This window comes from Desulfovibrionales bacterium (assembly GCA_028715605.1).
GTDB lineage: Bacteria > Desulfobacterota > QYQD01 > QYQD01 > QYQD01 > QYQD01.
Genome location: JAQURM010000013.1, coordinates 1 through 48,254, shown reverse-complemented (window position 1 = coordinate 48,254; position 48,254 = coordinate 1). Strand labels below are relative to the sequence as shown.

Genomic DNA, 48,254 nt, shown 5'->3' with positions numbered 1-48,254 from the left:
TTTCCCTGAATAAGAAACCTTTGGTATCTCTAAAGCCATTCCTTTCCCTCCTTACAGTAGCTGTCAGCGGTCAGCTGTCAGCTCAGGTCCAAAACAAGTCTCTTTTTGCCTTGTTGCTGAACGCTGATAGCTGAAAGCTGAATGCTTCTTTATAGTTCTGCTTCATCCAACACATGGGGAACCCTCTTCTCCCACCCGATGGCCATGATATGTACACCCTGGCATAGGTCCTTCATCCCCTTCACTAATCGTGCCGCTATCTCAATACTGGTCTTGGCTTTGTCCTTGGTCTCCGTCATCTCTTTGATCAGATATTCGGGAACAAAAACTCCGGCCACATTTTTGTTCATAAAGCGGGCCATACCCGCCGACTTAAGCAGGATCACACCCCCCAGGATTTTTGTCTTATACCCCTCCACCCGTCTCATGAACTTCGCAAACAGGTCCAGGTCATAAATGGCCTGGGTCTGAAAAAACCGGGCACCGGCTTCCATCTTTTTTTCCATCTTTATAATCTGTAAATCAAGCGCGGCCTCGGTATCCGCACCTGGGTTAACTACCGCACCGGGAAGAAAATCAGTAGCCCCTTTAAGCTCATTCCCAACCATGTCCGCGCCGCCGTTAAGTTTGCCGATCACCTCCAGCAGACTCACCGAGTCCAGATCAAACACCGGCTTGGCCTGGGGATGATCTCCAAGGGTCGGATGATCCCCGGTGAGCGCCAGGACGTTTCTGATCCCCAGTACCCAGGCGCTGAGGAGGTCGGCCTGGAGGGCCAACCGGTTTCGATCCCTGCAAGTCACCTGCAGGACAGGATCGATCCCCATATCCGTCAATAAGTGGCAGACGGCCAGGGAACCCAATCGCATGACAGAACTCTGCATATCGGTCACATTAATGGCATCAACACGGTCTTTTAAGATGGACGCATCTTCCAGAAGAACACCCGTATCAGTCCCCTTCCCAGGCCCGATTTCCGCCGTGACTAAGAATTTATCCGATTCTAAAGCCTGTCTGAAACTCATTTTGCCACCCTCTTTTCAATATCAGCCACAGAGCGCATAAAGTTTTTCATCTGCCGTTTATCTCTGTAGCTTGCAGTTTCAGCCTTCTTTCGCCTTCAGTTCTTCCCTAATTACCCTACCCGGGTGAACGGCCCAGCCCTTTATTTGCGTCTCGCCTCTTAAATAATCCAAAAGCCCCAGCCGCTTTAGTCCATGGTATATCTCCTGCCAGGCGCAGGGGCGATCTTTAGAAACCTCACACTTACCCTCCTGGGAGCCGCCACACGGCCCATTGAGCAGGCCCTTAGCACAGCGTGTCACCGGGCACACACCGGCCGTCCTCCCCAGGATACAATCGCCGCAAGCCATACACATTTCAGTCCAGACGCCCGGTTCTTGTTCAATGCCGATAAACTGTGTGTTGAGCGCCGGCAGAACACGTTTGTCCGGAAACCGTCTGGCCACAGCCTGCACGCCGTTGCCGCAGGCCATAGAAAGGATGGCTTCATAATCCTGAATTTTCTCCTCCAGGCGATCGATGAATTTATCCGAACACTGCCGGGGAATCATGCCCTTTTCTACGGTCAGTCCCTCTCTGTCCGTCGCCAGATTTTCGGCCAGCCTTGCCACCTCATCCGGCCCGCCTGCGGAACAGAACGTCATGCACATACCACACCCTACTATCAGAACCTTTTTATAGGGAGCGATCATGTGTTTTATTTCCGCCAGGTCTTTTTGTGTAGCAATAATCATATCCCGCCTCCCCGTAACTGCCGGCCACTAAGACACAACATCACCAAGATTTTTACATTCTTTGTGTATCGGCGGCCTTGCGGCAAAAACAGACCCCCTCTTGCCGGACCTAGCTGGCAATGGGCAGTGAAACTATAAACGTGGTACCCTTGTTTTCCTCGCTCTCTACATGAATGGTACCTCTGTGGAGGTCGACTATCTTTTTGACAATAGAAAGGCCCAGCCCTGTGCCGGCTATATTTTTGGTTATTTCCGACCTGATACGATAAAACTTGTCAAAGATACGCTGCATATCGGACTGCGCGATGCCTATGCCGGTATCTACCACCTTGATGCGCAGATCTTGACCGCTTTCGTATATATCGACTGTTACCCGCCCACCGCCGGGTGTGTACTTGATCGCATTGCTGATCAAGTTGAGGAGAACCGCCTCTATTCCGTTACGGTCACCACTTATGAGCGGCAAATCTTCAGTTACGTGCGTCTCGAAAGTTATATCCTTATCCTCAGCCGACATGGCCGTCAATTCGACCGTCCGCTGCAGTATCTCCCGCAGATCTAAGCGTTCTATCTGTTGTAAGACCTTCCCTTCCTCAATACGGCGGAAGTCCAAAAGGTCGTTGACCAGGGTAATCATCCCTTTGGTTTTTTCCTTGGCCTTCGCAAGCAGGTCCTTCTGTTTCGCATTAAGCTCACCGGCCAGGCCGTCTACGACTACAGAGAGCTGCATCAGCATGGAACTCAAAGGCGATTTTAGTTGATGGGAAACCATAAATATAAAATCATCCTTTAATGCATTCATACCGCTGATGCGCGCAACATCGTGGATTAAGGCTACCGTCCCAATCGGCACCTCATCTCTATTGATCACGGGATTGACATGGATCCTTAGACGTTTATCGCCGGTCTCCAATAAACAGACTTCATGGTGACCTTTGGGGTGCTCGACAGGTTCTACTCTGGCGGCACATAGCAACTTCTCCAGTTCCTTATTTCTTATGAATTGTTGAACCGGGCGCCCCAACTCGTCACATGATATATCAAGCATATCGGACGCCTTTGAATTGCAAAATACAAGATTTCCATGTAGGTCGGTAACCATAATCCCGTCGGCAATACTGTCAAAAATGGCCCGCATGCTGTCCGATCCACAGCCCTGAAGGGATCGCCTCTCTCTTTGCAGAGCTTCCAACTCCCGCTTTAGGTGAAATCTTTCTATGGCCCGGTCCATCTTCGTCCAGAAGCGCTCTGTAGTAAACGTCTTTCGTATGCAGTCGTATGCCCCGGCGTGTATGGCCTCAATGGCCTCTTCACCGCAATCTGCAGACATGGCCAGGATCAGCATCTCGCTTCTCGCTTTCCGCAGAGTCTCCAGAAGCGGCATGGCTCCCAGGCGTGGGAGTTCAAGAGACAGCAGCATTATATCAACACCGCCCGGATTTTTCTGAATAAAATCCAATGCCTCTCTGGCGGTTTCAAGCACAACAACGTTATACCCCCGGCCGGTTAAAAGTTGATTTACTTTATTAAGGACGGCGATGTTGTTTTCCACTACTAATATGTTCGGTTTAGTCAGCATAAATCCGTCTTCATGTTTACGGGCTCAATAACCGTTCCACCCGCCTCGCCAACTCAGCAGAATCGACCGGCTTGGCAATATAGTCATCGGCCTCGGTCATTAGACCCATTTCTTTAGTGTAGGTCGTCTTGAATATGGATTGGTCCACCGCGGTGAGGAGAATGATTGGTATGTGACTCAACTTTGGATCGGACTTGAGAACGACGCACACATCATACCCATTCATTTCCGGCATCATTACGTCCAGGATAACCAGATCCGGCCCCGTGGTCCGGACCTTATCCAGACCTTCCTTCCCGTCGTGGGCTAAGACAACCTCGTAAGCCTTACTCTCAAGGAGAAGTTTGGCTGCCGCACAAAAATCAACGTCATCATCTACCATCAATATTTTCTTACTCACGGCCATACCTCGCTGTCGAAGTTTTAACCACGAATGAATCCGGATTAATCATCGGTTAATTGTCGGTTGTCTTTGTCACTTCGTGGTCAATTCGTGGCAGAACGCCTCTTATCCAAAATCCTCCCCACGCGTTCCAGCAAGACCTTGCTTTCCACAGGCTTTTCCACATAGTCGTCTACATCAAGCTGCACGCCCGTCTCCAGTTCGTAGCGGCGCTGGCTGACCCCCTCCCTTATGGAGCTGAGGATAATAATCGGCATATGGGCATATTTGGCACGCCTCGGATCTTTAAGGGCCTTACACACCTCAAAGCCATCCATTTTGGGCATAAGAAGATCAAGGATAAGTAAGTCCGGCTGCTCTTCCTTGAGGCGTGTCAGGCATTCTTCGCCGTTGCAGGCAGTAACTACTGTATAGCCGACGGATCCGAGTATCATCTCCAGGGTCTCACGCATATCCGGATCGTCATCCACTACCATAATCTTTGCATTCGTTCCCATGAGCCCTCCTTCATACGAGTTACGGGTTACGAGTTACGCGTTCTACTCCATGCGAAACGCAATCCCCGCAACGAGCAACAATCATTACACTATCGGCCTGGGCATCAACCCTGCCTCCTCAACAATGCGCGGCACGACATCCTCCCAGGCCACAGCCATGATATGAACGCCGTGAACTCCTTCAATCTCCTTGACCTGCTCAATGATCTCGATGGCTATCTTCAGGCCTTCTTCCTTGGCGTCCTTGGCCCCTTCCATCCGGCTGACCAGTTCCCTCGGTACGGAGATGCCGGCCACGTTCTTGGCCATGTACCGCGCCATGCCCACGGATTTGATGGGAATAACCCCGGCCAAAACATGCACCTTCTCATGCAGGCCCTCGTCTCTGGCCATGGCCATCCAGCGGGAGAACCTCTCCACATCAAATATCCCCTGAGTCTGGATGAAATCAACCCCTGCCTTTATCTTCTTGGCCAGTCTTCTGACCCTGAACTCAAAAGGATCCGCAAAGGGATTGGCCGCAGCGCCGATATAGAGCGGGATATCGCCCGAGATATCCTCTCCGTTCATGAACTTCTTCTCATCGCGCATCCTTTTGACCGTCTGTATGAGCTGAATGGAATCAATATCGTAGACCCCCTTCGCCTGCGGATGATTGCCGAATCTCTGGTGGTCACCGGATAGACAAAGCAGATTACGGACTCCCAGCGCCACGGCGCCCAGAATGTCGCTCTGAATGGCGATCCGGTTCCGGTCGCGCACCACCATCTGCATCACCGGCTCTATACCCAGTTCCCTCAGAAGAACGCACCCGCTGAGGCTGGACATCCTCACGATGGCCGTCTGGTTGTCCGTTATGTTCAAAGCGTCACAGCAGGTCTTCAGGAGTTCCCCTTTGCGCTTGACCACCTGGCCCGAAGTTCCCTTGGGTGGCCCGCACTCCGAGGTTACGGCGAACTGCCCGCTTTCCAGTATTCTCTCCAGACTGCTTCCCGATTTCATACTTTCAGATCCTCTCTCACAATCTTCCGCGGACCACCGTGGGGACTCGCCGACCAATCCTTTATGGGGAAAATCTCGTCAAGCTTGTCCAGTCGATTGAGACCCTTCAGGCGGTCATATATCAGCTGCCATACGCAGTCCACGTCCTTGCTTATCTCGCATTTCCCATTGACCGAGCCGCCGCAGGGGCCGTTGAAGAGGCCTTTGGAACACCGGGCTATGGGACACAGTCCGCCGGTCATGTCCAGAATGCACTGGCCGCAGCCGGCACAGCGCTCGGACCAGACGCCGTGTTCCTCCGTGACTCCCATGAATTTGGTGTTTAGTGCGGGGAGGAAAACGGTGTTCGCATAGGTATCTGCCAGGAAATTGACGCCTACGCCGCAGGCCATGGACAGCACCGCGTCATACTCGCCTATGGACCCGGAAAGCTCCTGAAGATACTCCGGATCACACTGCCGGACGAGGGTCTTCTCCACGATCTCAACGGGTTCCCCTTTTTTCTTGCGGTCCATGCGAATCAGCGACGAAAGGATCTCCACCTCTTTGGCGCCGCCGGCAAAACACACCGTTACGCAGGTGCCACACCCAAGAACCAGGATCTTTTGGAACCCCTTCAGCATCTCGACAATTTCAGCAAATGGCTTCTGTTCGCCAACAATCATACGTTATTCTCCTCGTAACGGACTGGGCCCTAGTTTTTTTATCCGATCTACCATTTCCCTGGCCACTTCCGCAAAGCGCCCGCCCTGGGACGCGGACATATTATACATCTCCACCCTTTCCGGCTCAATGCCCAGGTCGCGCAGGAGCCCTTTAACGTATTGAACCCGTTTTTTCGCCTTGAGATTTCCGGTCTGGAAATGGCATTCCCCTTCCAGGCAACCGGCCACATAGACACCATCCGCCCCATCCTCCAAGGCCCTGAGGATGTGGATAATATCCACCCGTCCGGTGCACGGAACGCGTACGATCCGGACATTGGATGGGTATTGCAGTCGCGCTGAGCCTGCCAGGTCAGCCGCAGAATAGGCTCAATACTTGCAACAGAAAGCTACGATAACTGGAGTAAAGTCTTTCAACCTGCCGCCTTTCTCAACAGAGCACTGCATCCGGCAATGACCTGTTTATCTGTGAGATACTTGAAACTGATGGCTTTGGCCGGACACTCGGCCACGCATATTCCGCAGCCCTGACAGCTGGCCGGATCGATCTCGGCTTTGCCCTCTGCGTTGATGGCCGGGACATGATAAGGACATAGTCTGACGCAGGTCAGACAGGACACACAAAGGTCCGGGTTGACGGAGGCCACCACACCCTCGATCTCGCGACACCCTTTGGACAGCAGGGCACCGGCCCGCCCCGCTGCTGCTTTGGCCTGAGAGATACTCTCCTCCATAGGCTTGGGATAGTGCGCCATGCCGCAGACAAAAACCCCTTCGGTCGTCAGATCGACCGGCCTCAGTTTCATGTGGGCTTCGATGAAGAACCCGTCATCGTTAACCGGCACCTTAAACATCTCCGCCAGCTTCTTCTGCCCCGTTGACTCGATCGCCGTGGCCAGAGAAACGAAATCAGGATAGATCTCCAGAGTCTCGCCAAGAAGCCTATCGGTCACCGCCACTTTCAGACGAGAGGCGCCGGCGGCGCCGGCCACCAACTCCACCCGGGGTTTGTCCGCCGGATCGTAGCGCAGGAAGATGACTCCCTGCTCCCTGGCCTGGCGGTAGAGGTCCTCCCGTTTGCCATAGGTGCGCAGGTCGCGGTAGAGGATGTAGACCTCTATTTTCGGATTCAGCCTCTTCAATTCCAGGGCGTTGGCTATGCTGTGCGTGCAACAGATCCGGCTGCAATACGGGTGGTGCTCGTCACGGGAGCCGACACACTGAATGAAGACAGCCGATTGCGCTTGCTTGATCCTCTCCGGTTCTCGCGCTATGACCTGATCCAGTTCGACCCCTTGATAGACATTTGGATCTTGTCCGGCCAGGTATTCTTCCGTCCTTGCCGGCCCGGCGCCGGTAGCCAGAATAGCCGCACCATGTTCAATCTTGCGTGTGCTGCCGTCCCCACTGGACACTACCATCGTCTCAAAATTTCCCACCGAACCGGTAACGCTCTTGAGCGTAGTCTGGAGATAAACCTGTACGCGTTCGTGGGCTGTGACGGCCTCAACCATGCCGGCTACGTAGGACTGGATATCTTCTCCCTGCCATGTCCACCGCAACGAGGTCGCCTGGCCGCCGAGGTATTGGTCCCTCTCTACCAGGTGCACGGTGTGGCCCTGGTCAGCCAGCTCCAGAGCGCTGACCATGCCCGCCACGCCGCCTCCCACTACAAGAACGTCCCTGCTGGCGGGCAGCTTCATGCCGGGCAGAGCCTCGGCCAGACGCATCTTGGCCACAGCCATACGGATCAGGTCTTTGGCCTTTTCTGTAGCTGCTTCCGGCTCATTGCGGTGAACCCACGATCCCTGATCCCGAATATTCACCAGCTCAAATAGAAACTTATTGAGTCCGGCTTCACGCAGCGTCTGCTGAAAGATAGGCTCATGCGTGCGCGGGCTGCAGGAGGCTACCACAACCCGGTTGAGCCCGTGCTCTTTGATGACGGCCTTCATCTTCTCCTGGGTGTCCTGAGAACACGTGAAGAGGTTGGACTCGACGTAGGCCACACCAGGAAGGCTGCCGGCGTAGGCCCTCACACCTTCAACATCAATCACGCCGCCGATGTTGATGCCGCAATGGCACACAAAGACGCCCACCCGCGGTTCTTCTCCGGTGACGTCCGATTCCGCAGGATAGCTCTTTTCCTGCGACATGGTATGTCTCACCTCGCTAAGGAGGGTAGATGCTCCGCAGGCGGCGGCGCTCGCTTCCATGACCGACTGGGGGATGTCCTTCGGCCCTTCGGACGCCCCGCAGACATAGATACCCGGACGCGAGGCGGCGACGGGAGAAAGGTCTCCGGTTGCCACAAAACCGTATTGATCCACATCCACATCCAGCCGTTCCGACAGATCAACCATGGCCGGCGCCGGCTTGAGGCCCACGGACAGGACCACCATATCAAAAGGCTCCGCGCTTATGCGACCGTCCTCGGTGGCATACCGGAGCAAGAGCCCCCCATCCTCAAGAGGACTGATATTCTGGATACGGGAACGGATGAAGCGGACGCCGGATTCCTCTTCCGCTCGTCTGTAGTACTTATCGAAATCCTTGCCTGAGGTGCGCATGTCCATGAAGAAGATAGCCGTGTCCAGCGGTTCCGCGCTGTGCTCCTTGGCAATGACCGCCTCCTTGATCGCGTACATGCAGCAGACCGCTGAACAGTAACGGTTGGTCCTGTCCCTCGATCCTACGCACTGTAGCCAGGCGATCTTCTTCGGGGGATTGCCGTCGGAGGGTCGCACCAAGTGACCGCGGTAGGGGCCGGTAGCGCTCAGGATCCGCTCAAACTCCACGCTCGTCACCACGTTGGGGGAATTGGCATACTGAAACACCGTACCCTGCGACAGACCGCAGCCCGTGGCCACGACAATAGAACCCACCTCAAGCGTTACTTCCCGGTCGGTCTGGGTCAGATCGACGGCCTGCGTGGGACAGTATTTGGCACAGGCCCCGCACCGTCCCGGCTTGTTGAGCCAGATGCAGTTTACAGGATCAATTGCGTATTTCAGGGGAACGGCCTGGGGATATTGAATATAGGCCGCTTTCCTCCGGGCAAGGCCGGCATTGAATTCGTCTTCGACCTTCTTTGGACACTTCTCGGCGCAAGTCCCGCAGGCAATGCACTTCGTCTCGTCTATGTACCGCGGGTGCCGCACAATCCTGACTTTGAAGCGGCCTGCCGCACCGGAGACCCCCTTCACCTCTGAAAGTGTCAGAATCTCGATGTTCAGGTGCCTTCCGCATTCCACCAGTTTTGGTGAGAGTATGCACATGGAGCAGTCATTCGTCGGAAAGGTCTTGTCCAGTTGGGCCATCACGCCGCCGATGGCCGCCGACCGCTCCACGAGATAGACAAAGAATCCGGACTCCGCCAGGTCAAGCGCCGCTTGAACGCCGGCGATTCCTCCGCCGATAACCAGTACCGCACCTATCTTGGAATCGACAACAGCCTTCACCTTATTTGCCACCTATACAATCCGCGCATGCCTTCCGAAGAAGTTCTTCGGGACTCAAAAGTTGCTCATGCCCTCTTTCTGCAAGAAAAGAATTCAACATCTCCGTTCGAAACTGTTGCCCAAGCCTCTCCAACTGTTGCCATCTGGCCAGGAACGACTTGGGGATGTAGCCGTTTTCGACGGCCATCTGCCGGAGAATGACCATGGCTTCGCTGAATCTCACGTCCTGCGGGCAGACAAAGGAGCAGGTATTACAGAGAGAGCAATACCATATGGTATCCGAAGACAAGACCTGATGCTTCTGCCCGAGAAGGATCATATGAATGATCTTCCGCGGATCAAAATCCTCCCTGACCCCGCTCACCGGGCAACTGGCCGTACATGTACCACAGGCAAAACAACGTTTAATGCTGTCCCCGCCCAACCTTCGGGCCAAGTCAAATTTGAATTGCGGATCAATCTCGTTCTTGGTCATAGCCGACATACTAGTCTCCAATCTATTACCCGTTATCCGTTGTCCGCCGGTGAACGGTGAACACTCATCTTAGCGGGTTCGCCCCCAGTTTTTCCGCCCGTTCGGTCATCTCTTTGACTGCCCGGACGAAACCATGAGGATCCGAGGCGCCGATATGAAACATCTCCAGGCGGTCACCGCCTAGGCCGATTTCCTCCAAAAGCGTCTTGGTATAAGCTACCCGCTCTGCGGCCCGCAAATTTCCTTCAACAAAGTGGCAACTGCCGATCTCGCAGCCCCCCACGAATACAGTATCCGCTCCAGCCTCAAAGGCCTTCAGAATGTGCTCGATGGATATTCTGCCCGTGCACGGATACTTCACGATCCGGACCGTCGGTGGATACTGTAACCGCTGGGATCCGGCCATGTCCGCGGCTGTATAAGTGCAGTACGTGCATACCAGTGCCTCGATCTTAGGCTGAAATTCCTTTGAGGTCTCGCCTGTCTCGCCCGTCACATTCGTGGCCGGGACCGCCGGTTGTGGTTCCATATTCTGTCTTTCCTTCCTTTCAGCTCGCCGCCCGGTCAAGCTCGTACAGCGCGCTTATCTTGGCAACGTACTGTTCATCCGTATTGTGCCCGACGGTGATCGCCCCGCGCGGACAAGCACTGGCGCAATTGCCGCAACCCTGGCAGGCGGCAGCATCGATAACAATCACTCCCTCGTCCTCATCGAACCGGGGCACTCCGTAGGGACAGGTGCGGACACAGGTCAGGCATGCGATACATTTCTCCGCATCAACGTGTGCCACATCCCCGCCGGCAAGCATCCTCTTCTTGGACAAAATGGTACACGCCCTGGAAACCGCGCCCTTGGCCTGCGCGATGGACTCGTCCACAAACTTGGGGCCGTGTGCCAGACCGCACAGGAAAAACCCGGCGATGGCAAAATCAAGCGGCCTCAGCTTGAGGTGCGCCTCCATGAAGAAGCCGTCCTGGTCCACGGGCAGTTTGAGAACCCCGGCCAGCTCGGCGCTGTCCCCCTGCGGCCTTACGGCCGCGCTCAATACCAGACGGTCCGCCCTGAGTGCCACGTCCGTCCTGAGGTTCTGGTCGTAGACATTCACCGTGAGATGCCCGTTCCCGTCCGTAATCTCAGGTTTCCTTCCCGGTTCGTAGCGGATGAATCTCACACCCTCTTCGCGGGCCTTCTTGTAGTACAGCTCCTTGAAGCCGAAGGTCCTCATGTCCCTGAACAGGACATAGACATTCACACCGGGATTCAGTTCTTTCAGTTTGCGGCTGTTCTTTACGGCGGCCGTGCAACAGATCCGGCTGCAGTAAGGGTGCTCCTCGTCCCTGGAGCCGACACACTGTATCATAACCACGTCCCGGATGCCCTTCAGATCACCCGCGTCACCGGCCAGTTGCTGTTCCATCTCTCTCTGTGTGAGAACGCGGCCGTCCTGACCATACAGGTACTCCTGAGGTTTGTACTCCTGTCCACCTGTGGCTATGATGGCCGCTCCATAGGAGATGCTGATCCTCTGACCGTCTGCGGCGATGGTACTCTTGAACTGACCCACATGACCACCATAGTCAACAACCCTGGCATTCGTATACACGGTAATGAGCGGGTTTTCCTTCACCTTCCGGACCAGCCGTCCCACGTACTCCGCCGGGTTCGTGCCGTCCTCCGTATAGTGGATCAACCTGGCGTTGCCGCCCAGCTCGGCCGTCTGCTCCACGAGGCATGTCTCGTAACCGTTTTCGGCCAGCCCCAGGGCCGCCGTGAGACCTGCCACGCCGCCTCCGACGACAAGTGCCTTCGGCGTCACCTCGAAAGGCATGTCCGCAAGCGGTTCCAGACGAGCGGCCCGGGCCGCGGACATCCGCACCAGATCCTTGGCCTTGCTGGTGGCTTCCTGGGCGTGACCGGCATGTACCCATGAAGCCTGATCGCGGATGTTGGCCATTTCGAAGAGATACTTGTTGAGGCCGGCTTCCCGCAGCGTATCCTGAAAGAGGGGCTCGTGAGTGCGCGGCGAGCAGGAGGCTACAACCACGCGGTTCAGTCCCTGCTCTTCGATGGCTTTTTTCATCTCCTGCTGGCTATCCGTGGAGCAGGTGAAAAGGTAATTCGTCGCATACACCACGCCGGGCAGGGACTTTGCGTATTCGGCCACCTCTTTGACATCGATCACACCCGCGATATTGATGCCGCAGTGACAGACGAAGACGCCGATACGCGGCTCCTGGCCTTGAACGTCCTTCTCCTCCGGGTGAGATTTTTCGCTGATCATGGTACCCCTGGCATCCGACAGAAGGGCTGCCGCTGCTCCCGCCGCGCTGCTGGCTTGGGCAACGGTATCCGGTATGTCCTTCGGACTCTGGAAAGCGCCGCTGACGAAAAAACCTTCCCGCGAGGTAGAAACAAGATCCAGCGGCTGCGTCCGGCAGAAACCGAACTCGTTCAGCGCGACGCCGAGCTTGCCGGCCAGTTTCTGAAAGCTCGAATGGGGACGAAGCCCCACGGACAGCACCACCAGGTCAAAAACCTCGGTCTGGATGCGTCCTGAGACGTCCAGGTAGCTGATCTCCAGTGTCTTGTCCTGCGGATTTTCCACTATTCTTGAAACCATGGACCGGATATAACGCACACCCTGCGACCGAGCTCGTTCATAGTACCGGTCGAATCCCTTGCCCTGGGCACGAATGTCGATGTAGAAGATGCTCGGTTCTATCCCCGGGTCATGGTCTCTCGAAATAAGGGCCTGTTTCGTGGCGTACATGCAGCAGACGTAGGAACAGTATTCACAACCCACCGTCGCGTCCCGTGAACCCACGCACTGAATCCAGGCGATTCTCTGCGGTTTCGTCCCGTCGGAAGGCCGCTGGATGTGCCCTTCGAAGGGGCCGCCGGCCGACAGAACACGCTCGTAGTCCAAGCTGGTCAATACGTTGGCATAGCGGCCGTACCCGTACTCGCCCTTGAGCCGCGCGTTGAACGTCTCAAACCCAGGCGAGAGAATCACGGCGCCGGCGGCAAGCTCTACGATCTCATCCTGTTGTTCGAAGTTGATGGCCTGGTTCGGACAGAACTTCTCGCAGGCACGGCACCGTCCCGTCTGGAAGTAGATGCACTTGTCCCTGTCGATGGTATAGACGAGAGGAATGGCCTGGGCAAAACTCAAGTAGATGGCTTTCCTGTATCCCAGCCCCTGGTTGAAGTCGTCCCGCACTTTCTTGGGACATTTGCTGGCGCACAGACCACAGCCGATACATTTTTGCGGGTCAACGTAGCGAGCCTTCTTCCTGACGCTCACGCGGAAGTCCCCCGGGTTCCCCAGAACGTCGACAACTTCGGCGTAGCTCAAGATCTCGATGTTCGGATTCTTCGCCACCTCGATGAGTTTCGGCGATATCATGCAGGTCGAACAGTCGTTCGTGGGAAAGGTCTTGTCCAACTGAGCCATAACCCCGCCGATGCTGGGCCGCTCTTCCACAAGATACACTTTGAATCCCGAGTTGGCAGCGTCGAGGGCCGACTGCATTCCGGAGATACCACCGCCGACAACCACTATGGCACCAGTCTTTCCGCTTGTGCCCGACTCTCCCTGCTTAACCATTGCTGACACTCTCCTGCCTTCGCTCATGTGACTGCGCAAAAATAATCACTTCTCCCGATTTGACTTAAGGCGCAAGCCCCGCCTGCGTCAAAAGGGCCGTAGGATCCACAAAGTGGCGGGAAAACCAGGTACTGACATCCCTATGTCCCATGGCCAGACCCATGAGTTCCGTAAAATACAGGACGGGCAAGTAGTAATCGGTTCTCATGGACTGGTTTATTTTGTCCTGATACATATCCAGATTGGCCTGGCACATCTGGCAGGACACGGCGATACAGTTGGCCCCGGCCGCCACGGCCCGCTGGTACAGTCTCCCGACCAGTTCGAAAACCAGGTACTGCCTGGGAATGGCGTGGCTCGCTCCACAGCAGTCCGTCTTGTACGACCAGGGAACTACCTCGGCGCCTAGGCACGCCAGAATACGGTCCATGCTCATCGGGTTTTCGCAGTCGTCGGCGTCCGTAATTTTAGGCGGACGGCTGGACATACACCCGTAGTAACAAACGGCTCTTATCCCGGCAAGCGGCCTCGTTACCTTTCCTTTGATTATATTCAGTACTTCTTCGCGCCCCATATAGTTGGCCAGGTCCCATATCCTGACGCGCCGTTCACCGGAAGCGGCATCCTTTTCGGCAGCCTTGAGCCGATTGTAGCAAAGGGGACAGGGCACCACCAGATCACGACCCGCGCGGCCGGCTATAACCAGGTTCCTGCGTGGAAGGCCGATAGAAGCCCTATGGTCGATGCTGTGGGCGGAGCTGGCGCCGCAACAGCTCCAGTCCGCCAGCTCATCCAGACCGATTCCCAATTCCTGGCAGACAGCGTGGATCGATTCGCTGTAGTCTCTGGCCGTTCCTTCCAACGAGCAACCGGGGTAATAACTGACTTTTTCCATAGGTGCCTACTATTTCAAGATTTCCCTGATCTCTGTCTTGCCCTTGATACCCTTGGGGAAGAGGCGCATGCGGCCCTTCTTGAACATGGCCCAACCGAGGGCGAGTTCTTCGCCGAGGGTTTTGTCTTCCAGTTTGGCCTTCAGCTCCCCGCTCTCCCTCAGGTAGGTTCCCACGAGACCGGCTTCGAATACCCGGCCCCGTCTCCTTATCTCGTTCAAAAACGCCCTGTGAAAGACGTATGTCTTGGGCTGCGGAATCTCCATTCCGCTCCGGATCGCCGTTTCCTTGAGGTAGTCCATTATTCCGGCCACATCTACCGCGTTCGGACAACGGGTGGTGCACGTCTCACAACCCGAACAGACCCAGACCGTGTTGCACGCGAGAACCCGCTCCCGCTGTCCCATCTGAACCAGACGAATCACCTGATCGGGGTAGATGTCCATAGCGAAAGTCAGGGGACAGCCGACCGTGCACTTTTTGCACTGGTAGCACGCGGAGACCTTGACCCCGCTCTCACTTTCCACCGTCGCCAGCCACGTGGGCTCTATGCGCATCGCGTTTTCCATGTGTCCATCCCGTGCGGTCAAATGCCCGCCGCCTTGATGATGTCGATGATCTTTTCCTCATGACCGGGGGCCGAAATGTGTACCCCGTCACATAAGTTCTTTTCCTTCATGCTCTTGATGAGCCGGACCGCAACTTCCACTCCCTTGTCTATACCTGACCCTTCAATCTCGGCAAGGATATTCTCCGGAACAAACAACCCCGGGCGACTGCCGTCCCGGTACGCCGGGACCTCGTCAGACACCAGGAGGCGAACACCCGCCAGCAACTTGACCTTTTTTTCTCTCGCCTCCTTCAAGAAGGGTTTGAGATTGTCAACATTGAACACCGGATGGGTCACCACAAAGTCAACTCCAGACTGGATCTTCTTTTGGAACTTGAAAAGCTGCGGCTGCAGAGGATCGGCTTCCGGATTGGCCACGGCCCCCACGCAAAATTCAGGCATGCCCTGGAGCGGATGTCCGGTCATATCCTGGCCCTGTACGAGACCGCGAATGGCCTCGACAAGTTGAACAGAGTCGATATCATGGACCGGCATGGCATCGGTATGGTCGCCAAAAGAAACGTGATCGCCGCTTATACAGAGAATATTTCTTATCTTTAAAAAAGCCGCCCCTAACAGGTCGGATTGTAAGGCCATACGGTTTCGGTCACGGCAACTGACGTGCATGATCGGTTCCCCGCCGCTCTCCGCGAGCACCCGGCAGAGGGCCCATGGGCTCATGGTCATGACCGCCCCCGGGTTGTCCGCCACACCAACTGCATCAACGACGTCCTTCACATCCTTGATGGCCGACATCACCATGCCTACGTCCGTACCTTTTGGAGGGGCGATTTCCACAGTCACCAAGAATCTTCCTGAATCGAGGGCTTCTCTAAACGATCGTGTCATCTTTCTTTAGTCTCCGTTTGTAGGCTTCGTGGATCAATACCGCAGGAAATGCCTGTCTGCTGTTCTTGCGGGGTGGAAGTGTCTCGCGTATCTGTGCCAGGCCCCCACGCACCGCCAGACGCTCATATATCTTGGCCCAGGCGCAATCCATCTCCGGGTTGATCTCACATTTTCCGTGCCGCGTCCCGCCACAGGGGCCGTTCAGGAGGCCCTTGGCACACATAGTTACCGGACAGATGCCCGCCGTCCTACCCAGCACGCAGTCCCCGCAGGACCGGCACCGTTCCGTCCATACGCCGGGTCCCTCGGCCACTCCGATAAAAACCGTGTCCAATCCCGGAGCTACCGTGCTGCGGTCATAGACATCGCTGAACAGTTGGACCCCCGCCCCACATGCCATGGAGATCACCATGTCATAGTCGGACACGTTGACTCTCTTACCAAGGTCAACCAGGAATTCCCGGTCACATTGTCTCTCGACAGTGGCTTCGTCCACCTGCACCCTCTGCCCGTCCAGCTTCAAGGCCATGCGAATCTGAGAAGCCAGGATGGAGACCTCTTTCTCGCCTCCGGCCAGGCATACGGCAACACACGTACCGCAACCCACAATCAAGACCTTCTTGTGTCCGGAAACAATTTGTTTGATAGCGTCAAACGGTTTTCTTGTCGCAACGATCACGGCTAATCACCCCACAATACCTTCGGTCTATACACATCAACTAAGTGCCCCGCGGGCTCCTCGCTCGTTCCTTGCCTGTTCGGGTGCCTGGAACTTGGGTCCCTCTGTATGAGAGGTCAGATGCCGGCTGCCCCGGCCTCGTCTCTTCCCATGGCATTGTTCGCATCTCCTCTGCCCACAACAATTGCCCCTCGCGGGCATTCCACCGTACAGAGCCCGCAAGCGCGACACTTCAGCGGATCAACCTGAACAAAGGCCCTCTTATTCTTTCCCCGGTAGATGGCCTCGAACAGACAGACGCGGGCGCAGGTCAAGCACCCCACGCAGCGTCCCGCTTTCACTCTGGCCACCTTGCCCCAGCCCTGCAGAGTCGGAAGATCAACGTATTCCCCTTGAACCGCCATCTGGCGCAGGGCACTGATTACGGTACTCATCCGCACTCCCTGCGGGCAGGCAAACCGGCAGGTGTCACACCGTGTGCAGTGCCAGATCATTTCTGAAGAAAGAAGCCTGTCTTTGAGACCCAGAATGACCATGTGTATGATCTTTCGCGGGTCGTACAGGGGGTTGTCCCTGCTCACGGGGCAGATGCCCGTGCACGTGCCGCAGGCAAAACAGCGCCTGATGTCTTCCGCACCCGGCATATCGGCCAGTACGAACTTGAAGTCCGGATCCAGATCTTCCCTACGTATAAGTGCCAAGCTTGTTCCCAATGTCATCACCTGTCACGTTTCTTTCCTTAGGCCAACGTCCAGCGTCCATCCTTCTCCGAGACTTGCCCTTTCTTCCCCAGTTTGCCCAGGTACTCCCCGATCTCCTCAGGCGACCACCCCACCCGGCCGGCGAGATCGGCCGTGCTCAGCGGACCCTGTCGCTCCAACCTGAGCAATATCTCCTGGCCCCCCACCTCGGACTTCACCATGAGACCGAGCTTTTCGTCGATCTTCCGTTTCACCACGTCAAGCCCATAGTCGCCTTCCTTCCGGAAGTCCTTGGCCAGATTGCCGAGGCCGGCCCGCACCTTCATGATCCCCGCAGCCTGTCTGGCGGCAGCGAGTTTCACCAAAAGTTCCTCCCGTTCCTTTCCCTCAACCTGGCCCATGGGTCCCAGGCCTTCTATCTTTCTAGTGAAGGCAGTAATGAGGTCCACGAATCGCGGGGCCTCGGCAGCCGAGACCCAGTCAAGGGCAAAACGCTCGGGCTTGACCCCCACCTCCTCAAGAATGGCATGAACCAATTCGGCTGTCAGTACGGCGTCGTAATTACCAACCTGGTAATGGCATTCACCCAGGTGTCAACCGCCGACGAATATCCCGTCCGCTCCGCAGGCAAAACCCTCCAGAACGAACGTGGGGTCAAGCCGGCCGGTGCACATGATCCTGATGGTACGCAGATTCGTTGGGTACTGATACCGCCCCACCCCGGCCGAATCGGCCGCAGCGTAGCAACACCAGTTGCAGAGAAAGCCGAGTATCTTTGGTTTAAATTTGTCATTGGTCATTTCGCTCACTCCGTTCGCTGTCATTAGTCACTTGTCATTAGCTATTAGTTATTTGTTGATTAGTTAATGGTTTCCCTTTTTCAAATTCCCAATAACCAATTGGACTCCAAAGCTGCCAACTGCCAGCCAAGGACAACCAATGACCAGTGACCAATGACTAATGACTACCGCCAAATGCCCGTATCTGGGCTACTATCTCTTCGTTTGTGAAGCCGCCCATGGAGATGGCCATGGTCGGACAATGGGAGGCACATATACCGCATCCCTTGCACGACGCGGCAATGGTCTCCGCCTTTTTCTTCTTGTCCGCCTTCACGAGCCGTATGGCTTTGAATGGACAGAGGCTCTCACATATGCCGCACCCGATGCACTTGTCTTTATCTACGCTGGACACGATCGGTTCTACGGCAACCACTCCCTTAGCCAGCGGAATACAGGCCTTTGCCGAGGCCGCCTTCGCCTGGCTGATGGACTCATCAACGGGCTTCGGTGAATGGGCCAACCCACAGACATATACCCCGGCTACTGCCAGTTCAACCGGACGCAGTTTGACGTGGGCCTCCAGAAAAAAGTTGTCCGCGGTCAAGGGAACCTTGAGCATTTTCGCCAACCCTTCCACATCCGAGGGAACAACACCCACGCTCAGAACGACCAGGCTCGGCTCTATCTTCACCTTTTCTCCCAGCAGGATGTCAGTAAATTCTACGGCGACTCTTCCCCCTTCCTCTGATACCACGGGTGGATTTGAGCTCTCGTATTCTACGAACACGACTCCCTTTTCCCTGGCCTGGCGATAGTAGTCCTCCATGAAGCCGTAGGTCCGGATGTCCCGATAGAGGACGTAAACATTGGCTTTGGGATTCAATTCCTTGAGCTTCAGGGAGTTTTTGACCGCCTGACCGCAACAGAGCTTACTGCAATAGGACAGGTCGTCACCCCTTGATCCGGCGCACTGAATCATGACCACGTCATGGATCTTTGTGGCCTCTTCAGGCGACGACAGAATTTTTTCCAGCTCCAGCTGAGTCAGTACCTGTTTTGACTGTCCATACAGGTACTTGCTGACCTGATGCTCCTTGCCACCCGTAGCCAGGACCACCACGCCATGCCCTATCTGCTCCGTGCCGTCCTCGACGTTGATCGTGGTGCTGAAGTTGCCGATGTATCCGGAGATGTCCTCAATACCGGCGCTCGTATAAACCCTGATCCGGGGATGACTTCGCACTTTGTCTTCGATTTCGCTCAGAAGCTGTTTCGGATCTTCACCGGTCAGAACGGTATTCAGCCGCCTCAGATTACCGCCCAACTGGGCCGACTTCTCCACCAGGAAACAGTCGAACCCTTGCTCGGCAATGCTGAGCGCCGCGGTCATACCTGCAATGCCCCCGCCGATTACCAGGGCCTTCGGGATCACGGGTACGGTCTGTTCCGGGAGCGGATACAGCAACCGCGCCTTGGCCACAGCCATCCGCATCAGATCCTTGGCCTTGGCCGTAGCCTCTGCCGGCTCATGGGCATGCACCCATGAGCACTGGTCCCTTATGTTGACCATCTCGAAGAGGCAACGGTTCAGTCCGGCGTCTCTCAACGCCTCCTGGAATGAAGGTTCATGGGTGCGCGGGGTACAGGCAGCCACCACCACCCGGTTAAGGTTGTGCTTTTCGATCATATCCTTAATGCCCTTCTGGCTGTCCTGGGAACAGGCGTAGAGGCTCCCGTCGGCCGATACCACGTTGTCGAGCGTAGCCGCATACTCAACCACTTCGGGAACGTTCACCACCCCGCCGATGTTGATTCCACAGTGACAGACGAGAACGCCGATCCGCGGCTCCGGCGCCACCTCCATTTCCGGAGGATACTCCTTTTTCACGATGGCCGTACCACGGACTTCGCGCAACACCTCCGCCGCGGCCGCAGCCGTGCCCATAGCCTGCATAACGCTTTCAGGAATATCCTTCGGTCCTTGAAAAGCACCGGCTACATATACTCCCGGCCGCGTCGTGCTAAGGGGCAGCAGCGTCTGGGTACGGCAAAAATCGTGTTCATTCAGCTTGATGCCGGCAACCTTGGCCAGCTTCTGCGCATCGTCGGGAGACTCGAGGCCAACCGACAGGACAACCATGTCGAAGTCCTCTTCATGGTGGTGTCCCCGGCGATCTACGTACGAAAGTCTGAGGCGGTCGTCTATCTCCGAAATACCAGCTACTCTGCTCCGTATGAATGTAAGGCCGTATTGTTCCCGTGCCCGTTGCCGACTGGCGTCGAAACCTTTGCCCGGGGTACGCATGTCCATGTAGAACAGGCAAATATCCGTATCGGGTGCGTGCTCCTTGACTATCGTGGCCTCCTTGATGGAGTACATACAGCAGACGGAAGAGCAATACCCGTTCCCGGAGGTAAGGTCTCTCGATCCGATGCACTGGAGGAAAGCGATCTTCTTGGGGTGCTTGCCATCGGACGGCCTTATTATCTCTCCTTTCGAAGGCCCGGAGGCACACATAATCCTCTCGAATTCAAGACTGGTCACGACATCCGGAAAGCGTCCGTAACCATACTTCGAAAGGACCTCGTCGGAGATCCGCCCAAACCCGGGAGCAAGTATCACTGCTCCCACATTAAGATCCAGCCATTCTTCTTTCTGACTGAAGTCGATGGCCTTGGCCTGACACGTCGGGACGCAAATCTGACACGTCTCATGATTCAAGAAGAGACATTTCTTCGGGTCAATGTAAAACGCTGCGGGCACCGCCTGCGCGTAGTCCTTGTGCGGAGCCTTTGTGATAGCCAGTCCCTCGTTGTACCCGTCCGTCACAAAGACCGGACAATACATAGTGCACTGACCGCAGGCCGTACACAGGTCCTCGTCGATAAACCGAGGCTCACGATGTATTCGGGCGGTAAAATTCCCCGCCTCTCCCTCCAACGACTCAAGACCGGCATTTGTAAGAATCTTTATGTTAGGAGACCGACCGGCCTCCACCAACTTCGGCGCCAGGATTCAAAGGGAACAGTCATTGGTTGGAAAGGTCTTGTCGAGACGGGCCATGGCCCCGCCGATCGAACCTGTCTTCTCCACCAGATAGACATAGAAACCCATGCCGGCAAGGTCAAGGGCAGACTGGACGCCAGTCACACCGCCCCCGATTACCACTACTGCACCCGACTTGGCACCTTGTTCTCTACCCATAACTCTTTACTCCCTGGAATATTTACTAACGAAAAGCGCACACAAAATATAAAAAACCATAGGCTATAATTCTCTGCGCATGGCCATGTCAAAGAGTACCCGTTCCTTCTTCTGGTGGATACCGAGGGCCTCGCGCCTGCTGTCGATGGCCTTTATCATCCATCGCGCCATTTCCTCCGGTGTGTCTTCGACCCCCCAACACCCGCCGTACAAATTGAGCATCTCTTTGAAAAGGTAATCCGTCATGACCTGACTCTTGGTAGTCGGGAAGGTGTGACCGAAGACAACGTTCGCACCGCTGGTTACGCAGTACTGGCCGATGGCTATGGCCTTTTCGCTCATCCATTCCGGAGCACAGCCTACGGCGGGAATCTGGCTGATATCGTCTCCCAAACCGCCTTCGTTTACAATCTCCGTAGCTGCGATAAGGATGCGGCTGTTGTCAACGCAGGATCCCATATGGAGTACGGGGGGCATACCGACCGCCTCGCAGACCTCTTTCAGCCCCGGTCCGCAAAGGCTGGCCGCCTCCGGGGTAAGGAGTCCTTCACGCCCGCATGCCGTAGCCGCGCACCCGGTCACCAGTACGAGCACATTGTTGGCAATCAGTTCCTTCACTACCGTGGTATGCACATATCCGGAGCGGACACGGGCGCTGTCACAGCCGACCACAGCGCCCACACCGCGAATGCGTCCGTTAATTATGTTGTCGTTCAACGGCCGATAGGAGGCCCGGAAAGAGCCGCCCAACATGTGGTTAATCGTCTCGTGGCTGAAACCGGCCACGACGTCCGTCTTGCGCTGCGGGATATTTACCTGACCCCTTTGCGGGTAACGAGCGATAGCACGTTTTATAATTTTCCTGGCTGTTTCCAGGGCATCGTGATGGCCGAACTCGATGTGCGTAGCCCCAGGTATCTTTGCCCTCGGGGAGGTAGTAATAATCTCGGTGTGGTAGCACTGGGCCACGGTCGGGAGAGACTGCATGATGCACTGGATATCCACTATCATGGCTTCAACAGCACCGGTAGCCAGGACTATCTCCTGCTGGATGAAGCTACCTGCTATGGGTATGCCGTGGCGCATGAGAATTTCGTTACCTGTGCAACACACCCCTGACAGCTGCACTCCTTTGGCTCCCACCGCCTGGGCGGCTGCCAAGATTTCCGGCTCCTCAGACACCATGGCCAGGGCCTCAGAAAGGAGCGGCTCGTGACCGTGTACTACGACGTTGACCTGATCTTCTTTCAAAACACCGAGATTAACGGTAGCCCTGATGGGCACGGGCGTGCCGAACATAATGTCTTGCAATTCGGTGGAAATCATGGAGGCGCCCCAGCCGTCGGCCAAGGCGCACCGCGTCCCCTGCAGGATGAGGTTGGCAAAATCCTGGTCGGTTCCCATATGGGTACGGTGCATTATTTCAACGACCTCACGGTCTATCCCCCGTGGCAGGACACCCAGCTTTTTCCAGAGTTCCCGTCGCTTGGCGGGAGCGCGTTTTATGAAGCGCAGCCCTCCCTCCTGCTTACCGAACTCCGCCAAAGCTTTTTCACCGAGATCGATAGCGATATCCTTTATGCTCCGCCCCTCAGTTCTGATCTCGAAGAGTTGAGCCGTGGAAAGGAGTTTCCTCTCGTCCTTTATGGTGTACGGAGCCTCGCCTCGGACGGACGCCAGGAAGCCCATGACTGTTTCCCGGCCATGGTCAATGTGGGCCGCCGCACCGGAGGCTATCATGCGGCAGAAGTTCCGGGCCGCAGTCGTTGCCGGCGTGGCCCCGCAGATGCCTATGGACTCCGGGACACCTTCAATCATCATACAAGGCCCCATAGAACAGTTGCGACAACAAGTGCCTCCTGCTCCAAACTGACAGCGGTCTAAACCTCTTCCTTCTACCCGCTGAACAAAGGTTTTAACCCCTTTCTGGTTAGCAAATTCAAGGACCTGATTGCTGGCCTCACATTCGATGCCCGGGCAAATCGAAGGGCAAAAGGCCATTCTCTTCCTTTCCATGCTCATTCCTCCACAAATTGAAAAAATAACTTATTGTGAACAATAATGTCGTTTATGACATAAGTCAACCTCAGCTATTAGCCTTAAGCTGAACAGTTATCTTCCAGACTACGCTACGCGGCCCTGTTCTTTGGCGGCCTCGACTGTATTCTGCATAAGCATGGTAATAGTCATCGGACCCACACCGCCCGGCACGGGCGTAATCGCTGAAGCCTTTTCTTTTACGCCGTCAAAATCAACATCACCCGCCAGGATGGCCTTACCCTCCGCTGTCTGCCCTATACGATTCACGCCGACATCTATCACCACCACACCTTCTTTGACCATGTCCGCCGTTACGGTCTTAGGACGGCCGGCGGCCACGATGAGGATATCCGCCCTCCGGGTATGAAAGGCCATATCTTTGGTACGGGTATGACAGACCGTAACCGTGGCATCTGCGCCTTTCCCTTTCTGAATGAGCATGTTGGCAATCGGCTTGCCGACGATATTGCTTCGCCCCACAACCACTACTTCGGCCCCGGCTGTCTCTACGCCGGAACGGATGAGCAGTTCCTGGATACCATGGGGCGTGCAGGGCAGAAAACATTTGGTTCCGATCATAAGTTTGCCGACATTTACCGGGTGGAAACCATCGACATCCTTAGCCGGGTCAATGGCATAAAGGACCTTAGTTTCATTAATATGCTTAGGCAGTGGCAATTGTACCAGTATTCCGTTAATCTTTGGGTCATGGTTCAACTTGTCAATCAAGGTCAGGAGATCGGTCTCGGATGTATCCCCCGGCAGATCAATCCTCTCTGAATAGATGCCCAGCTCCGCACATGCCTTCTCCTTCTGACCCACATAGACCTTTGAGGCCGGATTATCCCCGACCAGAACGGTGGCCAGGCCGGGTATGATATCATGTTTTGCCCTGAGATTGGCCACTTCCTCCTTTAACTCCGCCCGGATCTGCTTGGCAATCTCTGTTCCGCTAATAATCTTCGCTGCCATCTTCTTCTCCTTATAAAGCAATCGGCAATCAGCGGTCAGCAGTCATCCATCATTCTTTACTGAAAGCTGATAGCTGTAAGCTGAACGCTTATTCTTAAAATAGTCCCTTAACCTTACCGGTCTTGACATCCACATCTATACGGCGATAGGCCGGATCCGAACCTGTCCCCGGCATGAGGCTTATAGCGCCGGCTACCGGAACGACAAACCCCGCGCCCTTATAAACCAATATATCCCTAACCGGCAAAGTCCAACTCTTAGGCACACCCTTTATATTCGGATCGTGGGACAGACTCAAGTGGGTCTTGACCATGCACGTCCCAAGCTCAGCCATCTCAGGATCCTTTTCCATGGCCTGGAGCTTGGCCGCCGCCTCCGGGGCAAAGCTGACGCCATCGGCCCCATAGACCTCCCTAGCAATAAGCTCTACGCGTTTGGCCAACGGCGTTTTTAGATCATAAAGAAACTTGAATTTGGTCTTTTCCTCACAGGCATCGATTACTGCATCGGCAAATTCAAGGGCTCCTTCACCGCCTTTCAGCCAGTGATTGGACAGGGCTACGCGAGCCCCGGCGGCCTCGGCCAGCCGGCGCACCGCGGCGATTTCATTTTTGGTATCTGTATGGAAGGCATTGATACAGACCACGGGATTAATCCCGGCCTTCTTTACCGTCTGGATGTGGTGTATAAGATTTGCCGTACCTTTTTCCACCCATCCCACGTTTTCGCTTGCGTACTCAGCAGGCATGGGGCGGCCCGGAACCGGGATGGGAGCGCCGCCGTGACACTTCAGAGCCCGTATGGTAGCCACGACCACAGCGCAGTGGGGCTTTAGGCCGCTAAAGCGGCACTTCAGATTCCAGAATTTTTCGAACCCTATGTCGGCGCCAAAGCCGCTCTCGGTAACATGATAGTCAGCCAGTTTAAGCCCAACCCGGTCTGCCACGATAGAAGATTGCCCGATAGCAATGTTGGCAAACGGACCAGCATGAACCAGAACCGGCTGCCCTTCCAGGCTCTGCATCAGGTTTGGATTCATGGCCTCAACCATCCACGCCGTCATGGCCCCGTCCACTTCCAGATCTTTTGTCGTGACCGGCTGCCCGCTCCGGCTGTATGCCACTACAATCCGCCCCATGCGCTCGCGCATATCAGCCAGGCTTGTGGATACGGCCAAGATGGCCATGACCTCGGAGCTTACGGCAATAGCGAACTTCGATTGCATCTGAAACCCGTCCATCTTCCCGCCGATTCCGATTATGATATTTCGCAGGGCCTGGGCGCAAAAGTCCATAATCCAGCCCATGGCCACATTCTTGGGATCGATATCGAGCCTTTTCAAACCTATCTTCTTCAAACGGTCGTCGGAATAGTTGAATTCATGCTGCATGCGCGAGGTAAGGGCTACCATGGCCAGATTATGAGCATTCATGATGGCATTGATGTCTCCGGTCAGCCCCAGTGAGAACGGCGTAAGCGGAATGCACTGCGCCAGACCTCCGCCCGCCGCGCTACCCTTGATATTCATAGTCGGCCCGCCGGAGGGCTGCCGGATCGCACCGATTACGCGTTTTTTCCTCTTACCCAGCCCCTCCACCAGGCCCATAGCCGACGTGCTTTTGCCTTCGCCCAACGGAGTCGGCGTGATAGCCGTGACATCGATATATTTTGCATCCGGCCTTTTCTTCAACCGTTCCGTAACCTTGGCAAAATCGATTTTGGCCACATAATGCCCGTATGGCAACAGCTCTTCCTTTTTCAGGCCCAATTCATCAGCCAGTTGATAGACGTCTTTCATGTGTTTCTCTGCATCTTCAGCAATCTGCCAATCCTTATGCTTTCTTGGGTCAAGCGCCATAATAAACTCCTTCCTCTATATGATTTCTCTACTTCTCAAGCACTCCCGGTCAAACACCGCCCGCCGGAATCTTTCAACTCACAGACACAACTTGCATCTTCGCTCAAGACGCAGACAAAATTCAGCTCCTCACCGAAATTGTCCATGGCCACAAAGAGAGGCGCCACGAACTTACCCGCCAAGGCGCATCGGGAACTGGCATCCATAACCACCGCTAATTCCCGCAATCTATCCACATCATCCACTCGCGCCTTCCCGTCCAGCAAAGCTGATAATATCTGGTCTAATTTCTTGACACCCAGACGACAGGGGACACATTTACCGCAAGAGGAAAGACCATCCTTGCGTAACAAGCCCCGCAATCCTTCCGCCAAACAAAATTGAGAATCTGTATAAATCAGCACATTGGCAGGCCTATCGTATATAACCTTTTCATCGCTTACAAACGAGCGTTCAATCGAATAATGGGCTGAAAGCACATCTCCTTCCAATATGGTATCCCGTATAACGGATTCCACATTATCAAGTCTTACCATGTGGTAAAACACAGCCCCGCCAATATCCACAAAGACACCCTTATTACAACGACCGCTGCATACGGTCTTGATCTTACGGATGCTTACCTTAACACCCAGCTCTTTGAACTTCTCCTGGAAGGCAGTTGTAACTTCATGTACCTGGTTGGTACAATTTTCATCCCTGGAGCAAAGGGCGATATAGCTATATCTAGGCTCGGGCACCGGCTAACAACCCTCTGGCTTCCATTTTTTACAGAACTCAGGGCCTAATCTTAATAAGAACTCATTATTTTTCAGCAACTTCCATGCCATAGATAAACTGGTACAGGAAACACTCTTTAATAAATCAACGGACTGATATTAATGATTATTTTAGATATACCCGGAACAACACATCCGCGGGCGTTTCTTCCCTGTGGGGCATTGTACCCCATAACGGGGGAAATACCCCAAAAAGCTAATGCTTGAATGCCCGCTGTCCGGTATAGACCATAGCCACCGGTGGATCGGCCTCATTACAGGCCAAGATTGATTCAAAATCCCTGTCTGATCCGCCCGGATGAACAATGGAGGAGACACCTTCATTTATACCTACATCAACCCCATCGCGGAAAGGGAAAAAGGCATCTGAGACCATAGTCGCACCTTTCAAGCCCGCGTGATTCTCCCTGGTCTCCCGGTCAATCTCCTCTTTGACCGCCTGATCCCTCTTGCCGGCTGCTATCTCCATTTCCAGTGTTTTGTAGGGAATCCCATAGCGGTCGAAACATAGCGCATCTGCATACTTGGTATATGCCTTAAACACGGCGATCTCAGCCACGCCGACCCGGTCCTGCTCGCCGGTACCGATACCCACAGTCACGCCGTCCTTGACGTAGAGAACGGAGTTCGAGGTAACCCCCTGTTCGACACTCCAGCCAAAGAGAATGTCTTCGTACTCCCTCTCCGTAGGCAGCCTTTTAATCCGATATTCCTGCCCCTTATACACGGTATGGGCCGGTTTCAGATCGTCCCTGGTGCGGATGGCATTGACCGGAGACTGCTGGACAATGATGCCCCCGTCCATAAGGCTCTTAAAATCCACGAAGCGGGCGGTTAAATAATCCTCCAGGCGATCCATCCGGCTGATACGTATGATCCGCAGGTTTTTACGCTGTTTCAGGATATCTACAGCACCCTCCTCATACTCCGGAGCCGCCACCACCTCCAGGTAATGCCCGGATACCTCCTCCGCTGTCTCCCTGTCCATGGCCCGGTTAAAAGCCGCGCACCCGCCAAAGGCCGCTATGCGGTCCGCACGATCCGCCCGCCGGTAGGCCTCAGCCAAGGTATTGCCATAGGCCACCCCACAAGGATTATTGTGTTTTACGATAACCACGGCCGGCTTTCGGGTCAAAAATTTCAGAATATTCAATGAATTATCGGCATCAGTGAGATTGGTTTTGCCGGGGTGTTTACCGGCCTGGATCATATCCGCCTCGGTTATAGCGCTTACCAGACCTCGTCCTGGTTCAATGTAATGACACTCCCCGCAAACCAAATTTCCGCCTACCAGCTCATAAAGGGCGGCCTCCTGGCCTGGATTTTCGCCATAGCGCAGCCCCTTTTCCACAAAAATCCCCGATTCATCCGGTATCTTCCAGGCCCTCTTCCGATAAATTAATTTCTGATCTCCAAAGGTAATGGTCATGGCCTCTGGAAAGCGGTCGGCCATAATCGTCTTGTACATCTTCTTTAAGTCTTCCATAGGCCCTTCTCCTTGGTAGAACTATTTTTTAAGATACTGATTAATTAGACCATAATAGTGATCGGGCAAGAATTGTCAACCAAAAGATTCGATAAATTTTGCGTTGACTTATTAAATTAAAAGAAGGTACATTCGGTCAGCAAAATTGGCCTTTAAGCGCCTGTAACTCAAAAGCGAGATGAGAAAGATACTCAACGGCATACGCAGCGTTTTTCTTTTTATATGGCTGCCGGTAATCACCCCGATCTTCAGTATCATAACCATCATAAGTTCTGTCTTTGACAAGAGGGGTAATGCCCCGCATCGCGTAGCCCGGCTCTGGGCGAGGATCGTCCTCCGGGGATGCGGAGTAAAGGTCACCATAGAGGGATTGGAGAACATACGCCGGGGGCAGCCATACATTTATGCCGCCAATCACCAGAGTCAGTTTGATATACCGGCTGTTCTGGGTTATTTGCCTGCGCAATTTCGCTGGCTGGCCAAGAAGGAACTCTTCCAGATACCCCTATTCGGTTTGGCTATGCGTCGTGTCGGGTACATACCTATCGACCGCTCTCACCCCAAAGAGGCCATAAAAAGCCTGGAAGAAGCCTCCCGAAAAATACGGGGCGGGACATCTGTTCTTATATTTCCCGAAGGGACACGGAGTGTCGATGGCCGGCTGTTGCCTTTTAAAATGGGCGGTATTGTCCTGGCCTTAAAATCCGGCTGCCCGGTTGTCCCTCTGGCTATCCATGGTTCTAAGGATGTTCTCCCGCGTGGCAGCCTGTGGGTGCGGCCCGGACATATCAATATCCTGATTGGTCAGGCCATGGAGACCGCTGATTACAAGCCCGGCCAGAAAGGCGCGCTGGCCGCGCGCCTTCGCGAAACCCTGGAATCCTTAATGACCAGGGCCGGGAAGATGTAAGCCGCATTCAGCTTTCAGCGGACAGCCTTCCCTGCGGCCTCCAGGGCTAACATAATCAGCTTGTCTAACAAGGCAGAAAAATCCATCCCCGCCTCCCGGGCCGCCAAGGGTAATAGGCTGGTTCTGGTCATGCCCGGGATGGTGTTTGTCTCCAGGATATAAATCCGGTCATCGCAGATAATCATATCCGTGCGGCTATAACCCCGCAATCGCAAGGCCCGATGGGCTGTGATGGCACATTCCCGGGCATTTTTGGTCAATGAAGCGCTGATTCGGGCGGGACAGATCTCTTTGGTAGCGCCGGCCTGATATTTGGCCTGATAATCAAAGAAAACGTGACCTTCGCCCGGTATGATCTCTACAATAGGCAATGCCTCCAGATCATCATTGCCTATAACTCCGCCGGTAATTTCAACTCCTTTTATATATTCTTCCACAAGCACACGCGGGCTGTATTTAAATGCCTCGACCAGGCCTTTTTCCACCCCTTCCACTGTCTGCGGAATACTCATACCAATACTGGAACCTTGATCTACAGGTTTGATAACGACAGGAAGTCCGAGTTCCGCGGCTATAGCTTCAGCGTTATAAGAACCAGGCCGCATGACCTTGCCACGCGGGATATTCAGGCCGGCCTGAGAATAAAGAGTCCTTGATAACTCCTTGTCCATGGCCAGAGCGCTGCCCAGGACCCCTGAACCCTGATAGGGTATATGCAAGAGATCCAGAAGCCCCTGGATAGTCCCATCCTCGCCATATTTACCATGGAGAAGGACAAAGGCCGCATCTATGCGGCCCGCATCCTTAACCAGAACCTCCAGGTCATAAGCCGGATCATAGCGTATAATATCATACTTGTCTCTATCCAGTGCGCTTTCTACCTGGTCTCCCCCCTTAAGGGAAACCTCTAGTTCGGATGACTCTCCCCCCGAAATCAGGGCTAACCTTATCTTTTTATCTTTGGCCATAATACCCTCAACTCCTTTAAGACATCTTAAATTTGAAGATGCATAGCGAGCGTAATCCCGCTACTTGCAGCGGGGTTAGCGAGCGAATACGATGCATTTTACCTTGCATACGGAGATTCCCCGTCCGCCGTAGGTGGGCTGCGGGGAGCTCCAAATCTCAAATTGATCAGAAATACGGCATCTCCTCTGGTTTTATGGGCAACTGGGCAAAAAGTTTTTTCTCAAGCTCCCGGGTCTCCTCCTCGATCCTGTTTATTCTGGTTATCCTGGCCGGGTCGCCATGCCCATACTTTTCCCGGATATAATCGAATCTATCCCTCAAACTGACCACAGTGGTATGCAAAACCCGCTTATCGGCATAGTTGACTACTTCTGATTCATTAATCGGCGTCCCAATAATCGGCCCTGATAAGTGTACGTGTTGTTTTACTATGTGAGCTACGGTCGGAAATCCCAGTTTTTCAAGGAGGTCTGCCCCGGTCTCAGCATGATTTTCCCCCTGCTCCAGCGCCTCAATCTTCGTGATGTCATGGAGCAGGGCAGCGGCTTCTATCAAAGGAATGTTTAACTTGATGCCGGCCGACATTAGTTTATCGGCAATAAAAAGGGCAACCTCTGCCACCTTACGGCAATGCTGCCGCACATGATCCATTACCTTATATTCGTCCATTAAAGCCAGACATTGCCCAGCGGTAGGAATAGAAACCAATTTTTACCCCGCCTTTTTAGCCCTATGATGCCAAACCTGTTTAAATTATTCAAATAAAATTGACAGCCCCTATGTACGACAAATGCAAAAAGAAATAAAGATAAAATAGGTTAAAAAATTAAGAAAAAAAGAGATATGGAGAGATCTTGTGGTGTTGATAACCTTAGCCAACCGGGAGTTTTTCATAAATAACTTCCTGAAACCATTGGTCTTGACTCTAATTATACAAACTGCCGTCTTTTAAATAAGTTACTCTCTAGTAAAAATAGATATAAAGAAAAAACAGAAGGTTAAATCATCTTTAAAAATAAGAGGGTTTCATCGAGAGAATCGTCTTTAATCACCTTTGACAGAAACCCGGCGAATCTTTATTAAGGAGAGCAGGATTACTTAATTGTCTTTGCCCTAACATTTCAAAAACAAAAAAAATCAGCTTATGCAAGAAATCTGGCAAGAATTAAAAAATTCTCTTAAAAATAAGATTCCAGACAGCAGTTTTCATATCTGGATCGATCCGATAAGCTGCAGCAGCCAGGATGAAAATACCTTTGTCCTGACCTGCCCCAACCGATTCTCTCTAAGCTGGGTGCGGGATAATTATCTGCCATTAATCAGGGACGAACTGGGAACCCTTTGTAGTAAAAAATTAAATGTCCAATTGATAGCAGCATCGGCAGGATCTAATGAAAACAATAGCAACAACAAACCTAAGGCCGATGAACAATTGCTTTTGCCCGGCCTGCAAACTGAAGTGCCTTACTGCAGGCGATTATGTCCCCGTTTTACTTTCGATCAATTTGTGACCGGCAACTCAAACAGCTTTGCCTTCACCATAGCCCAGGCCATAGCGCAAGGGACCAGCACCTATAACAACTTTCTATACCTGCTCTCAAATACAGGACTGGGGAAAAGTCATCTGGCACAGGCCATAGCCCATTACATGCTTGGTCAGGACGAGGCAAAAAAACTAATTTATGTAACTGCTGAAGAATTTACCAACGACATGGTCCGGGCCCTTAAAACAAATACCATCGAACAATTCAAAGAAAAATACCGCACAAATTGTCATGTCCTCCTGCTTGAGGAAGTACACTTCTTTGAGGGTAAACAACGTACCCAGGCAGAACTTGGCCCTGTCCTGGACAGGCTCGCTGAATCCGGCAGGACTATTATCATGACGAGTTCCCAATCTCCGAAAGATATCCCGCGGCTGAACAACGCCCTCCGGTCCAGGCTTAATAGCGGGTTGATTGCCAGCATCCTTCCGCCCGACTATAATACCCGGATAAACATCCTTCAGAAGAAGGCCCAGAACCAGGGGATATCTCTGCCGGATGAGGTTATAAATTACCTGGCCGATACCATCACCGATGACATCCGGCAATTGGAAAGCAGTGTAATCAGCCTGGCCGCGCAGTCCTCTCTCCTCTGTCAACCGATCACCTTGGATATGGCCAGAGAAGCGACCAAATACCTGATAAAGAAAAGGGAGGAAGTCTCTCTGGATCTGATCCAAAAGATCATTTGTCAGTACTATAAGGTTACCCTGGACGTGTTAAAGTCCAAGAGTCGCAAACAGGCTATTTCCCATCCGCGGCATATAGCCGTCTACTTGTCCCGCGTTCTTACCAAGCACTCCCTGGAGGCCATAGGGAAGGAATTTAACAGAAACCACGCCACTATCCTGCACGCAGTTAATTTCGTCCAGCGCGAAATGGAGAAAAAATCACCTCTAGGCTACCAGGTTGAATATCTGACCGAGCAGATCAAAACCGGCACCCATCAGGCCTGACCGGGACGATGGAAACAAAAGTAACCATATAATTTCAAAATCCAAAGTCCAAATAAAATCCAAATGGCTAACTGCCAAAAAATCACTGTTTAAAACTTATCATTGATTTGAACTTTGGGCTTTGTAATTTGAGCTTTGCCAGAATTTAGGCCAATACCACAAAAATAAAAGGCCCTGCCTCATCTATCAGGCAGGGCCTTTACCGTCGGTTAGTCTCCGATTCCGTACTTATTTACTTAATCTTCTGTTACTGTGATCGCACCGGTCGTGCAGACTTCCATACAAGACTGACAACCCAGGCAGTCATCCATGTTGACAGGCTCTGCCTTTCCATCTACCAGCTCCAGCACCTGACCCGGGCAGTTGTCCACACAAAGGCTATCTCCGCTACATTTGTCCTTGTCCACAGTTACCGTATAAGCCATGATACTTAATCCTCCTCTCTACAAATTTGACGACAATCGCCGCCTTACCTAAGATTAGTTAATTTTGGATTGGAACCTATATCACACTTTCACAGCCGAAGCAAGCAGTTTTAAAGGCGACTGGTTTAGGATCCGTTTGTAATCCAAGGCCCTCCTTACCAGTGCGCCGGCCCATTCCCGTATGCCCAAGGCGTGGAGGTGTGTATATGTGGCCAGGACATTTTTGTAGCAAAATCCGTCCCGTTCCCCATCAACACCATATCCGCGGTTAACAGAAAAGGCCATATACACACCGGTATTCTTTTCCCAGGCCACGACACGCGAATAATGAAATTCATGCCCCCGCAGGACAGAACCACAGGCAAAATAAGGATTGGGCTTGTCCACCAGCATCTCCGTATATCCATGCCCCTGCGGCCTCTTCCCAAGGCAAAAATCCACCGGAAGTACACCCGCCATCGGATATACTGTGTTGTCTATACTTATACTTCTTCCTAAATATATCAACCCGCCGCACTCTGCGTAAACCGGAAGGCCTTCTTCTACCCTCGCCCGTAAAGAACCGGCAAAATTCTTGTTTGCTGCCAGAAGCTCGGCATGAGTTTCCGGAAATCCCCCGCCTATATAGAGAGCGTCTAACTCCGGAAGCTGGGTATCCCGCAAGGGACTGACATCTATTAATCTAGCCCCATACTTCACCAATTCCTGGAGGTTCTCAGGATAATAAAACTGGAAGGCAGAGTCTCTAATAACCCCTATACACGGCTGCTTATATGACTTTACAGATAATCTCTCCTTAACAGGCTCATCAACCAGCAATGGCGGGGACTGTACAGCTATATCCCACAGCTTATCCAGGTCCACATACTTTTCTACCATACTGCCTATGGCCATAGCGGCATCCATAGAACTCTGGTGTTCAAAATGGGGCGTTAGCCCCATGTGCCGTTCTGGAAGCCGGCCCTCCTTCAACCGGGGCAGCGCGCCAATGACCGGCAGCCCGCAATAATGCTCTACAGTGCTGCGCACCATAACCTCATGGCGGCTTCTGGCTATCTGATTGAGTATAATGCCCCTGATATCCACCGCCGGATCAAACTTCTGGCAGCCCAGGATCATGGCTGCCACCGTACGCGTGACCTTACTGCAATCAACCACTAATATAACCGGGGTTTGGAGCATCTTGGCCAGTTCAGCCGTACTATAAGTTCCAGCTTCATCTGTCCCGTCGTATAGCCCCCGGTTCCCCTCTATAATTGCACATTCACCTTCATCTACCCGTAACTGGAAGGAAGACATAACCTGCTCTTTACCCATGAGAAATGGGTCAAGATTATAGCAAGGGTGTTCAGCAGCTAAGGTCAGCCAACCCGCATCGATATAATCCGGACCTTTTTTGAAGGGAACTATTTTAAAACCTTTATTGCGCAGGGCCACAATAATCCCCAGAGAAAGGATCGTCTTCCCGGATCCTCCTCTAAGGGCTGCTATCGCCACTCTGGGATAATAACGTTGGATCATTTAGTTAAAAATGATTAGGGGTTATATTACAAAATTAACTGCTATCGCCAAGACTTGAATTACTATTCATTCTAACAGAAAATCTATAAACTCCGCCGGTAATTTTGTCAATAAAAATATCTATAACACCAGGTTCATAGCCCGTCCCTAATACACTAGCCTGGATGTAAAAAGGTTGATTTAATTACCAAAGTTTATTAGAATCGGTCACATTGCAACTATAACTCAGACAGAGGTTAATCCATGACAGAACAAAATACAAATATCGAAGACATCATCAGTTCTCTCGAAAAAGAGGCGTCGGAAAATCCTAAATCGGTCATTGCACTCAGCCGTCTGTCCCTGGTCTGCTGGAAGGGCGGACGCATCGATGATGCCATTCGGCATACCCGAAAGGCGCTGGAGATTGACTCGACAAATGCCTCGCTATATGTCAATCTCGGCGGCTTCTATTTTCAGAAAGGTGATTTGGATGGGGCCATCAGGGAAAATGAAAAAGCCTTGGAGGTTAATCCTTATGTCACACAGGCATATGGCAATCTAGGCTTTGCCTGGATGCAAAAAGGCGAATGGGGTAAGGCCATAGAATTTTTGAAAAAGGCGGTGGATCTTAACAGCGATTTTCCCGAGGGCTGGGCCAACCTGGCTACGGCTTATATCGAAAATGGACTTTATGATGAGGCCATCGAGGCAGCCAATAAGAGTCTTCAGAAAAAACCTGACTTCGCCATAGCCCACAACAACCTGGCCGTGGCCCATTACTTTAAAAAAGAATATAAGCTGGCTGCTGAACACTGCAACCGGGCCATGGAGTTGGGCTATCAGGTTCATCCGGATTTTGTTAAAGAAGTGCAAGCCAAATCTAAATAGAAATTCTTATAAATCGACGAGAAGGATGGTATGAGCATTATAACAGAGGCACAGCCGCCAAAGTGTCCTTTCTGTGGCTCTTTGGTTGACCGGCCGCGTGAATTGAATACCAAAAGGCTTACTGAATTCGCCATGGGCAGGTGTCAATGCGGGGCAGTCTATGCCTGTGATGTCACCGGACACAACGTGGGGGCCGCCATGGTGGAGGCCCTGCTATTTGCCTGCGGCGGGGACTGGGACCTGGCCTGGCAACTTGAACCGGACAAAGATTATATCGAAGATCGTATAGAAAACTACAATGAGAAAGAGCATAAAGTCGTAGCCAAGATAGCCCATGCCCGCGCTGTTCTCCTTTTCATAAGATTGGGGAAGGAGATTAGAGAGGTATCTGAGGACAAGGTACGGGCTGAGCTGGCCAAGGCCCCGGTGATAAACGACGAATCATCCGTCGAACACCCCGGGCGATCAAAATCTTTTTCTAAAAAACTTATCCAGAGGTTAGTTGAAGAGAACCGGGAAGAAGAATTGCTCTCCATGGCCAGGGAAGATAAACGGGTACTGGCCGCGTTGCAACGGCTTTTGTACTCCCCGGATGAGCTTTTACGCTGGCGGGCCGTAGAGATATTGGGAAAAGCAGCCGGGTACGTGGCAGACAAAAATCCGCAAGCAGCCGCCGATCTGCTCAGGCGACTGCTTTCGTCTGCTGCCGACTCGGCCGCCACAAGCTGGGGCTTCCTTGAGGCCAGTGGAGAAATAATAAGTATCCGGCCCGATCTCTTCACCGGTTTTATCCCCCCGCTATTTTCCTTCTTAAAGGATCAAACCTCCCGTGCGGCTGCCCTCTGGGCCATCGGCAGAATAGGTAAACGGCATCCGGAGCTATTAAAAGGCACGCCATTTTTCGGTGTTTTTGATTTCCTGGATGACCCGGAACCTGCGGTGCGAGGCCATGCCGCCTGGGCCTTGGGGCACATGAAGGCCAAAGAGGCCCTAGGCAGCCTGAAAAGGCTTAAAGATGATCGGGCTTGTCTCAGGATATACGATGACGGCAGGGTGAAGGAAAAAACCGTAGGAGAACTGGCCTCTCAGGCCATAGAAAGGGTTACCTGCTCATCTTAAGCGCCAGGGAAACCGGGACTAATTTTCGAGCCTCTTCATATACCTGGCGGTAGTCATGTGCTCCCCAAAGTTCAACGGACAGAGTGAAGAGTCTTTCATGGATTAGATCCAGATTTACAGTGGGATAAACCGTCCCCTTATCAAAGCCGGACTTCCCGCAGGTATAGCCTGCCCCGCGGATAGCGGTTGGTATCCCGTAAAGCCGGCAGGTAATAGGCCTGTATTCATAGAGCAGGCAATGGCCCTGGTCACTGAGCAAGGGACACCTGATTCTGGCTTCAGCCATCTGAAGCACTTCGCTCTCATTATCTTTGATCCCTTCCCTTACCCCGGTAACCTCCAGAAGGGCTTTTTCAGCCCTACGCAGGACTTCCCGGCGCTCCTTGCGTTTTAAGCGCTGATGAAAATGGTAGCTCAAATAAGCGGCCTCAATGGGAAATAATTCAAACACTGCATAGCAACAGTCGGTGCAGCCCGGCCGGCATCTCACACAATCGCTGTGTGTTTCCTGCACCCGCCGGAAGACACTGCCTATCTCGGACAATAACATCTCGTATTTTCGAAATAATCTGTTAAGATTGTCAACCATAATGGCTTTAACTAGTGTTCATCCGTAAACTACCGTTTCCGGCTTCACGCTTTCAGCGATCAGCAATTAGCTGTCAGCAAAAACCTGAGACAAACAACATAGTAAGCTGAACGCTGATAGCTGAGTGCTGATTGCTCATCCGGATTTTTTGGGTTTCCGGATGAAAACTAACTATACAAGGATATCGACAAACGATCAATCTAACATTTTTCAATCATAGGAGCAGTTGATAATGGCCTCCGCCGGTAACGCATACGAACCCAAAATAAGATACCTCTCTTCCTCTCCTTACGGGGATATCGTCCCTGATAAAATCGCGCTGGAGTCTCCCTTACCCCTCCGTCTATCTGATATCGACGGAACCGGGAAAGGCGGCCACAGAATCGGATTGACCTACGGCCAGTATCTGGAAACGATAAAGGCATTTCTATCCAGAGATTCTTACCGGTTGTTAATAGACGCCATGGAAAAGAAAACAGGAAAGATGATTACCTTACAGGATATTGACAGCCTTGCCATCCGCACGGAAAAACACGGAGCCATGTATCATATATCCAGTATAGACGTCATCACCGCGAACAACTTAAACAAGTTCGTCGTAACTACGGCCCTGTCCGAGGCGGGTAAGCTTTATCTGGAGAATGATTTTCACTGGCTGAACTACCTGAATAATAAATTTGCCTTCCCGTATCTGCCCCATGTATATCACAAGGGCAAGATGAAATACCGCACCTCCCAGGGCACCGACGATACTATGCTGATATCCCTGGGAGAATGGCTGGAAGGTTACCACGAATTTCATCTGTCGCCAGACAGCAAAGGCCAGGGCCAAAAGATCGTCGTCTGGGATTCAGATAACGGTTACCGGCATCTATCCGACAGGCAGAGCTATAATTTATATCGGCTGACTTCGAAAATCCTCACCCTCTACTACGATATAGATACTTTTGAACAAATATCCTTATGGCATCATGCCGCCGGGGACTTCATCGTGCGAATAGAGGGCGAAGATATCGACCTGAAACTAATCACCGTGCGGCGCTATGAACCCATGATATCTTTTTCAACGGACGAAAAGAGCAATAAGATGGCCGCGTTGCTCTACTTCTTTGTGCACTTAATGATCCGGATGCGTATGGATCGGTTGGATGGGACCGGGGATGCGGCCTGGGCCAACGATTTTTGTCCGGATGCGGTTATGAAAGGGTTTTATGAGGCACTGGAGATAAAAGAGGAGACGGGGCGTCCAGCTTCCATCGATAAAAAGGAGTTTCTCTCCTCTCTCAAGCGTTTCACCAGGGATGACTGGAAAGATATGGCACACGCCACGCTGCAAACCTACCCTCAACCCGAGGCCGACCTACCTATTATAATGCGCAACTTAGATAACCATATTGAGAGGCTGTATGCGGTGATACAGTCCTTTCAGCCGGATTCTACGGCGAGCAGCACAAGCTCGGCAGACCAAGTACCCTGAAAAAAGTACAGGCTGACCCTTCTCAGGCCAGCCTGTACCTCTCACATTTAACCATTTAAACAGTTTGAACGGCTTAAACAGTATAAACCCTAAATTACCTGGAATTGATTAAGCCATCCAGCCCAAACTATTCCTCATTAGGATTAAGGATAATCTTACCACCGGGCCGGGGTCACAGCAAACGATTATTCTTCGTGCGTGCCCATCTGCGCTTCTTCAGTTATACCCTTTCCCTTGACCCCATACATTGTGGTGCTGCCGCTTGACCAATATTCCATCTTCTGCTCCTGAACCAGGGCGGTAACCGCCTTCTTAATCTCGCGTGGACCTATTTCAGGCGCCGCCTTGCCTATGTCTTTAAAATAAAACTTAGGTTTGGTCTGCTTGTTAGCCCATTCCATAATCTTTGTTTTTAATTCTTCGATATCCATTTTTCAATACTCCCTCAAGTTTTGAGTTAGCCGCACGTTTAAGAGAACTTAAACTGCGTTGTTGTCCTTAGGGTATTATAAGCCAGGGTATAATCATCGATGGTCTTTACGTTGAAGGGTATGTTGCATTTCTCGAATACTCTTTCCCATCCAATCCTTTCAGCCCACTCGCCAATCCGCTCATACTTGTTGGCGTTTTTGGCGTAGGTCTCCAGGATATTTCTGACCGCGGCCACGACTTCCGGCCACCGCGGCGGATTGCTCGGCAGGGCAGGGATAACTACCTTGGAGAACTTCGGGGCGCTGATGCGGTTGGAGATCTTTCCACCCATCATAATAACTACGCAGTCACCCTCGGCATCCATTAGCGGCATGGCCGGGCACATGGTGTAGCAGTTGCCGCAGAACATACAGCGTTCCCCGTTAACACTCACGCTCTTCTTGCCATCTACCGTAGCCGGCTTGATAGCGCCGGTGGGGCAGGCCGCAATCGCGAGAGGAAGTTCGCAGATCTGGCTGATAACCTCATGCTGCACAAAGGGCGGTTTGCGGTGGAACCCTAGGATGGCGATATCCGAGCAGTGGACCGCGCCACACATATTTAAGCAGCAAGCCAGGGCGATGCGTACCTGGGCCGGCAGATCCATGGACTGGAAGTGTTTGAAGAGATCATCCATCACCGACTTGACGATACCTGAGGCATCGATAGCCGGAGTATGGCAATGCACCCAGCCCTGGGTGTGGACGATGTTCGTCACACCCGCGCCCGTGCCGCCGATCGGGAACATCGGGTTGGCCTTCAGATCAGCCTTCAACGGTTCCAGTTTGGATTTGTTATCGACCATAAACTCGATATTGTTACGCGTGGTCCAGCGGAGGCAACCATCGCAGTGCTTGTCGGCGATCTTGAGGGCATCGCGTATCAATTCGATACTCATGAGTCGGGCGGCGCCTACTCTTACCGTATAGACCTCGTCGCCACTCTCGGCCTTGTGCATCAAGACCCCGGGCTCGAGTATCTCATGATACAGCCACTTGCCAAAGTTCTTCTTTATCACCGGCGGCATAAACTCTTCGTAACTCCGCGGGCCGATATCTGTTATCCTGTCTTTCATAGGATTTTTAGGATCATAACCCATAATTCTCTGACCTCCTAATTTAGTTATATATATATTCTCTGATCATCATAGCGGGTGTTTCTTTCTGAATGCGGCGAGATCCCGCGTCCAGCCGCCGGGCACATCTGACTCTTCCCAGAAGATGTACGGATTCGACCGCGGTTCTTTGACCATCTGCGGAACAGGTGGCAGACCCGTCGCCTTCAGCATTTCCCGCATACCCATACGGCCGATAAGCTCGCCGATGCGCTCACGGTTCTTGCCGTGCTCCATCCACCAATCCAGCAACTTGTTAATAACTTCTTTGATTTCCTCAAAGGTCCCTTCCGTCTTGATAAAAGGAACAATCACAGTGGCCAGTCTCTGCCCCTCGAGAATGGGCGCCTTTGCTCCGCAGAGGAGGGTCGCACCTTTGTCCACGCCTGGACGAAGGGCCCGCGGCATGACGTTGATGCAGTGCATACAACGTGTACACTCTTTGTTATTGATCTTGAGTTCCTTGCCATCCCAGCTCATACATTTCGTCGGGCAGAGATTAATCACCTCTTTTACGATGTCAAACTTACCCCAGTCGCGGCCCGCATGAGCACCGGCATTCGGTTTCAGTTCGCCGTTTACATAGGCGGCAACTGTGGACTGATCAATGCGTATATTGTCTTTCCAGGTACCGATAATCGCACAATCGGAACGGGCAATGGCTGCCACGCAGTCATTCGGGCATCCCGATACCTTGATCTTGAATTTATATGGGAAGGCCGGTCGGTGCAGCTCATCCTGATAGGCCATGGTCATTTCCTGGCAAATGGCTTGTGAATCAATACAGGCATACTCGCAGCGAGACATCCCCAGGCAACAGGAAGGGGTGCGCAGGTTTCCGCCTGAGCCGCCCAGATCAGTATTCATATCGTGGGTCAATTCCCAGAAGATCTCTTCCAATTGATCAGTCTGTGTCCCCAGAAGCACCATATCACCGGTGGAACCATGGAAGTTCGTCAAACCACTGCCGCGGCGTTCCCACATGTCCATAAGCTGCCCCAAGTACTTCGTATTGTAGTAAAAACCGCCGGTCTGGTTGACGCGGACAGTGTGAAAATGCGCAATCCCCGGGAATTCCTTGGGCATGTCGGAGTATCTGCCGATGACGCCCCCACCATAACCGAATACACCCACGATACCGCCGTGCTTCCAGTGGGTTTCCTTGTCCTTGTACGAGAGTTCAAGCTGACCGAGAAGGTCCTCCAACTCGGGTTTTGTCTTGGCCTGGCGCTTTATGTCCGAAACAAAACTCGGCCACGGCCCCTTTTCGAGTTCATCTATCAACGGAGTTTTAAATTTGGCCATTACTTCTTTACCTCCTTACATTATTGTGTCTATCGCCTGTCGTCGATAATCTTGCTGAACCTAAGTTAATCTCTTTTTATTGCCCCCATTTATCCACTTATTGTAGCTTCTCGACTCAATTACTGAATATCCACCTCCCCCCTATCTTAATAATTTTATCAGGTTAGCTAAGAAAGAAAAAATATACCTAAACGTTTCTTTCTGTTGAAAGAAAGCTCACACAGCAAATATCCGTGGCCGTAATGAGTATTGAATCACCATTCAGGAATGTATTAATCTCTATAAACCTGCGCTATAATTTTGTCAATAAAAAAATCCGGGGAAAGATTCTTATTTCCCGTCATTCTTACAACTACGATTCAGCGGCTCATCCCAGAAGAGCTTAAGCCGTTCCTTCTTGATCTCCCGAACGCTATATAAGACCTTGAACTTATTCAAGCCACTCGTCGTGATAAGTCGCTCTATCAACCGGTCACATCTCACTCTATCCCTGGCATGTACCATGGCATACAGATTATAGGGCCAACCAGGCGCGGGCACACGGTAGTAACAATGCGTGACCTCAGGTTGGGCCGCCAGGATTTGTCCCTGGCGGTCTATTATCTCTAATGGACACTCCCAGGCCACCATGGCATTAGCTAAAAATCCTGCCTTGCGGTGCCTAAGAAGGGCGGCAAAGCGCCGGATAACCCCCTTTTCCAGGCATGACTTGATCCAATCAATTAAATAATCCTCTTCCAGCGACAGACTCCCGGCCCAGGCCAGAAACGGTTGCCTTATCAAAGGAAGGTCTTCCTGTATGCATCGTATGATGTGAATATCTTCTGGCTCAGGAAGAGCTGGTGTGAAAGTGCGCGCCTCTCCATCCATTTCACTTATTTTTCCGCCTTCTTCCTCTGAATTCTCCCCTTCCATATCCATCACCACGGCGATCTTATAAAGTTTCACCGCCGGAAGGGTCAAGGTCTTCCGTGCAGCGGCAGCAGCCCCCAGCCTCCCGACCTCAGATTGCAGGTCGGCCCCGGGAGGCACGGCAATGGTGAACCACATATTAAATTCATCTTCGCGCAGGTAGTTATGGCTTACGCCCCGTTCCCGGTTGATGACCTGAGCCGCCTGCCCTACGCGGTCTTCGTCAACCGCCATAGCCACCAGGCAGGTCTGATAACCCACGGCCGGGGGGGCAAAGATGGCGCTGATCTGGCGGATTATACCCTCTTCTTTCAAACCGGCTATCCTGCTGATAACGTCACTCTCCCTGGAATGAAGCGCCGAGGCTACAGCCGCGTAAGGCTCTGAGGTGAGGGGGAAACTGCGCTGCAGGATATTCAAAAGACTACGATCAAAAGAGTCCAACACTGTCCTTCAAAACAATAGGTAAGATTTAAAATATATAACCTAACAAGAATCAGGTGTAAATCAATAAATCGTCTCCAGTATGTTGCCTGTCGTCCATTGTTTGTAGTAAAATGAATTAAAAAACCGCTCATCGAGACATAAGAGAGCTTTCGATGAAAGAGTACACCATATATCCCCTCACTGTAGGGGCTAATGAAACCGACCAGGGGATAATGACTTACCAGCGTTATTATGGAAAGCGCATCTGGATCCCTATTTATGTCTTTTATATTGCCGGCGGGGAAAAGAATATACTGGTGGATACGGGGTTGGAAGAATTTATGGTGCCGCCCGAGATAGGTGAAAAATACGGGGAGATCATGAATGATGATGCCTTGATGGTGGATCAGGGGGAATATCAGGGCTTAAAAGAAGGAAGGGCCAGTTCTTTATCTATCTTTTCCGGGTCACCCGTATTATAATACATTATATTTCTTAAGTGCTGAAATCCGTCTGCATCTATCTCCGTAAATTGGATACCCATACCTTTATCGTCCCTGCGTACCACTACTCCTTTTAAGCCTATGACGGCCTCATTATTACTCTCGATAAGGCTGATCCGGATATCGCAGTCTTCACCTATATTAAAAGGTTTCCGGGTATAGGCATACAGGCCCCGCATACTTAAATCTCTCAAATCCATGTACTTAAATTCGCCACCGGATTTGGCTACTTCCACCTTTATTGAAAAGTCAACTCTTGTTCTCTTTCTTTTATCCATTGTTTGAGGCCTTTTTTATATTAAATAGAAAATTATAAAGCCTTTCGCGTTCTTCCGGTGTAATATCAACCAGCTCTACCCCAAAATTATAATTAAATTGGGAGGCATCTTTTTTCCGGTCATACCAGCTTATCCGGCCTTGGAAACTGATCTTTCCACTGTTATCCGGCATCTCCAGGGTTAATTCCAATCTGCGATACGGGTGGTTGTTAACATCATAAAAAAGGTGCAATCCGTTGATAATGACTGCACCTACCTCAACTCGTGCCCCTGCTGGCGTCAAGTCGCATAACTTACCGATAATACTACTGGTAACCGGCCTCAAAGGCGCGGTTTCTACAACACACAAGCGGACCGGCAAGCCAACGTCTAACCTTTTAAATTTCCTCTTTTCACTAAATATTATTCCCAATATTCCGATCACAAGCGCCCTGCAATTTATAAGATGGCTTCTATCCGGCAACTCCATACCTTCCTAAATAGTATCGGAAAAGAAAATAAATACTTAAAAGGTTTTGTAAAAAATTATAACAAGTTAGCCCTTTAAAAACGAATGTAGTAGGTGTCTGGGAGATGGAAGGCTAAAGTGTTACGAAAATCCTGATAGGTTAAGAGGCTATGGCTTATGAACTTTGGGCTGGGATTCCCTGGTGGGGGCAAGGAATTGAATAAGAGATTCTATCGGCGTCAAACCATGTTCGGTGCAGTAGGTAGTGGGCTCTGTTCCCGGGATAAAAAGTTCCATTTTCTTCTGAGGACAGGCATCTGCCGCCAGAAGGCCCGTAGCCGGATCTATTTTCTGCATAATTAATGTCTCCGGCATTATAAATGGAGTAAGCGAGATATAATGTTTGGCTTTACACATGAACTCTGCCCATATCGGGGCACAGACAGCGCCACCGGTCAAGGCCCTTCCCATGCTCCGAGGTTGATCATACCCCACCCATAAACCTGCCGCTATCTCAGGTGCATATCCAATAAACCAGGCATCGGTGCAGTCATCTGTGGTCCCCGTCTTGCCCGCACAGATACCTTTAAAACCATATACCCGGACATTTTTGGCAGTGCCGTAGTCCACCGCCCCTTTCAGCATATCAGTAATCAAATAAGCCGCTTCCCGGCTTATGCCCTGAGAGATACTAGGCGCCCCTTCAAAGACTACATTGCCTCCACGGTCAGCAATCTTTAAAATGGAAAGGGGGGCTGACATCCGGCCATGATCGGCAAAGGCGGCATAGGCATAGACTAATTCCTGCAGACTCGTCTCGGAAGTCCCCAAGGCCAGGGATAGATTATATTCAAGCTGGCTCTTAACCCCCAACCTTCCGGCTACATCCTGGACCGACGCAATGCCGATAGCTTCCAGTAACCTGATAGTAACGAGATTATTGGAATAGGCCAGGGCGTCACGCAGCGATTGGTGACCGAAGTATTTGTTGTCATAGTTGGATGGCTTCCACACCTTGCCATTGCCGATATCGTATGATAAGGACTCGTCACTCCAGATAGAAGAAACCGGGAAGCCCTTTTCCAGGGCCGCCGCATATATAAAAGGCTTAAAACTGGAACCCGGCTGACGCCTGGCGTAAAAAGCGCGGTTATACGGGCTGCTATGGAAATCCCGTCCACCGACTACCGCCTTAATATGACCATTTCGTGGATCAACGGCCAAAAAAGCCCCTTGCAGGCCGGCGGCCCGGGAGCTTTTCCCTTCTACACGCTTCAATCCATCAGCCAACGCCTGCTCCGCTGACCTCTGGAGATCAAGATCGAGTGTAGTATAAATTTTATATCCACCAGTGCGAATGACACCTTCTCCGAAACGGTCAATCAATTTTTGTCTGATATATTCGGAAAAATAAGATTTGCCTGGTTGATTTGCCACTGAGAGAGGGGATTTCAGCGCCCTGGAGGCCCTTTTCTTATCCAGAAATCCGTGTTCAACCATTTTAGACAATACCAGATTGCGTCTTTCTTTAGAACGAACCTTGCCGGCAAATGGATTAAAATTATTCGGTGACTTAGGAATACCGGATAAAACCGCACATTCTGCCAGAGAGAGGTCGCTGACATTTTTGTCAAAATAGAGGCGGGCGGCTTGTTGTACTCCCCATGCCCCACTGCCAAAATAGACATAATTAAAATACATCTCGAGTATCTGTTTTTTCGAATACTTCTGTTCAAATTCCAGGGCCAGCATACCCTCCTTGAATTTGCGGGACATGGTCTTTTCGTTAGAAAGCAGCATGTTTTTTACCAGTTGTTGGGTGATGGTAGAGCCGCCTTCTACCACCCTCCCCCTGATAATATTTTTAACCAGAGCCCGTCCTACACCGAGTACATCTACGCCGTGATGGCTGTAAAAACGATGATCTTCAACCGCCACCAAGGCATTTTGCAAGTCGATCGGAATCTGGTCTATCTTCACCATTTCTTTATGATCGGGAAGTAACCGGGTAATAAGCCTCTCTCTGGCATCGTATATCTTTACCGAAGAAAAATGCGCTCCCGGTCTTGTCCACACCGCATCGGCTGGATAAGAAGGCTCAGCGGCATAGGCGCAGGTTACTACAAGGATGAAAAATAGAAAAAATATGCCTTTTAGTAGATATTTCACTCCATCCCCCGGCGAGAACTCTCACACCTTAATTATATACATAGCGCTGGACATAACTCTATATCACATAACTTTACTGTCAAGGGGTTAGATGCCCTCAAACGTAAAAAACGCCCCTGGCTTAACCAAGGGCGTTCGTAAAAAGGAGATTTTGTAATGGTGCCGAGACCCAGAATCGAACTGGGGACACCCGGATTTTCAGTCCGGTGCTCTACCGACTGAGCTATCTCGGCATAAAGTGGACGCATATTATTTATCAGCAGGTAATTTGTCAAGGCTTTTTTGCCCATTTTTAGCCGGGCCATCACGTCGCAATCCGGGGCTCTAACGGCCTGGAGATACTTGACAGAATGACCCTAAAGTAATATAAGGCGATAGCTTAGATACATACGCAAACCTCAAGTGCCTGGGTGGCGGAATAGGTAGACGCAAGGGACTTAAAATCCCTCGGTGCTTGTCACCGTGCCGGTTCGATTCCGGCCCCAGGCACCATTTTTTGTCCGGGAGAATGCACATTATGCCAAAAGGACTGCGCAATAAATTTATCTTTTTCTTCTTACTCATCCTGTTAGCTGTATTTTTTACGCTCCCGTCTTTTAATAAGAATCTCCCCTCCTGGTGGAAAAAATACCTGGGTAGTGAAGGATTCAAACTCGGGTTGGATCTTCAGGGGGGTATGCACCTCATACTCCGTGTGGATGTTGAGCAGGCTATTAATAACACCCTTGCATTCTCGGCACGCGACCTTAAGGAAGTGCTTCAGAAAAGAGAGATTACGGCTATACAACTGCAAAGCAATAATCCGCATCAAGTCATTTTTTCCCTGCCTAATAAGGAAGCGGAAACCCAGGCTAAAAAAATAATAGCGGATGAATTCCCGGATCTGGGAATAGTCTCCTCAAGTATCGACGGGGCATTCCCCCGGTTGACGTTGGGTCTTAAAAATGCCGTCCTCAAAGACATTAGCGACAACGCCGTGGATCGCAGCCTGGAGATCATACGCAACCGTATCGACCAGTTCGGAGTGGCTGAACCGATCATAGTCCGTCAGGGTGAAGACGAAATAGTGGTGCAACTGCCGGGGGTCAAAGATCCGCAGAGGGCCCTGGCCTTAATCGGTCAAACCGCACTTCTGGAATTCAGGCTGGTTGACGACCAGACGCAATTGGATCTCAATCGGCTGATGGATGAGGCCATGCGTTCCGGCCGGCTAAGGGAGGGGTTCAGCCCGGCAGATATTAACAACGCACTGCGCCCGTTTATCCCCGCAGACAGAGAGGTTTATCTGGAAAAACGGGAACGCAAGGAAACCGGCACCGTAGAAAAGATACCTCTCCTCGTCTGGAGCAAAACCATGATGACCGGTGATGCTATCAAAAATGCCCAGGTCAGGATTGGAGGAGATTATAACGAACCCTACGTGGCCTTGGAGCTGAATGACCGCGGGGCCCGTATCTTTGAAGAAATAACCGGCGCCAATGTAAACAAACGGCTGGCCATCATCCTGGACGGGATAGCCCGTTCAGCGCCGGTAATCCGGGAAAGGATCGCCGGGGGAAGCGCCCAGATCACCGGCTCTTTCACCTCGGAAGAGGCCCATGATCTGGCCATAGTCCTCAAGGCCGGAGCGCTGCCGGCCCCGGTAAGGATCATTCAAAACGTAACCGTCGGCCCATCTCTGGGGTTGGATTCCATTCAAAAAGGGTTTATGTCGGGCATCGTAGGCACGCTGCTTGTTGTGATCTTCATGGTCTTCTATTACCGGGTTTCGGGTATCATGGCCAATTTCGCTCTCATGTTGAACATCCTGTTTCTTTTTGCCGCCCTCTCTTTATTTAATGCCACCCTTACGTTGCCGGGCATCGCCGGCATTATCCTCTCTATTGGGATGGCCCTCGATTCCAACATCCTTATATTCGAGCGTATGCGTGAAGAATTCGCCCTGGG

44 protein-coding genes and 2 tRNA genes are annotated in these 48,254 nt (G+C 52.3%); 8 read left to right on the top strand and 38 right to left on the bottom strand.

Annotation, left to right across the window (positions count from 1 at the left end; all coding sequences use genetic code 11):
* Positions 1 to 149: 149 nt before the first annotated feature.
* The 25 genes from PHT49_10820 to PHT49_10700 all read right to left on the bottom strand — a co-directional run bounded on the left by PHT49_10820 (position 150) and on the right by PHT49_10700 (position 28,301).
* Positions 150 to 1,025: a methylenetetrahydrofolate reductase gene (locus tag PHT49_10820; GenBank protein ID MDD5452374.1), complete on the bottom strand. Its 876-nt coding sequence runs from the start codon at positions 1,023 to 1,025 to the stop codon at positions 150 to 152.
* Between the two features lie 78 nt (positions 1,026 to 1,103).
* The gene (locus PHT49_10815; GenBank protein ID MDD5452373.1) at positions 1,104 to 1,757 is read right to left on the bottom strand and encodes a methylenetetrahydrofolate reductase C-terminal domain-containing protein; all 654 of its coding nucleotides are present in this window, start codon (positions 1,755 to 1,757) and stop codon (positions 1,104 to 1,106) included.
* A gap of 109 nt (positions 1,758 to 1,866) precedes the next feature.
* A complete protein-coding gene (locus tag PHT49_10810; protein ID MDD5452372.1) occupies positions 1,867 to 3,336 on the bottom strand; it encodes an ATP-binding protein in 1,470 nt (489 codons plus the stop codon).
* A 16-nt stretch (positions 3,337 to 3,352) separates the two neighbouring features.
* Positions 3,353 to 3,736 carry a response regulator gene (locus PHT49_10805; GenBank protein MDD5452371.1) on the bottom strand — a complete coding sequence of 128 codons (384 nt, stop codon included), beginning with the start codon at positions 3,734 to 3,736 and terminating at the stop codon, positions 3,353 to 3,355.
* An 86-nt stretch (positions 3,737 to 3,822) separates the two neighbouring features.
* Complete coding sequence (locus tag PHT49_10800) at positions 3,823 to 4,236, bottom strand: response regulator (GenBank protein ID MDD5452370.1); 414 nt, start codon at positions 4,234 to 4,236, stop codon at positions 3,823 to 3,825.
* 84 nt (positions 4,237 to 4,320) lie between these two features.
* Positions 4,321 to 5,238, bottom strand: coding sequence for a methylenetetrahydrofolate reductase (locus PHT49_10795; GenBank protein ID MDD5452369.1), 918 nt, complete (start codon positions 5,236 to 5,238; stop codon positions 4,321 to 4,323).
* Positions 5,235 to 5,903 carry a methylenetetrahydrofolate reductase C-terminal domain-containing protein gene (locus tag PHT49_10790; GenBank protein MDD5452368.1) on the bottom strand — a complete coding sequence of 223 codons (669 nt, stop codon included), beginning with the start codon at positions 5,901 to 5,903 and terminating at the stop codon, positions 5,235 to 5,237. Before PHT49_10790 ends, PHT49_10795 begins: the two co-directional genes overlap by 4 nt.
* A gap of 3 nt (positions 5,904 to 5,906) precedes the next feature.
* The gene (locus PHT49_10785) at positions 5,907 to 6,350 is read right to left on the bottom strand and encodes a hydrogenase iron-sulfur subunit (GenBank protein MDD5452367.1); all 444 of its coding nucleotides are present in this window, start codon (positions 6,348 to 6,350) and stop codon (positions 5,907 to 5,909) included.
* A complete protein-coding gene (locus PHT49_10780) occupies positions 6,317 to 9,364 on the bottom strand; it encodes an FAD-dependent oxidoreductase (GenBank protein MDD5452366.1) in 3,048 nt (1,015 codons plus the stop codon). The genes PHT49_10785 and PHT49_10780 overlap by 34 nt, the downstream gene beginning before the upstream one ends.
* A gap of 1 nt (position 9,365) precedes the next feature.
* Positions 9,366 to 9,839, bottom strand: coding sequence for a 4Fe-4S dicluster domain-containing protein (locus PHT49_10775; protein MDD5452365.1), 474 nt, complete (start codon positions 9,837 to 9,839; stop codon positions 9,366 to 9,368).
* 64 nt (positions 9,840 to 9,903) lie between these two features.
* Entirely contained in the window at positions 9,904 to 10,368 is a 465-nt protein-coding gene (locus tag PHT49_10770; GenBank protein ID MDD5452364.1) for a hydrogenase iron-sulfur subunit, read from the bottom strand.
* 19 nt (positions 10,369 to 10,387) lie between these two features.
* Entirely contained in the window at positions 10,388 to 13,447 is a 3,060-nt protein-coding gene (locus PHT49_10765; GenBank protein MDD5452363.1) for a CoB--CoM heterodisulfide reductase iron-sulfur subunit A family protein, read from the bottom strand.
* Between the two features lie 64 nt (positions 13,448 to 13,511).
* Complete coding sequence (locus PHT49_10760; protein ID MDD5452362.1) at positions 13,512 to 14,342, bottom strand: CoB--CoM heterodisulfide reductase iron-sulfur subunit B family protein; 831 nt, start codon at positions 14,340 to 14,342, stop codon at positions 13,512 to 13,514.
* A gap of 9 nt (positions 14,343 to 14,351) precedes the next feature.
* Positions 14,352 to 14,909 carry a 4Fe-4S dicluster domain-containing protein gene (locus PHT49_10755; GenBank protein MDD5452361.1) on the bottom strand — a complete coding sequence of 186 codons (558 nt, stop codon included), beginning with the start codon at positions 14,907 to 14,909 and terminating at the stop codon, positions 14,352 to 14,354.
* A gap of 17 nt (positions 14,910 to 14,926) precedes the next feature.
* Positions 14,927 to 15,799, bottom strand: coding sequence for a methylenetetrahydrofolate reductase (locus PHT49_10750; protein ID MDD5452360.1), 873 nt, complete (start codon positions 15,797 to 15,799; stop codon positions 14,927 to 14,929).
* The gene (locus PHT49_10745; protein MDD5452359.1) at positions 15,783 to 16,478 is read right to left on the bottom strand and encodes a methylenetetrahydrofolate reductase C-terminal domain-containing protein; all 696 of its coding nucleotides are present in this window, start codon (positions 16,476 to 16,478) and stop codon (positions 15,783 to 15,785) included. Before PHT49_10745 ends, PHT49_10750 begins: the two co-directional genes overlap by 17 nt.
* Before the next feature lie 116 nt (positions 16,479 to 16,594).
* Positions 16,595 to 17,179 (bottom strand): 4Fe-4S binding protein, encoded by a 585-nt coding sequence (locus PHT49_10740; protein MDD5452358.1) that lies wholly within the window; start codon positions 17,177 to 17,179, stop codon positions 16,595 to 16,597.
* Between the two features lie 38 nt (positions 17,180 to 17,217).
* Entirely contained in the window at positions 17,218 to 17,979 is a 762-nt protein-coding gene (locus tag PHT49_10735) for a hydrogenase iron-sulfur subunit (protein ID MDD5452357.1), read from the bottom strand.
* A gap of 157 nt (positions 17,980 to 18,136) precedes the next feature.
* Positions 18,137 to 20,959, bottom strand: coding sequence for an FAD-dependent oxidoreductase (locus tag PHT49_10730; GenBank protein ID MDD5452356.1), 2,823 nt, complete (start codon positions 20,957 to 20,959; stop codon positions 18,137 to 18,139).
* Positions 20,960 to 20,977: 18 nt separating this feature from the next.
* A complete protein-coding gene (locus PHT49_10725; protein MDD5452355.1) occupies positions 20,978 to 21,166 on the bottom strand; it encodes an FAD-dependent oxidoreductase in 189 nt (62 codons plus the stop codon).
* A 63-nt stretch (positions 21,167 to 21,229) separates the two neighbouring features.
* Positions 21,230 to 23,182 carry an anaerobic carbon-monoxide dehydrogenase catalytic subunit gene (gene cooS / locus PHT49_10720; protein ID MDD5452354.1) on the bottom strand — a complete coding sequence of 651 codons (1,953 nt, stop codon included), beginning with the start codon at positions 23,180 to 23,182 and terminating at the stop codon, positions 21,230 to 21,232.
* 108 nt (positions 23,183 to 23,290) lie between these two features.
* Positions 23,291 to 24,178 carry a bifunctional methylenetetrahydrofolate dehydrogenase/methenyltetrahydrofolate cyclohydrolase FolD gene (folD, locus tag PHT49_10715; GenBank protein ID MDD5452353.1) on the bottom strand — a complete coding sequence of 296 codons (888 nt, stop codon included), beginning with the start codon at positions 24,176 to 24,178 and terminating at the stop codon, positions 23,291 to 23,293.
* Between the two features lie 94 nt (positions 24,179 to 24,272).
* Positions 24,273 to 26,036 carry a formate--tetrahydrofolate ligase gene (locus PHT49_10710; GenBank protein MDD5452352.1) on the bottom strand — a complete coding sequence of 588 codons (1,764 nt, stop codon included), beginning with the start codon at positions 26,034 to 26,036 and terminating at the stop codon, positions 24,273 to 24,275.
* 35 nt (positions 26,037 to 26,071) lie between these two features.
* The gene (locus tag PHT49_10705) at positions 26,072 to 26,776 is read right to left on the bottom strand and encodes an NADH-ubiquinone oxidoreductase-F iron-sulfur binding region domain-containing protein (GenBank protein MDD5452351.1); all 705 of its coding nucleotides are present in this window, start codon (positions 26,774 to 26,776) and stop codon (positions 26,072 to 26,074) included.
* A 235-nt stretch (positions 26,777 to 27,011) separates the two neighbouring features.
* Positions 27,012 to 28,301 carry an IMP cyclohydrolase gene (locus tag PHT49_10700; protein ID MDD5452350.1) on the bottom strand — a complete coding sequence of 430 codons (1,290 nt, stop codon included), beginning with the start codon at positions 28,299 to 28,301 and terminating at the stop codon, positions 27,012 to 27,014.
* 178 nt (positions 28,302 to 28,479) lie between these two features.
* Between PHT49_10700 and PHT49_10695 the strand changes: the two genes are divergently transcribed.
* Entirely contained in the window at positions 28,480 to 29,211 is a 732-nt protein-coding gene (locus PHT49_10695) for a lysophospholipid acyltransferase family protein (protein MDD5452349.1), read from the top strand.
* Positions 29,212 to 29,225: 14 nt separating this feature from the next.
* On the opposite strand, the gene PHT49_10690 is transcribed toward PHT49_10695, so the two are convergent.
* Complete coding sequence (locus PHT49_10690) at positions 29,226 to 30,179, bottom strand: D-alanine--D-alanine ligase (protein ID MDD5452348.1); 954 nt, start codon at positions 30,177 to 30,179, stop codon at positions 29,226 to 29,228.
* A gap of 166 nt (positions 30,180 to 30,345) precedes the next feature.
* Positions 30,346 to 30,849 carry an HDIG domain-containing protein gene (locus tag PHT49_10685; protein MDD5452347.1) on the bottom strand — a complete coding sequence of 168 codons (504 nt, stop codon included), beginning with the start codon at positions 30,847 to 30,849 and terminating at the stop codon, positions 30,346 to 30,348.
* 475 nt (positions 30,850 to 31,324) lie between these two features.
* On the opposite strand from PHT49_10685, the gene dnaA reads away from it, so the two are divergent.
* Positions 31,325 to 32,680 carry a chromosomal replication initiator protein DnaA gene (gene dnaA, locus PHT49_10680; protein ID MDD5452346.1) on the top strand — a complete coding sequence of 452 codons (1,356 nt, stop codon included), beginning with the start codon at positions 31,325 to 31,327 and terminating at the stop codon, positions 32,678 to 32,680.
* Positions 32,681 to 32,916: 236 nt separating this feature from the next.
* Here the strand turns inward: dnaA and PHT49_10675 are convergent, their stop codons facing one another.
* Complete coding sequence (locus tag PHT49_10675) at positions 32,917 to 33,105, bottom strand: 4Fe-4S binding protein (GenBank protein ID MDD5452345.1); 189 nt, start codon at positions 33,103 to 33,105, stop codon at positions 32,917 to 32,919.
* 81 nt (positions 33,106 to 33,186) lie between these two features.
* Positions 33,187 to 34,626, bottom strand: a complete 1,440-nt coding sequence (gene cobB, locus PHT49_10670; protein MDD5452344.1) for a hydrogenobyrinic acid a,c-diamide synthase (glutamine-hydrolyzing) — start codon at positions 34,624 to 34,626, stop codon at positions 33,187 to 33,189.
* Positions 34,627 to 34,869: 243 nt separating this feature from the next.
* Here cobB and PHT49_10665 point away from each other — a divergent pair, with 243 nt between their 5' ends.
* Together PHT49_10665 and PHT49_10660 are read left to right on the top strand one after the other, a co-directional pair.
* Positions 34,870 to 35,496, top strand: a complete 627-nt coding sequence (locus PHT49_10665; GenBank protein ID MDD5452343.1) for a tetratricopeptide repeat protein — start codon at positions 34,870 to 34,872, stop codon at positions 35,494 to 35,496.
* Positions 35,497 to 35,526: 30 nt separating this feature from the next.
* Positions 35,527 to 36,615: a HEAT repeat domain-containing protein gene (locus tag PHT49_10660; GenBank protein ID MDD5452342.1), complete on the top strand. Its 1,089-nt coding sequence runs from the start codon at positions 35,527 to 35,529 to the stop codon at positions 36,613 to 36,615.
* Here PHT49_10660 and PHT49_10655 read toward each other — a convergent pair.
* The gene (locus PHT49_10655; protein ID MDD5452341.1) at positions 36,599 to 37,204 is read right to left on the bottom strand and encodes a YkgJ family cysteine cluster protein; all 606 of its coding nucleotides are present in this window, start codon (positions 37,202 to 37,204) and stop codon (positions 36,599 to 36,601) included. The two genes, PHT49_10660 and PHT49_10655, sit on opposite strands and share 17 nt — an antisense overlap.
* 232 nt (positions 37,205 to 37,436) lie before the next feature.
* Here PHT49_10655 and PHT49_10650 point away from each other — a divergent pair, with 232 nt between their 5' ends.
* A complete protein-coding gene (locus PHT49_10650) occupies positions 37,437 to 38,681 on the top strand; it encodes a hypothetical protein (protein ID MDD5452340.1) in 1,245 nt (414 codons plus the stop codon).
* 185 nt (positions 38,682 to 38,866) lie between these two features.
* Here PHT49_10650 and PHT49_10645 read toward each other — a convergent pair whose 3' ends face one another.
* The 4 genes from PHT49_10645 to PHT49_10630 form a co-directional block, all read right to left on the bottom strand.
* The gene (locus PHT49_10645) at positions 38,867 to 39,106 is read right to left on the bottom strand and encodes a dissimilatory sulfite reductase D family protein (protein MDD5452339.1); all 240 of its coding nucleotides are present in this window, start codon (positions 39,104 to 39,106) and stop codon (positions 38,867 to 38,869) included.
* Positions 39,107 to 39,150: 44 nt separating this feature from the next.
* The gene (dsrB, locus tag PHT49_10640) at positions 39,151 to 40,251 is read right to left on the bottom strand and encodes a dissimilatory-type sulfite reductase subunit beta (GenBank protein MDD5452338.1); all 1,101 of its coding nucleotides are present in this window, start codon (positions 40,249 to 40,251) and stop codon (positions 39,151 to 39,153) included.
* 45 nt (positions 40,252 to 40,296) lie between these two features.
* Positions 40,297 to 41,571 carry a dissimilatory-type sulfite reductase subunit alpha gene (gene dsrA, locus PHT49_10635; GenBank protein MDD5452337.1) on the bottom strand — a complete coding sequence of 425 codons (1,275 nt, stop codon included), beginning with the start codon at positions 41,569 to 41,571 and terminating at the stop codon, positions 40,297 to 40,299.
* Positions 41,572 to 41,901: 330 nt separating this feature from the next.
* On the bottom strand, positions 41,902 to 42,927 hold the full coding sequence (locus PHT49_10630; protein ID MDD5452336.1) for an AsnC family transcriptional regulator: 1,026 nt from the start codon (positions 42,925 to 42,927) through the stop codon (positions 41,902 to 41,904).
* A gap of 155 nt (positions 42,928 to 43,082) precedes the next feature.
* On the opposite strand from PHT49_10630, the gene PHT49_10625 reads away from it, so the two are divergent.
* On the top strand, positions 43,083 to 43,391 hold the full coding sequence (locus PHT49_10625; protein MDD5452335.1) for a hypothetical protein: 309 nt from the start codon (positions 43,083 to 43,085) through the stop codon (positions 43,389 to 43,391).
* On the opposite strand, the gene PHT49_10620 is transcribed toward PHT49_10625, so the two are convergent.
* The 4 genes from PHT49_10620 to PHT49_10605 form a co-directional block, all read right to left on the bottom strand.
* Positions 43,328 to 43,690, bottom strand: a complete 363-nt coding sequence (locus PHT49_10620; protein MDD5452334.1) for a PilZ domain-containing protein — start codon at positions 43,688 to 43,690, stop codon at positions 43,328 to 43,330. The two genes, PHT49_10625 and PHT49_10620, sit on opposite strands and share 64 nt — an antisense overlap.
* Complete coding sequence (locus PHT49_10615) at positions 43,683 to 44,159, bottom strand: PilZ domain-containing protein (protein MDD5452333.1); 477 nt, start codon at positions 44,157 to 44,159, stop codon at positions 43,683 to 43,685. The genes PHT49_10620 and PHT49_10615 overlap by 8 nt, the downstream gene beginning before the upstream one ends.
* Before the next feature lie 147 nt (positions 44,160 to 44,306).
* Positions 44,307 to 46,307 (bottom strand): PBP1A family penicillin-binding protein, encoded by a 2,001-nt coding sequence (locus tag PHT49_10610; GenBank protein ID MDD5452332.1) that lies wholly within the window; start codon positions 46,305 to 46,307, stop codon positions 44,307 to 44,309.
* 157 nt (positions 46,308 to 46,464) lie between these two features.
* Positions 46,465 to 46,540, bottom strand: a tRNA-Phe gene (locus PHT49_10605).
* Positions 46,541 to 46,711: 171 nt separating this feature from the next.
* On the opposite strand from PHT49_10605, the gene PHT49_10600 reads away from it, so the two are divergent.
* Positions 46,712 to 46,799: transfer RNA gene (locus PHT49_10600), tRNA-Leu, on the top strand.
* Positions 46,800 to 46,824: 25 nt separating this feature from the next.
* A partial coding sequence (gene secD / locus PHT49_10595) for a protein translocase subunit SecD (GenBank protein ID MDD5452331.1) occupies positions 46,825 to 48,254 on the top strand: 1,430 nt, incomplete at its 3' end.

Excerpts from the sequence above, each read along its gene's own strand:
- PHT49_10620 (MDD5452334.1), bottom strand. The coding sequence starts at position 43,690 with ATGGATAAAAGAAAGAGAACAAGAGTTGACTTTTCAATAAAGGTGGAA.
- PHT49_10790 (MDD5452368.1), bottom strand. The coding sequence starts at position 5,903 with ATGATTGTTGGCGAACAGAAGCCATTTGCTGAAATTGTCGAGATGCTG.
- PHT49_10685 (MDD5452347.1), bottom strand. The coding sequence starts at position 30,849 with ATGGACGAATATAAGGTAATGGATCATGTGCGGCAGCATTGCCGTAAG.
- PHT49_10615 (MDD5452333.1), bottom strand. The coding sequence starts at position 44,159 with ATGGAGTTGCCGGATAGAAGCCATCTTATAAATTGCAGGGCGCTTGTG.
- dnaA (MDD5452346.1), top strand. The coding sequence starts at position 31,325 with ATGCAAGAAATCTGGCAAGAATTAAAAAATTCTCTTAAAAATAAGATT.
- dsrA (MDD5452337.1), bottom strand. The coding sequence starts at position 41,571 with ATGGCCAAATTTAAAACTCCGTTGATAGATGAACTCGAAAAGGGGCCG.
- cobB (MDD5452344.1), bottom strand. The coding sequence starts at position 34,626 with ATGATCCAACGTTATTATCCCAGAGTGGCGATAGCAGCCCTTAGAGGA.
- PHT49_10775 (MDD5452365.1), bottom strand. The coding sequence starts at position 9,839 with ATGACCAAGAACGAGATTGATCCGCAATTCAAATTTGACTTGGCCCGA.
- PHT49_10820 (MDD5452374.1), bottom strand. The coding sequence starts at position 1,025 with ATGAGTTTCAGACAGGCTTTAGAATCGGATAAATTCTTAGTCACGGCG.
- PHT49_10695 (MDD5452349.1), top strand. The coding sequence starts at position 28,480 with ATGAGAAAGATACTCAACGGCATACGCAGCGTTTTTCTTTTTATATGG.
- PHT49_10725 (MDD5452355.1), bottom strand. The coding sequence starts at position 21,166 with ATGGGTAGAGAACAAGGTGCCAAGTCGGGTGCAGTAGTGGTAATCGGG.
- PHT49_10665 (MDD5452343.1), top strand. The coding sequence starts at position 34,870 with ATGACAGAACAAAATACAAATATCGAAGACATCATCAGTTCTCTCGAA.
- PHT49_10800 (MDD5452370.1), bottom strand. The coding sequence starts at position 4,236 with ATGGGAACGAATGCAAAGATTATGGTAGTGGATGACGATCCGGATATG.
- dsrB (MDD5452338.1), bottom strand. The coding sequence starts at position 40,251 with ATGGGTTATGATCCTAAAAATCCTATGAAAGACAGGATAACAGATATC.
- PHT49_10815 (MDD5452373.1), bottom strand. The coding sequence starts at position 1,757 with ATGATTATTGCTACACAAAAAGACCTGGCGGAAATAAAACACATGATC.
- PHT49_10750 (MDD5452360.1), bottom strand. The coding sequence starts at position 15,799 with ATGACACGATCGTTTAGAGAAGCCCTCGATTCAGGAAGATTCTTGGTG.
- PHT49_10690 (MDD5452348.1), bottom strand. The coding sequence starts at position 30,179 with ATGGCCAAAGATAAAAAGATAAGGTTAGCCCTGATTTCGGGGGGAGAG.
- PHT49_10760 (MDD5452362.1), bottom strand. The coding sequence starts at position 14,342 with ATGGAAAAAGTCAGTTATTACCCCGGTTGCTCGTTGGAAGGAACGGCC.
- folD (MDD5452353.1), bottom strand. The coding sequence starts at position 24,178 with ATGGCAGCGAAGATTATTAGCGGAACAGAGATTGCCAAGCAGATCCGG.
- PHT49_10755 (MDD5452361.1), bottom strand. The coding sequence starts at position 14,909 with ATGGAAAACGCGATGCGCATAGAGCCCACGTGGCTGGCGACGGTGGAA.
- PHT49_10765 (MDD5452363.1), bottom strand. The coding sequence starts at position 13,447 with ATGGTTAAGCAGGGAGAGTCGGGCACAAGCGGAAAGACTGGTGCCATA.
- PHT49_10810 (MDD5452372.1), bottom strand. The coding sequence starts at position 3,336 with ATGCTGACTAAACCGAACATATTAGTAGTGGAAAACAACATCGCCGTC.
- PHT49_10700 (MDD5452350.1), bottom strand. The coding sequence starts at position 28,301 with ATGGAAGACTTAAAGAAGATGTACAAGACGATTATGGCCGACCGCTTT.
- cooS (MDD5452354.1), bottom strand. The coding sequence starts at position 23,182 with ATGGAAAGGAAGAGAATGGCCTTTTGCCCTTCGATTTGCCCGGGCATC.
- PHT49_10675 (MDD5452345.1), bottom strand. The coding sequence starts at position 33,105 with ATGGCTTATACGGTAACTGTGGACAAGGACAAATGTAGCGGAGATAGC.
- PHT49_10770 (MDD5452364.1), bottom strand. The coding sequence starts at position 10,368 with ATGGAACCACAACCGGCGGTCCCGGCCACGAATGTGACGGGCGAGACA.
- PHT49_10655 (MDD5452341.1), bottom strand. The coding sequence starts at position 37,204 with ATGGTTGACAATCTTAACAGATTATTTCGAAAATACGAGATGTTATTG.
- PHT49_10625 (MDD5452335.1), top strand. The coding sequence starts at position 43,083 with ATGAAAGAGTACACCATATATCCCCTCACTGTAGGGGCTAATGAAACC.
- PHT49_10795 (MDD5452369.1), bottom strand. The coding sequence starts at position 5,238 with ATGAAATCGGGAAGCAGTCTGGAGAGAATACTGGAAAGCGGGCAGTTC.
- PHT49_10660 (MDD5452342.1), top strand. The coding sequence starts at position 35,527 with ATGAGCATTATAACAGAGGCACAGCCGCCAAAGTGTCCTTTCTGTGGC.
- PHT49_10650 (MDD5452340.1), top strand. The coding sequence starts at position 37,437 with ATGGCCTCCGCCGGTAACGCATACGAACCCAAAATAAGATACCTCTCT.
- PHT49_10710 (MDD5452352.1), bottom strand. The coding sequence starts at position 26,036 with ATGGCGCTTGACCCAAGAAAGCATAAGGATTGGCAGATTGCTGAAGAT.